Raw genomic sequence first — 54775 nt, 5'->3', positions numbered from 1 at the left:
GCGACCCCGCCGTCCTCGTCATCGGCGACCTGACCCGCAGGGCGCAGTCCGCCGAATCGGCGGCGAAGAAGATCGAGTTCCTGGAGTCGAACCCGGTCACGAAGAACATGACCGCCGTCCGCCACAAGCGGTACGTCCTGCTCAGCGGGCAGGCCATGAACCCGACCATCCGCACCGTCGAGGGCGTGGAGAAGGTCGCGGCGGCGCTGCGCGAGTCCAGGCGCACCAAGTGACCCTCCGCGGGCTCCTCCTGGGCACGGCGGGCACCGTCCTGCTGTGCTGCTCGCTCGCCGTGGCCATCACCATCGGCCCGGCCGACATCCGGGTCACCGACGTGTGGTCCGTCGTCGCCTCCCATCTGGGCCTCGGCACCTCGGAGTTGACGCCGATCCGGGACGGCATCGTGTGGCAGCTGCGGCTGCCGCGCACGCTGCTCGCGGCCGTGTGCGGGGCCGGACTCGCCGTGTGCGGCGCGGTGATGCAGTCGCTGCTGCGCAACCCGCTCGCCGACCCCTTCGTCCTCGGCGTGTCCTCGGGCGCGTCGACCGGAGCCGTGGCGGTGGTCGTCCTGGGCGTCGGCGGCGGCGTGGTGTCCGTGTCCGCGGGGGCCTTCGTAGGCGCGCTGGTGTCGTTCGCGCTGGTGCTGTACCTCAGCCACACCCTCGGCGGCAGCACCGACCGGGTCGTCCTCGCGGGCGTCGCCGCCATGCAGCTCTTCTCCGCCCTCACCTCCTTCGTGGTGATGACCGCGGCCGACGCCGAGACCACCCGCGGCGTGCTCTTCTGGCTCCTCGGCTCGCTCGGCGGCGTCGGCTGGACCGACGTGTGGATGTGCCTGTCGGTGCTGGTCGTGTCGCTTGCGGTGTGCCTGTCCTACGCCCGTGTCCTGGACGCCTTCGCCTTCGGGGAGGACGCGGCGGCCTCCCTCGGGGTGTCCGTCGCCCGTACCCGGCTGGTGCTGCTGTGCGTCACGGCCCTGCTCACGGCCGCGCTGGTGAGCTCGGCCGGGGCCATCGGCTTCGTCGGCCTGGTCCTGCCGCACGCCGCCCGCGCCCTGACCGGACCGGGTCACGCCCGGCTGCTGCCGGTCACCGCGCTGGCCGGAGCGGTGTTCCTGGTGTGGGTCGACACGCTGGCCCGTACCGTCCTCGACCCCCAGGAGGTGCCGGTGGGCGTGGCGACCTCACTGATCGGCGTGCCGGCCTTCGTGGCCGTGCTGTACCGGACCAGGAGGGTGCGATGACCCTGCGCGCAGAGAAGGTGGCCCGCCGGGCCGACGGCCGGCTGATCCTGGACGGTGTCACCCTCGCCCCCGAACCCGGTTCCACCGTGGGCCTCCTGGGACCCAACGGCTCCGGCAAGTCCACGCTGCTGCGACTGCTCGCCGGACTGCTCGCGCCGACCGCCGGAGTCGTCACGCTCGACGGCGACCCCCTCTCCGGTCGGCCCCGCCGCGAGATCGCCCGCCGCCTCGCCGTGGTCGAGCAACAGGCCGACACCCTGGTGGAGTTGACCGTCCTGGACGTCGTACGGCTGGGGCGCGTGCCGCACCGCCGCGCCTGGACGCCCGCCTCCGCGCACGACGAACGGGCCGTGCGCGCCGCCCTGGAACGCACCGGCCTCACCGACCGCGCCGAGCAGCCCTGGCACACCCTGTCCGGCGGCGAGCGCCAGCGCGTGCAGATCGCCCGCGCACTCGCCCAGGAGCCGCGCGAACTCCTCCTCGACGAGCCCACCAACCACCTCGACATCCACCACCAGCTCGACCTGCTCGCGCTGGTCGCCGACCTCCCCGTCACCACCGTCGTCGCCCTGCACGACCTCAACCTCGCCGCCATGTACTGCGACCGCGTCGTGGTGCTCCACACCGGCCGGGTCGTGGCGTCCGGCACCCCCGCCGACGTACTGACCGAGCGCCTCGTCGCCGACGTGTACGGAGTCCGGGCCACCATCACCCACGACGACGACGGCGACCGGCCGCACGTCCGGTTCCTGGGGACGCTGGCCTGAAAGCGCCCCTGGCCTGGGGCGCAGTCTGCGCGGCATCCGCACGGCAGGGGGTCGCGGACGCCCGGACGCGACGCGCACGCCGCACGCACGCCCGTCCGCCTCGGCGTTCCGGGGCTGCCGTCCGGCCCACGCACGCCGGACTGTCTGCTTCAGCGTTCTGGGGCTGCCGCTCCGCCCACGTAGTACGTCAGACCGTCCGCCTCGACGCTCCCGGGCTGCCGCTCCGCCCACGCCGCACACGCGCCCCGGCGTTCCGGGGCTGCCGCTCCGCCCACGCCGAATCCGTGCACCGCGCGCGGGGCGGGTGCGGGCACAGCTCCGGTCGGCCCTCTTTACGGCTCTTTACGGAATCAGCCGCGCGACGTCCGCGCGCGGTGGAATTCCGCCACGGCGTCCGCAAACCGTGCCGGATGCCTGCGCCGGAGCGCGCGCCCGCCTACGCTCGGGCCGTGCTGCGCATCATCGACGCCCGAACGGGCGAGCCTGTCGACGCCGCCCCTGCCCGGCGCGGTCTGACCCGCGTCGAGGCCCATGCGCCCGGCTTCGACACCGGCGCCCTGCGGGTGCTGCTGGTCGCCGATCTCCTCGTGCGCGCCCTGGAGCTGGGCGGCACTCCCGTCTGGGCGGTCCTGCGCGGCGAACGGCAGCGGGCCGAACTGCGGGCCGGGGCCGCCGCCCTGGGCGTACGGCCCTTCGAGGACGCCGCGGACGTCGGCACCGGCCTGGGCGAGAAACAGGTCATCCACGTGGTGCCGGAGGGCGGTGCCGGACCCGAGGGCGTCCGCGTCGCCGTCGCGCCCGTCCACGCCGAGGCACCCGATCCCACGCAGGGCGTCGACCCCGCCGCCCTGCGCCTGGCCCTGCTCGCCCGGCGCAGGGGCGTGCCGGTCCGGCTCGACCCGGCCGCCCTGAACGAGGCCCACGACACCCTCGTACGCTGGCGGCGGGCGATCGCGGGATGGGCGCACCGGCCCTCGCGGCCGGTCTCCGACGAGGTGCGCGCACAACTGCGTACCGCCTGGGAGGACGACCTGGACGTGCCCGGGGTGCTGCGGGTGCTGGCCTGGGTGGAGAGCGAACCGGACTTTCCCGACGGCGCCCGTTTCGAGACGTTCGCCTACGCCGACCGGCTGCTCGGCCTGGACCTCGCCCGCGACCTGGGATCCCCGGCGTGATCGCGCGCGCGGGAACGGGACCGTTGCGCCGGCTTGTCGTGCTGCGGCACGCGAAGTCGGCCTGGCCCGAGGGGGTCGCCGACCACCGGCGCCCGCTCGCCCCGCGCGGCCGCCGGGACGCACCGGCCGCGGGCCGCGCGCTGGCCGAGGCGGACCTGCTCCCCGGCCTCGCCCTGTGCTCCACCGCGGTGCGGGCCCGCCAGACCTGGGAACTGGCCTCCGCCGAATGGGGCACCCCGCCGCCGGTCCGCTTCGAGCCGCGGCTGTACGGGGCCGACGTCCCCGAGCTGCTGGCCGTCGTGCACGAGACCGCGGCGCAGGTCGAGACCCTGCTGCTGATCGGCCACAACCCCGGTCTGGAGGAGCTGGTGGTGGAGCTGGCCGGGGACGGCATGGAGGACACCCTGGACCGCCTGCGCGTGAAGTTCCCCACCTCGGCCGTCGCCGTACTGGCCTGGCGCGGCCCCACCTGGAACACCCTGGCCCCCGGCGCCGCCTTGCTGACGTCGTTCACCGTGCCCCGGGGCAGGAAGCGTTAGGGCAGCGCCCCAGCCGGGGCGCGCGGCTGTGTCGATATGCGGCTCCGCCGCGATGGGGGAACGACCAGCCACGACGGCGCCGCAGCAAAGAGACGGCCCGGCGTGGCCCGACCGGCGGAGCGCATAGGCTGGCCCGATGCAGGACGAGTACCGCACAGTGGCCCACGCGGGTGTGCACGAGACCGAGGTCAACCGCTCGCGCTTCCTGTGCGCCCTCGCCCCGGCGGCCACCGAACAGGAGGCCCAGGACTTCATCGCGGGCATCCGCAAGGAGCACGCCGACGCCACGCACAACTGCTACGCCTACGTCGTCGGCGCCGACGCCGCGATCCAGAAGGCGAGCGACGACGGCGAACCGGGCGGCACGGCCGGCGTCCCCATGCTCCAGATGCTGCTGCGCCGCGAGATGCGCTACGTCGTCGCCGTCGTCACCCGCTACTACGGCGGCGTCAAGCTCGGCGCGGGCGGCCTCATCAGGGCCTACGGCGGCGCGGTCGGCGAGGCCCTGGACACCCTCGGCACGATCACCCGGCGCCGCTTCCGGCTCGCCACGGTCACCGTCGACCACCAGCGGGCCGGCAAGGTCCAGAACGACCTGCGCGCCACCGGACGCGAGGTACGGAACGTGACCTACGCCGAGTCCGTCACCATCGAGATCGGCCTGCCCGACGCCGACGTGGACGCCTTCCGCGCCTGGCTCGCCGACGCGACCGCCGGGGCGGCCGGGTTCGAACTGGGCGGAGAGGCGTACGGCGACGCATGACGAGTCGGGTGAAGCGCCTATAGCGCACATAACGGACGGTCTCCGGTGCGGCCATGACGGCCGATACGGGAGTAACCGCCCGTGATGTCAGACCCGGCCGTTAGTCTTCGGGGATCATGAGGCTGCTGCACACTTCCGACTGGCATCTGGGCCGGGCGTTCCATCGCGTGAACATGCTCGGGGCCCAGGCCGAGTTCATCGGCCACCTCGTCACGACCGTGCGTGAGCGCGAGGTGGACGCGGTGGTCGTGTCGGGGGACGTGTACGACCGGGCGGTGCCGCCGCTCGCCGCGGTCGAGCTGTTCGACGACGCCCTGCACCGGCTCGCCGACCTGGGCGTGCCCACGGTGATGATCTCCGGGAACCACGACTCCGCCCGCCGCCTCGGCGTCGGTGCCGGGCTCATCGACCGCGCGGGCATCCATCTGCGGACCGAGCCGTCGGGCTGCGGCACGCCGGTGGTGCTGCGGGACGACCACGGCGACGTGGTCTTCTACGGGCTGCCGTATCTCGAACCCGCCCTGGTGAAGGACGAGTTCGGGGTGGAGAAGGCGGGGCACGAGAGCGTGCTCGCCGCCGCCATGGACCGTGTCCGCGCCGACTTGGCCGCACGCGCGCGTGGCACGCGTTCCGTCGTCCTGGCGCACGCCTTCGTCACCGGCGGCGAGGCCAGCGACAGCGAGCGGGACATCACCGTCGGCGGGGTGGCCGCCGTGCCCGCCGGGGTCTTCGACGGCGTCGACTACGCGGCCCTCGGGCATCTGCACGGCTGCCAGACCATCACCGAGCGCGTGCGCTACTCCGGGTCGCCGCTCGCGTACTCCTTCTCCGAGGCCGACCACCGCAAGAGCATGTGGCTGGTCGACCTGGACGCCGCCGGTGCCGTCACCGCGGAGCGGATCGACTGCCCCGTCCCGCGCGCGCTCGCGCGGATCCGGGGCCCCCTGGAGGAGCTGCTCGCCGATCCCGGGCTCGCCCGGCACGAGGACGCCTGGGTCGAGGCGACCCTGACCGACCCGGTCCGCCCGGCCGACCCGATGGCCCGGCTCACCGAGCGCTTCCCGCACACCCTGAGCCTGGCCTTCGACCCCGAGCGGGCCCCGGACGACCCGGACGTGTCGTACGCCAGGCGGCTGGCGGGGCGTAGCGACCAGCAGATCGCCGAGGACTTCGTCGCCCATGTGCGCGGCGCGGGACCGGACGAGGACGAGCAGGGCGTACTGCGCGACGCCTTCGACGCGGTCCGCGCGGACGCTGCCGTGAAGGAAGTGGCCCGGTGAAGCCGCCCCGCTGCGGTGCTCCGACGGGGCTGGGCCGAAGCGGCTGTCCGGCGGAGGCGGGCCGCAATGGCTTTCCGGCGGGGCCGGGCCGCAACGGTCGTCTGGCGGGGCCGGGCGGCAATGGCTTTCTGGCGGGGCCGAGCCGAAGCGGCCGTCCGACGGAGCCCCGTCGTCCCGGCGGCGCCGCTCCCGGTGCCCTCGTACCGGAGGTCGCCCCGTGAGACTGCACCGCCTGGACATCACGGCCTTCGGCCCCTTCGGGGGCTCCCAGAGTGTCGACTTCGACGACCTCTCGGCGGCCGGGCTCTTCCTGCTGCATGGTCCCACCGGCGCCGGAAAGACCTCCGTGCTGGACGCCGTCTGCTACGCGCTGTACGGCTCGGTGCCCGGCGCCCGGCAGAGCGGCCAGGGGCTGTCCCTGCGCAGCGACCACGCGGCGGCGACGACGCGCACGTCCGTCACGCTCGAACTGACCGTCGCGGGGCGCCGGTTGGAGATCACCCGGCAGCCGCCCTGGGAGCGCCCCAAGAAGCGCGGCTCGGGCACCACGGTGGACAAGGCCCAGAGCTGGCTGCGCGAGCACGACGCGGTCACCGGCGTCTGGAAGGACCTGAGCCGGTCGCACCAGGAGATCGGCGAGGAGATCACCCAGCTGCTCGGCATGAGCCGCGAGCAGTTCTGCCAGGTCGTGCTGCTGCCCCAGGGCGACTTCGCGCGCTTCCTGCGCGCCGACGCCGAGGCCCGGGGCCGGCTGCTCGGCCGCCTCTTCGACACCCACCGCTTCGCCGAGGTGGAGAAGCGCCTGGCCGAACGCCGGCGCGCCGCCGAGGCACAGGTCCGTGAGGGCGATGCCGCGCTGCTGGCCGACGCCCACCGCATGCAGCAGGCGGCGGGCGACGCCATGGAGCTGCCCGAGCTGACCCCGGGCGAACCGGGGCTCGCCGAGGCCGTCCTGACCGCCGCCGCCGTCGCCCGCAGCACCGCCCGCGAACAACTCGACGTCGCCGGCTGCCGGCTCGCCGCGGCCGAGTCCGCGCAGGCCGCCGCCGACCGCGCGCTGGCCGACGTACGCGAGACCGCCCGGCTGCAGCGCAGGTTCGCCGAGGCGCGGGAGCGGGCGCGGCTGCTCCAGGAGCGGGCCGACGGCCACCGCGAGGCGCAGGCGCGCATGGAGCGGGCCCGCAAGGCGGAGGCGGTGGCGCCCGCCCTGGAACTGCGGGAGGCGGCCGACGCCGAGCACCGGAGGGCGGCCGCCGCGCAGGCACGCGCGCGTGCCCTGCTGCCGGACGCCTTCGCCGACGCCGGTGCGGCCGGGCTCGCCGCCGCCGCACGCCGGGCCGCCGAGGAGCTGGGCGGCCTGGAGTCGGCCCGGCGTGCCGAGCAGCGGCTGACCGAACTCGTCCAGGAGCGTGCCGACCTGGACCGTCAGGAGCGCGCCGACGAGGACGTCCTGGCGGAGGCGGAGGCCTGGCTCGCCGGATGGGAGGCCACCCGCGCCGGCCTGCAGGACCGGATCGACTCCGCCCAGGAGGCCGCGACCCGCGCCGAGCAGCTCGCCGTACAGCGGGAGCCCGCGCGGCAGCGGCTGGCGGCGGCCCGGACGCGCGACCGGCTCGCCGGTGACACGGACGGCGCCGCCGAGCGGGCCCGCCGCGCGCAGGAGGAGACGCTGACGGCGAAGGCGCACTGGCTGGAGGTGAAGGAGCAGCGACTGAACGGCATCGCCGCCGAACTCGCCGCACAGCTGGCCGACGGCGAACCCTGTGCCGTCTGCGGCGCCACCGAGCATCCCGCGCCCGCCCGCAAGGACGCCGGACACGTCGACCGCGAGGCCGAGGAACAGGCCCTCGCCGCCTACCAGGAGGCCGAAGCACGCCAGGCCGACCAGGAACGGCGGCTCGGCGTCGCCCGCGAGGCGCTGGCCGCCGCCACCGCCGAGGCGGGCGACTCCCCGACCGGGCAACTGGCCGAGGCCGTCGAGGAGTTGGAGCGGCTCTACGCCGAGGCCCGCCGGGACGCCTCCGCACTGCATTCCGCGCACGAGGAGCTGCGCCGCGCCGAGCAGGAGCACGAACGGCGCGTTGCCGCGCGGCAGCAGGCGGAGATCAGAGCCGCGGCCCGCGTCGGCCACCGCGACCGGCTGGACCGTGAACGAGCCGCCCTGGAAGAGGAGTTGACGCAGGCCCGCGGCACGCTGGACAGCGTGGCCGCACGCGCCGCCCAGTTGGAGCGGCAGGTCGCCCTCCTCACCGACGCGGCCGACGCCGCCCGCGCGGCCGAGGACAGCGCCGAGCGGCTCAAGGACGCCGACGCACGGCTCGCCGACGCCGCGTTCCGCGCGGGCTTCGACACCCCGCAGGCCGCGGCCGCCGCCCTGCTCGACGACGCGGCCCACCGCGATCTCCAACGGCGCCTGGACGCCTGGCAGTCCGAGGAGGCCGCCGTACGCGCGGTCCTCGCCGAGGCCGACACCGCGGCCGCCGCCCGGCGGCCGGACGCCGACCCGGCCGCCGCGGAGGAGGCTGCCGCGGCCGCCGGGCGCCGACTGCGCGAGGCGGCCTCCGCGCGCGACGCCGCCGCCCGCCGCTGCGCCGAACTCGACCGGCTCTCCGCCCGCTCGGCCGCGGGCCTGACCCGGCTGGCCCCGCTGCGCGCCGAGTACGACCGCGTGGCCCGCATCGCCGCCCTCGCCGCGGGCACCTCGGCTGACAACGAACGCAAGATGCGCCTGGAGGCCTACGTCCTCGCCGCCCGCCTGGAACAGGTCGCCGCCGCCGCGACCGTACGGCTGCAGCGCATGTCCTCCGGCCGTTACACGCTCGTCCACTCCGACGACCGTTCCGGACGCGGGCGCAGCGGCCTCGGGCTGCACGTCGTCGACGCCTGGACCGGACGCGAGCGCGACACCGCCACGCTCTCGGGCGGCGAGACCTTCTTCGCCTCCCTGGCCCTGGCCCTCGGCCTCGCCGACGTCGTCACGGACGAGGCGGGCGGGGTCCGGCTCGACACGCTCTTCATCGACGAGGGCTTCGGCAGCCTCGACGACCAGACCCTCGACGAGGTCCTCGACGTGCTCGACTCCCTGCGCGAACGCGACCGCAGCGTCGGCATCGTCAGCCACGTCGCGGATCTACGGCGGCGGATCCACGCCCAACTGGAGGTCGTGAAGGGGAGATCGGGGTCGACGCTGCGACAGCGGGGTCACTGACCGAGGGGGCGCCGGGGCAGCGGCGAGGAGTAGACGACGCTGGTGGTGACCGCGCCGAGGGAGCCGATCTTGCCGGACACCTCCTCCAGATGCCGCATCGAGCGCGCGGCGACCTTGATGACGAAGCAGTCGTCGCCCGTGACGTGGTGCGCCTCCAGGATCTCCGGCGTCACGGCGACCAGGTCGTGGAACGGCTTGTAGTTGCCGTTCGGATAGCGCAGCCGCACGAACGCCAGGATCGGCAGCCCCAGCCGCTCCGGGTCCACCACGGCGGCGTACCCCTGGATGACGCCCGCCTCCTCCAGCCGCCGCACCCGCTCGGTGACCGCGCTCGGGGACATGGAGACGGCACGTGCCAGGTCGGCGAAACTGGCCCGGCCCTCCCGCTGGAGGACCTCAAGAATGCGCCAGTCGGTGGCGTCCGGGGAAAACGTGGTCATGGAGGAGAGATAGCAGGGAAATCCCCGGCCGATCAAGAGCAGGGCCGGGGATTGCCCCTTCATGGGGATGATCTTCGCACCGTAGATTCTGGCCAGAAGGAGCCACCACAGAGAGGCCGGACCATGAGCAGCACAGCCACCACCGTCAACCCCGTCCTGCGCGTGGCCCCGGCGGACCCCGCCGCGGCCGCCGCCTACTTCCGCGCGAGCCTCGCCTTCCACGCCGACGTGTCCGACGTCGCCACCGCGCTCGCCGCCGACGGCGACCCCGGGTTCGTGGTCGTCGACTCCCGCTCCACCGCGTCCTGGGACCAGGGCCGCATCCCCGGCGCCGTCCACCTGCCCACCGCGCTCATCCCCGAGCAGGCCGAGCGGCTCCTCGACAAGTCCGTGCCCGTGGTGACGTACTGCTGGGGCCCCGGCTGCAACGGCGCCACCCGCGCGGCCCTCGCCCTCGCCGAACTGGGCTACCAGGTCAAGGAGATGCTCGGCGGCTTCGAGTACTGGGCGCGCGAGGGCTTCGAGTTCGAGACCTGGGAGGGGCCCGCGCGGCGCGCGGCGGACCCCCTGACGGCGCCGGTGGACGCGGAGGACTGCGGCTGCTGAGCCTATGGGGCGCGCACCACCGTCGGCACCGGGCGCAGGAACCCGCGCTCCGCGGCGGTGAACTCGGCCGCGGGACGCGCCGCGCGGAGGACCACGTCGAGCGCCGCGTCCGGGTCGCAGGCGTAATGCCCGCTTCCCCAGGCCGCGTTGGCCTCGATGACCGCCCAGCCCGAGTCGGCCCCGGCGAGCAGGCCGACGTCCACCACGACCGCGCTCGGCAGACCCGTGCCGGCCAGCCGGGCAGCGAAGTCCAGCACCTCGGCGCGGCGCGGGTCCTGCTCCAGCGGGGCCACGTCGAGGTCGCCGCCCGTGGCGTACCGGCTGCCGGTGCGGACCTCGCCGTCGAGGAGGAACAGCCGGAACTCCGCGGCGAACGCCACGATGTCGCTCACCAGGACGGCCGTGTCGTCGTCCACTGCGTCCGGACCGGGCAGCCGGCTGCCGTCCGGATACACGCGGGCCGGGAAGCTCTTGTCGTTCGGCGGTTTCACGAACGCCGGACGCCGCAGTTGCCGGGCCGCGGCCAGCGTGGTGAACTCCACCTCCCTGCCGGTGAGTTCACGCGGCAGCCGGGCCAGCCAGTCCTGGGGCGCCTCCAGCAGCCCGAGGCCCAGCTCCCCGGCGACGGCGTCCGCGAACAGCGGCCCCGCGTACAGCGAGGCGCCGGCGCGGCCGCGCCGGGAGTCGGGCACGCGCCAGTCGCGCAGTGTCTCGACGTGCAGGCTGCGTCGCCGCGCCGTGTCCGCCAGGGCGTGGCCGGTCGCCGTGACGCGCGGGGAGAGGAAGAGGGTCCGGTTGGTCATGAGAGCCGAGGGTGGCGCACGGGAAGGTGCCCGGTACAGCGAATTTGTCTGCCGCCGGTGCGTGTAGGTTCTGCGCCATGGTGCGATTCACGGGCGCGGCAGTGCGGTGGGTGGAGTCGGGCGGCGGGCCTCTCATAGCGGTGCCGGAGGCGGTGTTGCCGTTCTGGGCGGGCGCCGACGGCGACGAGACCGTCTCCGACTACGACCGGGCCTGCGAGGTCGACGCATCCGTGGGCCTGCTCCCCGTCGGGGACGCCACCGCCCTGGTCCTCGGCGACGAACCCGCCTCCACCGCCTATCTGCCCGAGCACGGCACCTTCGTGCGCTGGTGTGCCGCCGACTCCGAGGACGCGCTGCTGGCGAGCGTTCCGGCGGCGCTCGCCGCGGCGGACTGGGAGGACGAGGTCCACTGGAACGTACGCGGCCCCGTCCTGCTCTTCGACTCCGCCTGGCCGGGCCCCGCGTCGGAACGCACCGACCATCAGCGGGTGCCCCTGGAACCGGGCCGCTACGCGGTACGCGCGGCCCAGGCCCGGCCCGAGCCGGAGACCTGGCTGGGACTGGTCCAACTCCGGCGACTGGCCTCGTGACAGGGCGCTGACCGGCCCCCTGATACGGCGTCGATATTCGCGTGCGCCCCACGCGCACCCCGCCGAAAATGACCACTATGCCCCGACTCCCGCACCCCACCCCCGAAGAGCTGCGCCGCGACCCCCTGCCCCTGCGCGGCCGTACCGCCCTCGTCACCGGCGCCAGCAGACGCGGCGGCATCGGGCACGCGGTCGCCCGGCGGCTCGCCGCCTACGGGGCGAGCGTCTACCTGCACCACCACGTACCCCACGACGCCGCCATGCCCTGGGGCGCGGACCGGCCCGAGGACGTCGTCGCCTCCGTACGCGAGGCCCTCGCCGACCCCGATGCCCGAGTCGTCGCCGGACCCGGCGACCTCTCCGACCCGGTGGCGCCCGCCGAGCTGATCGCCGGGGCCGCGGAGGCACTCGGCGGACGGCTCGACATCCTGATCGCCAACCACGCCCTCAGCGGCTCCGACGGCACCCTCGACGAGATCGACGCCGCGATGCTCGACGCGCACTGGGCGGTCGACACCCGCTCGGTGCTGCTGCTGGTCCAGGCCTTCGCGAGGCTGCCGCACCGGCCCCGGGGCGGACGCGTCGTCATGATGACGTCCGGCCAGGACATCGCGGGCGGCATGCCCGGGGAGATCGCCTACGCCCTCCAGAAGGGCGCCCTCGCCTCGATCACCCGCTCCCTTGCGGCGGCGCTCGCCGAGCGGGCGATCACCGTGAACACCGTCAACCCCGGTCCTGTGGACACCGATTACCTGACCGGCGAGGCCTACGACGCCGTGGCCTCGATGTTCCCCGCCGGCCGGTGGGGCATGCCCGACGACCCGGCCCGCCTCGTCGCCTGGCTGGCGACGGACGAGGCGGGCTGGATCACCGGGGAGGTCATCAACTCCGAGGGCGGCTTCCGGCGTTGATCACAGGGCGGAGAGTTCGTCCACCAGGTCGTCCAGGCCCAGCGAGCCCTGGGAGAGGGCGGCCATGTGCCAGGCCTTGAGGTCGAAGGCGTCGCCGTGCCGCTCGCGGGCCTTCTCCCGGCCCAGCAGCCAGGCACGTTCGCCGAGCTTGTAGCCGATCGCCTGGCCCGGAATCGTCAGATAGCGGGTCAGCTCGCTCTCCACGAAGTCCGCCGGACGGCTGCTGTGCGCGCCGAAGAACTCCTCGGCCAGCTCAGGCGTCCAGCGCTCGCCCGGGTGGAACGGCGAGTCCGCCGGGATCTCCAGCTCCAGGTGCATGCCGATGTCGACGATGACCCGGGCGGCCCGCATCATCTGCGCGTCGAGGTAGCCGAGCCGCTCCTCCGCGTCGGTGAGAAAGCCGAGTTCGTCCATCAGCCGCTCCGCGTACAGCGCCCAGCCCTCGCAGTTGGCGCTGACGTGACCGACGGTGGCCTGGTAGCGGGAGAGGTTCTCCGCCACGTGCGCCCACTGCGCGAGCTGGAGGTGATGGCCCGGCACGCCCTCGTGGTACCAGGTGGAGACCAGGTCGTAGACCGGGAAGCGGGTCAGCCCCATCGTGGGCAGCCAGGTACGGCCGGGGCGGGAGAAGTCCTCGGTCGGGGCCGTGTAGTACGGGGCCGCGGCGCCGCCCGGCGGGGCGATGCACGACTCCACCTTCCTTACCCGCTGGGCGAGTTCGAAGTGCGTGCCGTCGAGCGCCTCGATCGCCCGGTCCATCACGCCCTGCAGCCACTCGCGGACCTCGTCGACGCCCTCGATGTGCCGGCCGTGCTCGTCGAGGTGCTTGAGCGCCACCCACGGCGTCTCGGCGCCGGGCAGGATCTTCTCCGCCTCCTGCTTCATCTCGCCGAGCAGGCGGTGGTACTCGGACCAGCCGTACGCGTAGGCCTCGTCCAGATCCAGGTCCGTACCGTTGAAGTAGCGCGACCAGCGGGCGTAGCGCTCCCGGCCGACCGTGTTCGGGGCGTCCTCGACGGCGGGCGCGTACACCTCGCGCATCCAGTCCCGCAGCTCGACCACGGCCGCGGTCGCCTCGCGGGCGGCCTTGTCCAGTTCCGTGCGCAGCGTCTCGGGCCCACCGGCCGCGAAGTCCTCGAACCAGCCCCGGCCCTCGCCGGTGTCGGCCCACTCGGTGAGCTGCTCCAGGAAGGTCGCCGTCGGGCGCGGGCCCGCGTACAGCTTGCGCTCCAGGCCGAGCGTGAGGCACTCGCGGTAGCCGCCGAGCGCGGCCGGCACCGCGCGCAGCCGCTCGGCGATCGCCGCCCAGTCCTCCTCGGTGTCGGCCGGGGTGATGGTGAAGACCTCACGCACCTGGTGGGGGACGGTGTGCAGGTTGCCGACCGAGCGCAGGGCCTCGTCGGCCTCGTGCACGGCGAGTTCGGCGGTGAGCCGCTCGCGCAGCAGCCGCGCGCACCGGCGCTCGATGTCACTGTCCGCACCCGGCCGGCGCTCGGCCTCGTCGAGCCGTGCCAGCGTCGTCCGGGCCAGTTCCGCGAGCGCCTCCTGGCCCGCGGGCGAGGTGTCGGGCAGCTTGCTCGAACTCTCCTTCACGCCGAGATACGTGCCGATGATCGGGTCGAGGGCGATGAGGTCGTCGACATAGGCGTCGGCGACCTGACGGGGCAGCGGGCTGTTGGTCTGCGACATGCGGACCATCCTGGTACGACGGGGCCGCGGCGTCACCCGGATTGAGCCGAGGGCGTACGAGGCAGCAGCGGTCCGCAGTCCCACTGCTGGAAGATCAGCCGCGTCTCGACGCGCGCCACTTCCCGGTGCGCGGTGAACTCGTCCAGCACCAGCCGCTGGAGATCGGCCATGTCCGCGACCGCGACATGCACCAGATAGTCGTCCGGGCCGGTGAGATGGAAGACGGTCCGCGACTCCGGCAGCGCCCGGATCCGCTCCACGAACGGCCCCACCAGCTCCCGCCGATGCGGCCTGACCTGCACGGACAGCAGCGCCTCAAGCCCACGCCCGAGCTTCGCCGGGTCCAGCCGCAGCTGATGGCCGAGAATCACCCCGGCCCGCCGCAACCGGGTCACCCGGTCCAGACAGGTCGACGGTGCCACCCCCACCTGCGCCGCCAGATCCCGGTACGTCGTCCGGGCGTCGTTCTGCAGCAGCCGCAACAGATGAAGATCCACCGGATCCAGTACGACAGATTCGGCCACTGGCCGAACGTAGCACGGTGTCCCCTTCCTGTGACCCGGTCGGCGTTCACTCTTCCGTCCATGGAGACCCCTGCGCGATTGAGAGCTCTGGCCACCGAGGCCGTGCACGCCGGCCGCGACGACCTCGCCGGTCAGGGACTGCACGCCCCGCCGATCGACCTGTCCACGACCTACCCCTCCTACGACAGCCGCGGCGAGGCCGCCCGTATCGACGCGTTCGCCACGACCGGGGCCGAGCCGGACGGGCCGCCCGTCTACGGGCGCCTGGGCAACCCGACCGTCGCCCGCTTCGAGACCGCCCTCGCCAGGCTGGAGGGCACCGAGTCCGCGGTGGCGTTCGCCAGCGGCATGGCCGCGCTCAGCGCCGTCCTGCTGGCCCGGGCCTCGGCGGGCCTGCGCCACGTCGTCGCCGTCCGCCCCCTGTACGGGTGCAGCGACCATCTCCTGACCGCCGGTCTGCTCGGCTCGGAGGTGACCTGGACCGACCCGGCCGGCATCGCCGACGCGCTGCGCGCCGACACCGGGCTCGTGATGGTCGAGTCGCCCGCCAACCCCACCCTCGCCGAGGTCGACCTGCGGGCGATCGCCCACGCCTGCGGCTCCGTGCCGCTGCTCGCGGACAACACCTTCGCCACCCCCGTCCTCCAGCGCCCGGCGGAACAGGGCGCGCGGCTGGTGCTGCACAGCGCCACCAAGTACCTCGGCGGTCACGGCGACGTGATGGCGGGCGTGGTGGCCTGCGACGAGGAGCTGGCCGGACAGCTGCGCCAGATCCGCTTCGCCACCGGCGGCGTCCTGCACCCGCTGGCCGGATACCTGCTGCTGCGCGGACTGTCCACGCTGCCGGTCCGGGTCCGCGCCGCCTCCGCGAACGCCGCCGAACTCGCCCGCCGCCTCGCCGCCGACCCGCGCGTGGCCCGCGTCCACTACCCGCGCATCGGCGGCGCCATGATCGCCTTCGAGGTCCACGGCGACCCGCACGAGGTGATCGCCGCCGTCCGACTGGTCACCCCGGCGGTCAGCCTCGGCAGCGTCGACACCCTCATCCAGCACCCGGCCTCCATCAGCCACCGCATCGTGGACGCGGAGGACCGCAAGGGGGCCGGGGTGAGCGACCGGCTGCTGCGGATGTCGGTGGGGCTGGAGGACGTGGAGGACCTGTGGGCGGATCTGGACCACGCGCTGGGCGGCCCCTCGGGCACGGGAGCGGCCGGCCGCATGGCATCCGCAGCGGCCGGCCGCCCCTAGCCTCTACTGCGCCTCGGCCGCCCGGCGTACGACCACCGCGTCCTCCTGCTCGACCGGCTCAGCGAGCCGCGCGGTGATGACGAGGGTTCCCTCCTCGATCTGATAGTCGAGGGGGAGCCCCAGGCCCCGCATCGCGGCGACCATCCCGGTGTTGGACGCCTGCGTCACGGCGTACACGCTCTCGCAGCCGGCCTCGGCGGCCATGGACACCAGCCGTCCCAGCAGCTCCGCGCCGATGCCGCGTCGCTGCCACGCGTCCTCGACGAGCAGCGCGACCTCCGTCTCGTCGCCGTCCCACAGCAGGTGGCCGAGGCCGACGATGCGCCCCGACGCCGTCTGCACGGCGAGGGTGCGGCCGTACCGCGGGCTGAGCAGGTGGGTCAGGTAGCGGTCCGCGTCACCCACCGGCCCGTGGTACCGCATGCCCAGCGTCCGCGCGGAGCACCGCTCGTGCATGGCCTTCGCGGCCTCGACATCTCCGGTGTCGGCGCGGCGCACGGTGATGTCGCTGCCCTCCGGCAGCGTGAGCACGTCGTGGCCGTGCGGCACGCGCGGGCCGAGCCGCGCGTCGAGCTCCACCAGGGCCCGCGCCCGGGCGAACTCGGTCGGCGTGAACGGAAGATACGGCCGCTCCACGGTGATCACTCCGCCTTCCGGCGCCCGCAACCGCAGCACGGTGTCCTCCAGCACCCCCTCCACCGGCACCGCGTCCGGCCCCCGGCCACCGCCGACGGGCGCCGCGGGGAGCTGCCGGATCGTGCACCGGCCCAGCAACTGGCGCAGCGCCAGCGGCAGTTCGGCCGCGTCCAGCGCGGTACGGGTGGCGAGGCCGAGCACCCGGGTCGGCGCGTCCACCAGATCGTGGGCGTCGGCGCGCTCGATCCACGTACCGGTGCCGCCGGCCGCGCGGACGGCCCGGGTGATCTCGGCCGCCGCGAGGTCGCCCGGAGCGCGCAGCAGGAACTCGTCCACCGTGCCCTCGGCCAACGGGTGCGTCTGCAGACTCAGGATGTCCACCCGCCGGTCCGCCAGCGCCGTGCACAGCGCGGCCAGCGAACCCGGTTCGTCCTTCACGGTCGTCCGCATCCGCCACAGCGCGCTCTCCGGGATTCCGGCTTCGGCGTCGGTTTCAGCAGGCTGCGGCTCAGGGTGTCCCGACGGCCCGGCCTGCCGCCCCGCCGCGGGCGACCGGGCACCGGTATCGTCCGTCGGCGGTGCGTGACCGTGGCGGCGTGCCCACCATGTGTGGAACGCCGCGGTGGCGACGAGGACGACCGCCGACACCAGCAGCAGCGCCGGTCCGTCGGGTCCGTGCCCGATCAGGTCGGCCACGGCGTCCGCCACCGCGACCGCGGTGAGGAGCGCCGCGAGCTGGACGACGTCCCGCCGCCAGTGGTGAACGGGACGGCCGTGCTTGGCGCGCGTCACATCAGACATGTCTCGACTCATGCAACCACTGTGAAGGAACGGTGTTGCGTGATCACGAACGCTTTGTGACCGGGCGGTAAAGAACGCTTCTGCGTGCTTTTACGGCCCTTTCGCCGGAATCGCGCCGACCGGTGAAACCGGGCCGTGCCAGGGCGAGTTGAGCGTGCCGCGCGCCGGGGGATGACGCCGGTGCGCGACACGCCACAAGGCTACGTGACCTACTGGCCGACCAGGCCCGGCTGCAGCACCTGCGTGAACAGCACGGTGCCGTCCTGCTCCCGCAGCCGTACCGTCAGCTCACCGCTGCCGCCGTCGATGTCCACCTCGCCGAAGAACTGGTAGCCCTCGGCGGGAGAGACGTTGGCGCGGGTCGGCGCCTTGAGGAACACCCGTTCCGGACCGAAGGTGTCGTCCAGCGTGTTGGCCGGGAAGGCACCGGCGTTCAGCGGACCCGAGACGAACTCCCAGAACGGCTCGAAGTCGGTGAACGCCGCCCGCGAGGGCTGGTAGTGCTGGGCCGAGGTGTAGTGCACGTCGGCGGTCAGCCACACCGTGCCGGTGATCCGCCGGTGCTTGATGTACCGCAGCAGTTCGGCGATCTGGAGCTCACGGCCGAGCGGGGCGCCCGGGTCGCCCTGCGCCACCGCCTCGATGTGCGGCTTGCCGTCCCCGGTGTCCGGCACGACGAGGCCGATCGGCATGTCGGAGGCGATCACCTTCCACACGGCACGGGAGCGGGACAGCTCACGCTTGAGCCACTCCAACTGCTCGCGGCCGAGGATGCCCTGCTCGTCGACGGTCTGGTTGCCCGGCGAGTTGGCGTTGCGGTAGGTGCGCATGTCCAGTACGAAGACGTCCAGCAGCGGGCCGTAGTGCTGGACGCGGTGCACCCGGCCGCCGGGGCGGCGCAGCGTCGAGATCGGGAAGTACTCCGAGAACGCCCGGCGGGCCCGGGCGGCGAGCACGTCGACGCGCTTCTCGGTGTACCGGGCGTCGTCGAGGATCTCGCCCGGGTACCAGTTGTTGGTGACCTCGTGGTCGTCCCACTGGATGATCGAGGGCACCCGGGCGTTGAAGGCGCGCAGGTTCTCGTCCAGCAGGTTGTAGCGGAAGTTGCCGCGGAACTCCGCCAGCGTCTCGGCGACCTTGGCCTTCTCCTCGGTGGTGACGTTCCGCCAGGTCCGGCCGTCGGGCAGGGGGACGGTCGAGGAGATCGGACCGTCGGCGTAGACGTTGTCGCCGCTGCAGAGGAAGAAGTCCGGGTCGAGACCGGCCATGGTGTCGTAGATCCGGTAGCCGCCGAGGTCGGGGTTGATGCCCCAGCCCTGGCCGGCGAGGTCGCCGGACCAGACGAAGCGGACGCCGTCGCGCCGCTTCACCGACGCCGTGCGGAAGGCGCCGGTGACCGGCTCGCCCGTACGGCGCGGGTCGTCGGGGTCGGCGAGCAGGACGCGGTAGTGGATCTGCCGGCCCGGTGGCAGACCGCGCAGCCGGGTGGTGCCGGTGAAGTCGGTGCCGGAGCCGAGGAGCGGCCCGTGCCATCTGCGCGGGTTGCGGAACGACTCGGTGGCGGACGTCTCGACGATCATCCGGGCCGGGCGGTCGGAGCGCACCCACACCAGACCGGAGTCGGTCGTCACGTCTCCCGTCTGCACGCCCCACTCCGCCCTGGGCCGTCCCGACCGGGCGAACGCGGGGGCCGCGCCGAGCGCGGGGGGCAGGGTCAGGGCCGCCGACGCGGCGAGCGAGCCGCGCAGAACGCTGCGGCGTCCGGGCAACGGACGGTGTGACATGGATGCGCCTCCAGGACGGGATCCGGCCAGTGCAGTGCCACAACTACTGGTGCGCCGCAGCGCACACGCAAACCACAAGTGAACAACTGACCGCCGGACCGAGGGGGCCCGGTTGCTTCCGTGGCGTGTCGCGGGAGGCGGGTGGGGTTGCGGTCGCTTCCCTGGTGTCGCGGTGGCGGGTTCTGGTCGTGGTTGCTCTGGGTGTGTGTCGCGGTGGCGGGTTCTGGCCGTGGTTGCTTCCGGCGTGTGTCGCCGTGGCTGGTTGTGGTCGCGGTTGCCCCTGCGGCGTGTCGCCGTGGCGGGTCCGGGCCGCGGCTGCCGCCGCCATGTCCGCCGTAGCCGGTCGGGCCACAGCCGCCGTAGCCCGTCAGGCGCCCGTGGCCACCCCGCCGTCTCCCCGCCTCGGCCCCGTCGTATCCCCCCGCGACGCCGCTGCCTCCCCGCCGCGACGCCGTCGTCTCCCCGCTGCGACGCCGCTGTCTCCCGCCGCACCCCCGCCGTGCCCCGCCTTGCCCCGTCAGACCGCAGCTGCCTCCGCCATGAGCCGTACGCCGTCCCGGATGCGGGCCGGGGACAGGTGCGCGTAGCCCAGCACCAGCCGTACGTCGTCGTGGGCGGTACGCGCGTGCGTGCAGTCGGCGAGTGGGCGTACCGCCACCCCGGCCGCGGCCACGCGCGCGAGGAAGCGCTCCTCGGGGCCGAAGGGTTCGGGCAGGACGGCGATGACATGGAGTCCGGCGGCGATGCCCGAGACCCGGGAGCCCGGGAAGTGCTCCTCCAGGGCGGCGACCAGGGTGTCCCGGCGCTCCCGGTAGGCGCGTTGGCAGCGGCGCAGCTGACGGTCGTAGTCGCCGCGTTCGACGAATCGGGCGAACAGGGCCTGGTCGAGTGTGGGGTGGCCGAGATCCATCGTCCGCTTGCGCTCGACGACGTCCTCGGCCAGCGACCGCGGGACGAGCAGCCAGCCCAGCCGCAGACCGGGGGCGAGCGACTTGCTGACCGATCCGGTGTAGGCGACCCGTTCCGGGTCGAGGCCCTGGAGGGCACCCACGGGAGCGCGGTCGTAGCGGAAGTCGCCGTCGTAGTCGTCCTCCAGGACGAAGCCGTCCACCGACCGGGCCCAGTCCAGCAGTTCGGCGCGGCGGGGTGCGGAGTAGGCGATGCCGCTCGGGTACTGGTGCGTGGGCGTGGCCACGACCGCCCGTACGCCCGAGTCCCGCAGCGGGCCTACGGCGAGACCCTCGTCGTCGAGGGGCACGGGCACGGTGGCGACGCCGGCGGCGGCGTACAGGGCGTCGTGCTGCGGGCTCCCCGGGTCCTCGACGCCGACGGCGCCGATCCCGCGCGCGTGCAGGACGAAACCGAGCAGTGTCGTCGCCTGGGCCACCCCGGAGACGATCACGAGGCGCTCGGGGTCGGCGACCACACCCCGGCGGCGGGCCAGGAGTTCGGCCAGGGCCGTGCGCAGGCGGGGCAGCCCGCGCGGATCGGGATACCCGAGGTCCTGGTGCGGCAGTTCCGCCAGGACCCCGCGCTGCGCGGCGGCCCAGGCGGCGCGTGGGAACAGCGAGAGGTCGGGGGTGCCGGGCACGAAGTCGGCGCGCGTCCCCGGGGAGCGAGGGGCCAGGTCACGCGCGCGCGTGCCGGACGCCCGCACGGCACCGCTCACCCAGGTGCCCGCGCCCCGCCCGCTGCGCAGATAGCCCTCCGCGGTGAGCTGCTCGTACGCCTCGGTGATCAGCCCGCGCGACACGCCCAGGTCGGCGGCGAGGTCCCGGCTGGACGGCAGCCGGGTGCCGGGGGCGAGCCGCCCCGCGCGCACCGCCTCGCGCAGCGCCGTCTGCAACGAGCGGCCACGCGTGCGTGCCGGTGCCGAGGCGGCCGGCAACAGCACCTCCCACGCGGGTGAACCCCTGCCCGGCCGTGAGTCCGCGTCCCGATTGGTCTCCGATGCCGTCATGGAAATGGACCTTAAACCGGACCGCCGCGCTTCCTAGCGTCGCTCCCATGAACGCCACCACCACGCGCGGAGCCCTGCTCGCCGCGCTCGCCTGTGTACTCGTCGGAGGATCCTTCACCGCCAACAGCGTCCTCGGCGAATATCCGTACGCGGGGGGCCAGTTCCTGCGCTACGGACTGGCCTGTCTGCTGCTCGTGCCGCTGGCCGGGCGGGGCGCGGCGGCCCGGCTGAAGGCGCTCACGGCCCGCCAGTGGCTCCGCCTCGCCCTGCTCGCCGCCGTCGGCATGGTCGGCTTCAACCTGGCCGTCCTCGCCGCGGAACGCACCGCGGAACCGGCCGTGCCCGGCGTCCTGGTGGGCTGCGCGCCCGTGGTCGTGGCCGTCGTCGTGCCGCTCCTGGAGGGCCGTCGGCCCCAACGGATCGTCCTGTACGGGGCGTTGCTGGTCGCCGTCGGCGCCCTCACGGTCCAGGGGTGGGGCCGTACGGACGCGGCGGGCATCGCGTTCTCGGTGTGCGCGCTGGCGGGCGAGGTCGGGTTCGCCGTCCTCGCCGTACCCGTGCTGCGGTCCCTGGGACCGCGTCTGCTGTCCGCCACGGTGTGCGGCATCGCCGCCGTGGAGTCCGCGGCGGCCGGACTGCTCGCGGACGGCGGCGGGTGGCTGCGGAGTCCGGACACCACGGAGACGGTCGCCCTGCTGTGGCAGGCCGTGATCGTCACCGTGATCGGCTTCGTGTGCTGGTACATGGGCATGCAGCGGATCGGCGCGGAGCGCGCCACGCTGTTCTCCGGCCTCATCCCGGTCGCCGCCGCCTGCACCGCGCCGCTCGTCGGAACGGGCTCCTACGGTGCCGCGCAGGCCGCGGGCAGCGCCCTGGTCGGCGCCGGAGTCGCCCTGGGATCGGGCGCGTTGAGCGTGGCGCGGCGCCGGTCAGCGGCTGCCGTCGAGGAGAACGCGCGCGACCAGCGCGGGGTCGTCGTTCATCGGGACGTGACCGCAGCCGGGCAGCCGCACCAGCCGCGCGCGGGGGATGATCTGCTTGGCGCGGACGCCTTGGCGGCGTACCAGCAGCCGGTCCTTGCTGCCCCAGGCGACGGTCACCGGAATCCCGGAGATGTCGTCGGCGAAGCGGACGGTGGTGCCGGCCCGGAGGGTCTCGGTGAAGCCGGTCGCGTTCGCCAGGGCGAGCGTCTCGGCGACCACGGCCTCGGGTGAACGCCGACCCGGCCGGGCGTAGATGGTGCTGGTCAGGGCCGTGCGCCCGGCCGCCGAGCGGGACAGCCGCTCGACCAGCGGCACCGGCATGCCCTGCGCGATCCGCCGCATCGCGAGCAGGACGCCGAAGGCGTAACGGCGTTCGGCCTGGCTCCAGAATCCGGCGGGGGACAGGGCCGTCACCGAGCGCACCAGGTTCTCGCGGGCCAGCTCCAGGGCGAGCAGTCCGCCCAGCGAGTTGCCGGCGACGTGCGGCCGGTCCAGGCCCAGCGCCTCGCACAGGGCACCGAGCGCGGTGGTCATCGTGGGCAGGTCGTGGGGGAGTCCGTCGGGCAGGGAGGGCGAGGCGCCGAAGCCGGGCAGGTCCACGGCGATCACGTCGCGTTCGGTGGCCAGGATGTCCACCACCGGGTCCCAGGCCTGCCGGTGGTGGCCTATGCCGTGCAGCAGGAGCAGGGGCTCGCCGACGCCCACGCGCGCGTAGGAGAGCGACACGGGCTGGGGGCCCTGGGCGGAAGGGACCTTGAAGGAGACGGTGTCGGACATGAGTGCTCCTCGTCTGGGCTCGTCGGCGGACGCCGTAGACAGCTTGTCAGCAATTGCTACTGGCGGGTAGACCTTTGGCCTGGACACACCTGGAGGCTTCGGCTGGGATGGGGTGGTGACCACCCACACCGTGACCGATGTCTTCGAAGAGCACCGGCCCGTCCTCCTGGGCGTCGCCTACCGCATGCTGGGGCGGGTGGCCGACGCGGAGGACGTGGTCCAGGATGCCTGGCTGCGCTGGACCGGCGCCGACCGCAGCGAGGTCCGGGAGCCGCGCGCCTATCTGGTGCGCATCACCACCCGGCTGGCCATCGACCGGCTGCGCCAGGTCAAGGCGCGCAACGAGGCGTACGTCGGCCCCTGGCTGCCCGAGCCGTACGCCACCGACTTCGGCGACACCGTCCCGGACACCGCCGAACAGGCGGTGCTCGCCGACTCCGTCTCCCTCGCCGTCCTCGTCGTACTCGAATCGCTGTCGCCGCTGGAGCGCGCGGTGTTCGTGCTCAGGGAGGCCTTCGGCTACCCCTACGCCGACATCGCCGCCATGCTCGACCGCGGTGAGGCGGCGGTCCGCCAACTGGCCGGACGTGCCCGCCGCCACGTCGACGAACGGCGGCCCCGCTACGACGTCGACCCCGTCGAGCGCCGTGATCTGACCGAGCGGTTCCTCGCCGCCGCCGCGGGGGGCGACCTCGAAGGGCTGATGGCGATGCTCGCCCCGGACGTGCGTCTCGTCGGCGACAGCGGCGGCAAGGCCAAGGCGCCCCTGCGGGTCGTGGAGACCGCCGACAAGGTGGGCCGCTTCCTCGTCGGAGTCGCGGCCAAGGGCGACGTGCCGGACGCCTCCTTCCGCTTCCTGGAGCTCAACGGCGGACCCGCGCTGCTGGTCATGGCCGGCGACCGGCCCGACAGCGTCTTCCAGTTGGAAGTCCTGGACGGGCTCGTCCAGTCCGTCTACGTCATCCGCAACCCCGACAAGCTGCGCTCCCTGGCCGCCTAGCGACGCTTGCCCCGACAAGCCCCCGTTCCGGAAATCGCGACGGGGGCTTTGCCGTGATGTCACGAAGGTCCCCCTGTACGAACGCCCCATGAACGCTTCGCGGCACAGCCCGCACGGGGCGCGCCGGGCTTCGAGGATTGGTCTTGACCAAGGGTGGGGGCCGTCCTATGGTCGCAGAGAAGTGCAACAACCTTTAATAAACAAGGGCGCTAAAACGCCGCCGGAACACGGCGATTGCGGAGGACAGGGTGGGGACCACGCAACTGGAATCGGTGCCGGAACCGAAGTACTGGCACCTCAAGACCGTGCTCAGCGAGGCGCTGGACTCCGAGTTCTCGGTGGGCGAGATCCTGCCCAACGAACGAGACCTGGCCGCCCGCTTCGGGGTGGCCCGCGCCACGCTCCGCCAGGCCCTGGAACAGCTCGAACTGGAAGGCCGTCTCCAGCGCCGCCGGGGCGTCGGTACGACGGTGGCGCCGCCGCGCGTGGGGGTCGCGGTCGGCGCCGAGCAGCACGTGTGGCCGGGTGCGGCCGGGGACACCTGGCAGCCCGCCGACAGCACGCTGGAGGTCCCGCCCGCGTCCGTCGCCGCCGCCCTGGAGACGGCGGCCGACGAGCCGGTGCACCTGGTCCGCCGCTCCCGCACGACACACGGTCAGCCCGTCGCCGCCGAACTGCTCTACGTCCCGTCCTCCTCGGTGCCCGACCTCTCCGCCATCGACGCGCCGTCCGGCACGGCACGCGCGCGTGCGGTGCTGCGCGAGCTGCACCGGCTCCGGCTGGAGAGCCAGGAGAGCGCCGTCGAACTCGGCTCGGCGCGCGCGGACGACGCCAAGCAACTGGACCGCCTTCCGGGCGCCCCGGTCCTCGTCGTCACCACACGCTTCTTCGCCGAGGGGCGCACCGCGGCCCTCTCCGTCGCCACCTACCGCGCCGACACCTGCCGACTCACCTTCGGCGACTCCGGCGGCGTGGAAATCCACGAGAACCCCGCCCGCCAGGCCTCCTGACCCCCACCCGCGCCCCGGAACTCCGCCGGGGCGCGCTACGGCCACTTCCCGCACCCGCCGCCGTGCCAGACGCCCCGCACCCGTACGGTCCCCCCGGGACCGCACCCGTACGGTCCCCGGGACCCGCCGCCGCAACCCGTCCCGGTCGTCCCGCGCGTGCACGCGCACTGCGGCCGGGGCCTGCCGGAGCGCGCGGTGGCGGGTGTCCCGCGTACCTGCGCGTGTCCCGGGTTCCTATGGCGGCGCGGCGCGTCCCGGGGCGGCTGTCCTGCATGCGCATCGCAACTGCGTTCCGCGGGGTGCCCGTGTCCGTCCTGTTGGCGGGTGTCCCGGGCTCCTGCGGCGGCGCGTCCCGGGGCGGGTGTCCTGCATGCGCATCGCAACTGCGTTCCGCGGGGTGCCCGTGTCCGTCCTGTTGGCGGGTGTCCCGGGCTCCTGCGGCGGCGCGTCCCGTGGCTGCTGTCCTGCACGCGCATCCGCAACTGCGTCCCGCGGGGGTGCCTGCGCCCGTCCCGTTCCTGCGGCGACGCGTGCGTACCGGGCGTCCCGTGCCTGCGCGCCTGCCGCGCGTCCCGGGGCCCGGCCGGGGGCGCGAGTGGTGCGAGGTGTCCCGCACCCGCCGTCGCCCGCACGGCCCCGCCAGGGCCCATCCGGTTCAGCGGCGCGCTGTCACCGTGCCCTCCACCGCGAACAACTGCTCCTCCACATGGTCCAGCGCCAGCCGCAGCGCCCCCGTGGCCACGGCCGCCTCGCCGAGCAGCGACAGCGTGACCCGGGGCGGCCGCAGGCAGTAGCGCGCCAACTCGAGCCGCAGCGGCTCCAGTACACCGTCCAGGCCCGCCGCCCAGCCGCCGATGACGACGAGTTCGGGGTCGAGGGCGAGGACCAGCGCCGCCACGTCGTGCACGAGCCGCTGGATGAACCGGTCGACGGCCGCGAGGGACTGCCGGTCGCCCTCGCGGGCCTTGGCGAACACCTTGGCGACCGCCTGCTCGTCGAGCGGGTGCAGCGGCTCGTCGGTGGTGGACAGCAAGGTCTCCGGGGTGACCTCGCGGCCCAGCAGATGCAGCGCGCCGATCTCCCCGGCCGCCCCGCCGTACCCCCGGTGCAGCCGCCCGCCGATCAGCGAACCGGCGCCCGGGCTCAGCCCGGCCAGGACGAACACCATGTCGTCGGACTCGGTGGCGGCGCCCTTCCAGTGCTCGGCGACCGCGGCGGCGTTGGCGTCGTTCTCGACCAGCACCGGGCACTTGAAGGAACGGCTCAGCCGCTCGCCCAGCCTGAGCCCCGTCCACTCCGGCAGCGCCGTGCCCAGCCGCACGGTTCCGTCCGCCTCCACGATCCCGGGCGTGGCGGCGCCCACGGCCCGCAGCGAGCCGCGCGAGACGCCGGCCCGGCGCAGCAGCTCGGCGACCGCGGTGCGCAGCCGCTCCAGGCGCTCGTCGGCCGTGGCCGTCTCCTCGACGTCCTTGGCGATCGAGCCGAGCACCCGCCCGTCCAGGTCGGACAGCAGCGCGGCGACGCGGTGCGGCCCGATCTCCAGGCCCAGCAGATGCCCGGCCTCGGCCCGGAACCGGAACCGCCGCGCGGGCCGCCCCTGGCGCCGCACACCGCCCTCGTCGGCGGCCTGCTCGACGACGTACCCCGCCTCGATGAGCCCCTCGACGACGCCCTCGACGGTCGGCCGTGACAGTCCGGTCACCCGGGTGATCTCGGTGAGCGTCGCGCAGTCCGTGGCTCGCAGCGCGTGCAGCACCACAGCGGAGTTGATCCTTCGCAGCAGCGAGGGATCCCCGCCGGTCAGCCGACCCACCGTCCGTCCTCCCAGCTCGTGCGCGTGTTGGCCGGATCGTACTCGCCCCGGCGGACCCCTGCGAGCGCCGGGCCGTCCCGGAGCCACCGCCCGGTTCGGACGAGCCGTTCCCGCCGCCGCTCAGCCCGGCGCCACGAACCCCGACTCGTACGCCGCGATCACCGCCTGCGTCCGGTCCCGCGCCCCCAGCTTCGCCAGCACGGCGCTGACATGCGACTTCACCGTCTCCGTCCCGACGACCAGCCGCGCCGCGATCTCCGCGTTGGACAGCCCGCGCGCCATCAGGCGCAGCACCTCGCCCTCCCGTTCGGTCAACTGGGCCCGCTCCATCGCGGCACGGGCCGCACGGTTCCCGCCGCCGTCGCCGTACCGGTCGGCGAGCTGCCGCACCGAGGTCGGAAACAGCAGTGACTCGCCCTCGGCGACCAGCCGGACCGCGTGCACGATCTCGGCGGGCCGGGCCCGCTTGAGCAGAAACCCGTCCGCACCGGCGCGCAGCGCCTCGTACACGTACTCGTCGTTCTCGAACGTCGTCACCACGAGGATCTTCGGCGGCTCGGTCACCGTCCGCAGCACCGCGCGCGTGGCCTCGATCCCGTCCAGCAGCGGCATGCGGACGTCCATGGCGACCACGTCCGGCCGCAGTTGCCGCACCAGCGGGATCACCGCGGCCCCGTCGGCGGCCTCTCCGACGACCTCGATGTCGGGCTGGGCCTCCAGTACGGCCCGCAGCCCCGCGCGTACGAGGGGCTCGTCGTCGACGAGGAGGACGGTGACCGGCATCCGACCAGCGTAGATCAACTCAGCGGCAGCTCCACATGCACCTGCCAGTCGCCCTCGTCGGGGCCGGTCCGCGCCCGCCCGCCCAGCAGTGCCGCGCGCTCACGTATGCCGCGCAGGCCGCTGCCCGAGCCGGGCCCGGGTATCGCCCCCGTCATGGCGTTGCGGACCTCCAGCGCCAAGGCGCCCTCCGTGACGTCGATGCGCACCCGGACGGGCATGGCCCCGGCATGCCGCAGCACGTTCGTCAGCGACTCCTGGAGGATGCGGTAGCCCTCGCGGGAGACGGCCCCCGGCACGGTCTCCAGCGGGCCCGACACCTCCGAGTCGAGCTTCGCCCCGGAAGCACGGGCGGAGTCCAGCAGCCGGTCGGCGTCGACGAGCGTCGGTCTGCTGCTCACCGGCCGGTCGGACTCCCGCAGGATGCCGAGTACCCGCTCCAGGTCCTCCAGCGCCGCCCGGCCGGTGTCCTCGATGGCGGCCAGGGCCCGGTCCGTGAACGCCGGATCGCCCGCCGCCCGCGCGGCGCCCGCCTGCACCACGGCGACGGTCAGCGCATGGCCGATCGAGTCGTGCAGCTCGCGGGCGATGCGGGTGCGCTCCAGCAACTGCTCGGTGCGCTCCTCCAGAGCGGCGAGGCGCTCGGCGGGGGAGGGGCCGAGCAGCCGCAGCGCGAGGGCGGTGACAAGACGGCCCGCGGCCACCACGGTCACCGCCGCGGCGGCCAGCGTAAGGGGAGCGAACAGAGCGTGCCACCACTGGCGGCCGTCGAGGGGAACCAGACCCGCCCCGGCCTCGCGCCCGAACGCCGCCGACGCCAGATCCACCGTGGCGAGCAGCAGTTGGACAGTGAGCACCGAGGCCGCACAGCCGAGCAGCAGCCGCGCCTCCAGCCACACCACGACCCGCCCCCGGTCGCCCCAGGACGCGGACGGCGCGACGACGACACCGGCGCTCTCGCTGTCGTGCCGGTGCCCGGTCAGCAGCAGCCTGGCCTGCAGTCCCTCCACGGTGCGCATCGCGGGCACGAGGCCGACGGGAGCGAGCACCGCGGCCGCCACCGCCCAGGTCCACCACGCCTCCTCGATGAACAGCCACATGGACGGCCACACGACGGCGATGAACAGATGCAGCAGTCGTGTGTACGTCACCGCCCGGCCGAACGGGCGCAGCAAGCGGACCATTCCGCCATCCTGGCAGCCGCCACTGACAGCGGACCTCCCCCGCGCGGGGGAGACGATCTCCACCGGCGGGGGAGGCCCCGCCCCGCGGCCGGGCGCCACGCTACTGTCATGACCAGCATCAACGTCCAGGACCTCACCAAGGAGTACGGCACCCGCCGGGCCGTGGACCACCTCACCTTCCAGGTCGAGCCCGGCCGCGTCACGGGCTTCCTCGGCCCCAACGGCGCCGGGAAGTCGACCACCATGCGGCTCGTGCTCGGCCTCGACCGGCCCACCTCCGGAACCGCCACGATCGGCGGCCACGCCTACGCGACGCTCCCCGAACCCCTGCGCCGGGTCGGCGCGTTGCTCGACCCCCAGGCCGCCCACGGCTCCCGCACCGGACGCGACCATCTGCGCGTCCTGGCCGCGAGCAACCGCATCCCGGCCCACCGCGTCGAGACGGTGCTGGAGGAGACGGGACTGGCGTCCGTGGGGCGCCGCCGGGTGAAGACGTACTCCCTGGGCATGCGCCAGCGCCTGGGCATCGCCGCCGCGCTCCTCGGCGACCCCGAGGTGGTCATCCTCGACGAGCCGTCCAACGGCCTCGACCCCGAAGGCATCATCTGGATCCGCCAGTTGCTGCGCCGGCTCGCGGGGGAGGGGCGCACGGTCCTCGTCTCCAGCCACCTGATGAACGAGACCGCCTCCTTCGCCGACCACCTGGTGGTCCTCGGCCGGGGACGCCTGCTGGCCGACACCCCGATGCGGGAGTTCATCCACGCGCGCGTACAGCCGCGCGTCCGGATCCGTACGACGGACGACTCCGCCCTCGTCGCGGCCCTCGCGCGGCACGGCCACGACGCCGTCCCGCACGAGGACGGGCACTGGACCGTGTGCCACGCGCACGTGCACGACATCGGCCGCCTCGCCGCGGAAGCGGGAGTGCCCCTCCTCGAACTCGCCGCCGAGGAGGCCACTTTGGAACAGGCCTACCTCGATCTGACGGCCGCCGAGACAGAGTTCGCCGCACAGCCCCAGGAGGCCTGACCATGACGTTCGTACCCGCGCTCCACGCGGAGTGGCTCAAGATCCGCACCCTCCGTTCGCTCCCGGGCGCCCTGCTCGCGCTGCTCGCCGCCTCCACCCTGTTCTCCGCGGTGGCCGGCGTCTCCGACACCTCCGACCCGGATTTCGACGCCCTGTTCACCGCCCTGTCCGGGGTCCTGCCGGGCCAGATCGCGGCCATCACCTTCGGAGCCATGGCCATGTCGGCGGAGTACCACGGGGGTGCGCTGCGGCTGTCGCTCGCCGCGGTCCCGAGACGCGGACCGTGGTTCGCGGCCAAGGCGACCGCGATTGCCGTACCGGCCCTCGTCGTGGGACTGGCGACCGGCCTCGCCGCCCTGGCCGCGGCGCGCGCGGGGCTCGGCGACGCGGCGAGCGGGCTCAGCGCGGGCGAGCAGACGCGCGGTGTCCTGGGCAGCGGGGTCTACCTCATGCTGATGGCCCTGTTCGCGGCGGGTCTGACCGCCCTGCTGCGCAGTGGCGTCGGCGCCCTGTCCGTCCTGATCCCGCTCGTCCTCGTGGTGTCGTTCGTGATCGGCGACGCGGCCGGAACCGTCGCCGACTTCCTGCCCGACAAGGCCGGACAGATCGTCCTGTACGAAACCTACGACGGCACCCTCGGGCCCTGGACCGGGCTCGCGGTGACGGCCCTGTGGGCCGCGGCCGCCCTCGCCGCCGGCGCGTGGAGCGTACGGCACCGGGACGCCTGAGCCCGCCGGCCGCCCGACGCCCGCCTGACGCTCCGCCAATTGTCAGTGGCGGCCGGTTTACTGGATCACATGGACATCGCGAGCGACCTGGCCCTGATCGACCGGCTGTGCGCACGGGACCACCCCTTGCAGCACGGCCGGACGGACGAGGACACGGGCGGAGGCCCCTACCACCAAGCCGTGTTAGGGCTGCGTCAATGGCCGAGTCCGGACGACTGCTATGCCTACGAGGCAGCCATCGCCGAGCGGTTGACCGCGCGGTGGGGAGAGCCGTCGCGGTGGGGCACCGTGACGCTCGTCGAGCGCAGCGCACGCGGTGAGCCGATACCCGAGCCCTGGGCCATGCTCAGCGCCCTGGCGACCGAACTGCTCACCTGGAAAGACCCCGACACCGGTCGCTGGGTCACCATGACGGTCCTCGACGGGGACACCGAGCCCTTGCCCCAGGTCTTCGCGGTCGTCACGACGACGGACCCGCCGTGAACCTACGCCTCCGCCGCCACCCGCAGCCGCCCGAACTCCTCCGCCATCGTCGCCGCCGTCCAGTGCGCGTTCAGGCCGCTCGGGTTCGGCAGGACCCACACGCGCGTGTCCCCGATCAGCCGCTCCTGCGGACCCACCTGGGCCTTCCGGTCGTCGAAGGCCACCCGGTACGCGGTCACCCCGACCACGGCCAGCCAGCGCGGCCGCAGCCGGGCCACCTTCGTGGCCAGCAGCCGCCCGCCCTCGCGGTACTCCTCGGCGCTCAGCTCGTCGGCCCGGGCGGTCGCCCGCGCCACGACGTTCGTGATGCCGAGCCCGTAGGACAGCAGCTCCTGCTGCTCCGACGGCTTCAGCAGGCGCGGTGTGAATCCGGAGAGGTGCAGCACCGGCCAGAAGCGGTTGCCCGGGCGGGCGAAGTGGTGGCCGGTGGCGGCGGTCATCAGACCGGGGTTGATGCCGCAGAACAGCACGCGGAGGCCGTCCGCGACCACGTCCGGTACCAGACGGTCGCGGGCGGCCTCCAACTCCTCGGGAGTGAAACGCGCCATGGGGTGCGGTGAGTCAGAGGATCGCCCCGGGCGTGTAGCCCGCGGCCGCCGGGTGCTGCTTGACGATCTCCTCGACGCGACCGACGACGGCGGCCACCTGGTCGGCGGCGGCGCCGGTGAAGGACAGCTTGTCGGCCATCAGCGCGTCCAGCTGGGTCCGGTCGAGCGGAATGCGCTCGTCGGCGGCCAGCTTGTCGAGCAGCTCGTTGCGCTCGGCACCCTGCTCGCGCATGGCGAGGGCGGAGGCGACGGCGTTCTCCTTGATCGCCTCGTGCGCGACCTCACGGCCCACGCCCGCGCGCACGGCGCCCATCAGCACCTTGGTGGTGGCGAGGAACGGCAGGTAGCGGTCCAGCTCCCGGGCGACGACCGCCGGGAAGGCACCGAACTCGTCGAGGACCGTCAGGAACGTCTCCAGCAGACCGTCCAGCGCGAAGAACGCGTCCGGCAGCGCGACCCGGCGCACCACCGAGCAGGACACGTCGCCCTCGTTCCACTGGTCGCCCGCCAGCTCGCCGGTCATCGACGCGTAGCCGCGCAGGATGACCATCAGGCCGTTGACGCGCTCGCAGGAGCGGGTGTTCATCTTGTGCGGCATCGCGGAGGAGCCGACCTGGCCCGGCTTGAAGCCCTCGGTCACCAGCTCGTGCCCGGCCATCAGCCGGATCGTCTTCGCCAGCGAGGACGGAGCCGCCGCCAGCTGCACCAGCGCGGTGACCACCTCGTAGTCCAGGGAGCGCGGGTAGACCTGGCCGACCGAGGTGAAGGCCTTCGAGAAGCCGAGGTGCGCCGCGATCCGGTGCTCCAGGTCCGCCAGCTTCGAGGCGTCCCCGCCCAGCAGGTCCAGCATGTCCTGCGCGGTGCCGACCGGGCCCTTGATGCCGCGCAGCGGGTAGCGGCCGAGCAGCTCCTCGACCCGGCCGTACGCCACCAGCAGCTCGTCGGTCGCGGTCGCGAAGCGCTTGCCCAGGGTGGTGGCCTGCGCGGCCACGTTGTGGGAGCGGCCGGCCATGACCAGCTCGCCGTACTCACCGGCCAGCTTGCCCAGCCGCGCCAGCACGGCCACCGTACGGTCGCGCATCAGCTCCAGGGAGAGCCGGATCTGGAGCTGCTCGACGTTCTCGGTCAGGTCACGGGAGGTCATGCCCTTGTGCACGTGCTCGTGCCCGGCGAGGTCGTTGAACTCCTCGATCCGCGCCTTCACGTCGTGCCGCGTGACCTTCTCGCGCTCGGCGATGGAGACCAGGTCGACGGTGTCGAGGACACGCTCGTAGTCGGCGAGCGCCTCGTCCGGCACCTCGATCCCGAGGTCCTTCTGGGCCCGCAGCACGGCGAGCCAGAGCTGACGCTCCAGCTTCACCTTCTGCTCGGGCGACCAGAGCGTGGCGAGCTCGGTGGAGGCGTAGCGTCCGGCGAGGACGTTCGGGATGCGGGGCTTGGCGGGCGCTGAAGTCACGTGTCCAGATTCTACTGGCGGTTTGTGCAGGCCAGTGCCATGGGTGTGTTCGGCGGAACCTACGAGACGCAGGTCACGGGGGCTCGTACGGAGGCCGCCGGCCCTACGGGGCGCAGGTCACTGGGGCTCGTACGGCAGGAGGTCCGGCCGCTTCGCCGGGAGGCCGTCGCCCGAGGAGCGGCCGGTCAGGCGGCGGCCGATCCAGGGCAGCAGGTGCTGCCGGGCGAACCGGGCGTCCGCGACCCGCCGCGCGACCCAGCCCGGCGGCGGGGAGGCCGGCAGCGGTGTGCGCCACTCGGGGTCCTCGGGCTCGTAGCCGAGGGTCTGCCACACCGCCTCGGCGACCCGGCGGTGGCCCTCGGGGGTCAGGTGCAGCCGGTCGACGTCCCACATGCGCGGGTCGGCGAGCGAGGGGGCGCCGTACAGGTCGACGACCAGCGCGCCGTGCCGCGCGGCCAGCTCGTCGACGCAGGCGAACAGTTCCTCCATGCGCGGCCGGAACCGCTCCAGCACGGGGCCCTGGCGGCCGGGGCTGCGCATCAGCACGAGCTGCTTGCACGCGGGGGCCAGCCGTTCCACGGCCTCCTCCAGCAGCCGGCGCACCCGGCCCATGTCGCACTTGGGCCGCAGGGTGTCGTTGAGACCGCCGACGAGGGTGACCACGTCGGCCTGCATGGCCGCCGCCACCTCGATCTGCTCCTCGACGATCTGGCCGATCAGCTTCCCGCGCACCGCGAGGTTGGCGTACCGGAAACCGGGCGTACGGGCGGCCATCCGCCCGGCGAGAACATCGGCCCAGCCCCGGTAGGAACCGTCCGGGAGCAGGTCCGACATGCCTTCGGTGAAGGAGTCGCCGACGGCGACCAGGCTGGTGTGTGAGGGGTTCGTGTGCATGGCGGAGCACATGGTATCCCGAGGCGCATACCCGCCGGTCGGTCGCCTCGGGAGCCAGCCCGCGCCACCGGCGCCGACCGGTTGCCCAGCCGCCGGCCTGCGTCCCACGCGCCGGCCGGTCACCCGGGAACGGCCTCGCGCACCCCGCCGGCCGGTTACCCAGGCGCGAACCTGTGGCCCACGCGCCGGCCGGTCACCCGGGAACCACCCCACGCCGTCCCGCCGGCCGGTCTCCAGGGAACCACCCCGCCCCGTCCCGCCGACCCGTCGCCCCGAGGACCAGCTCCCGTCAAACCCGTCGCCCGAACAGCTCCCGCAGCACGTCCTCCATCGTCACCAGCCCGGACAGCCGCCCGTCGCCCCCGAGCACGGCCGCCAGGTGCGTGCGGCTGCCGCGCATGGCGGTGAGTACGTCGTCCAGCGGCGTGCTCTCCCGCACGCGTGCGATGGGCCGCATGTCCGGCACCCGGAACGGCAGGTCCTTCGGGGAGGCGTCCAGGGCGTCCTTCACATGGAGGTAGCCGACGATGCGGCGCCCCTCGTCCACCACCGGGAAGCGGGAGAACCCGGACTCGGCCGCCAGGCCCTCCAACTGCTCCGGAGTGACGCCCACGCGCGCGTAGACGACGCGTTCCAGCGGGAGCACCACGTCGCGCACGGGCCTGCGTCCCAGCTCCAGCGCGTCGTGCAGCCGCTCGCGGGCCCGCTCGTCGATCAGGCCCGCCTCCCCGGAGTCCCGTACGAGCCGTGCCAGCTCGGCGTCCGAGAAGGTGGCGGTGACCTCGTCCTTGGTCTCCACGCGCATCAGCTTCAGCAGCGTGTTCGCGAACGCGTTGATGGTGAAGATCACCGGGCGCAGGCCCCGGGAGAGCGCGACCAGCGGCGGGCCGAGCAGCAGCGCGCTGCGCACCGGCTCGGCGAGCGCGATGTTCTTGGGCACCATCTCGCCGAGGAGCATGTGCAGATACGTGGCCAGGGTCAGCGCGATCACGAAGGACACCGCGTGCCCCGCGCCCGACGGCACGCCGACGGCGTGGAACACCGGTTCCAGCAGATGCGCGATCGCCGGTTCGGCGACGATGCCCAGGATCAGCGTGCACAGGGTGATGCCGAGCTGGGCCGCGGCCATCAGCGCGGACACGTGCTGCAGGCCCCACAGCACGCTCTTGGCGCGCCGGTCGCCCTGCTCGGCGTACGGCTCGATCTGGCTGCGGCGCACCGAGATAAGCGCGAACTCGGCGCCCACGAAGAAGGCGTTGACGACGAGGGTCGCCAGACCGATCAGCAATTGGATCGCGGTCACAGCTTCTCCTCCTTGTCGTCGGCGGCCTCGGACACGAGGGCCGGGGGCTCGTGCATCAGCACGCGCGCGGCCCGGCGGCCCGAGGCGTCCGTGACGTCCAGCTGCCACCCGGCGACCCGGACGGTGTCGCCCACCTCGGGTATGCGGCCGAGCTCGGTGGCCACCAGACCGGCCAGCGTCTCGTACGGCCCCTCCGGCGCCCGGAGCCCCACGCGCGCGAGCTGGTCGATACGGGCGGAGCCGTCGGCCGAGTACAGGGTCCGGCCGGTGTCGTCGCGGCCGGCGGGGGCCAGGTCGGGCGTCTCGTGCGGATCGTGCTCGTCCCGCACCTCGCCGACGACCTCCTCGACGATGTCCTCCAGCGTGGCCACGCCCGCCGTGCCGCCGTACTCGTCGATCACGACGGCCATCGTGCGCTTTCCGGAGAGCCGGTCCAGCAGCCGGTCGACGGTGAGGGTCTCCGGGACGAGCAGCGGCTCGCGCATCATCTCGGAGACGGAGACCCGCGACCGGCGCTCGGCGGGGACGGCCAGGACGTCCTTGATGTGGGCGGTGCCCACCACCTCGTCGAGGGTGCCGCGGTAGACCGGGAACCGGGACAGCCCGGTCGCGCGCGTCACGTTCGCCACGTCCTCGCAGGTCGCCTGCGCGTCCAGGGCGATGACCTGCACGCGCGGCGTCATCACGTTCTCCGCCGTCAGGTCCGCGAGGTTCAGGGTCCGTACGAACAGTTCGGCGGTGTCCGCCTCCAGCGCGCCCTCCCTGGCGGAGTGCCGGGCGAGGGCCGCCAGTTCCTGCGGCCCTCGCGCGGAGGCCAGCTCCTCGGCGGGTTCCAGGCCGAAGCGGCGCACGATGTGGTTGGCCGTGTTGTTCAGATGCGTGATGAAGGGGCGGAAGGCGGCGCTGAACCACCGCTGTGCGTTGCCCACCCGCTTGGCCACGGCCAGCGGCGAGGAGATCGCCCAGTTCTTCGGCACCAGCTCGCCGACGACCATCAGGACCACCGTGGACAGGGCGGTGCCGATCACCAGGGCGACCGAGCTCGCCGTGGTCCTGGAGGCGCCGAGGGACTCCAGCGGGCCCGCGAGCAGCCGCGCGACGGACGGTTCGGCGAGCATGCCGACCACCAGGTTGGTGACCGTGATGCCGAGCTGCGCGCCGGAAAGCTGGAACGTCAGATTCCGTACGGCCTTCAGGGCGCCGGAGGCCCCCCGCTCGCCGCGCTCCACGGCCTGTTCGAGCTCGCCGCGCTCGACCGTGGTCAGCGAGAACTCGGCGGCGACGAAGGCGCCACAGGCCAGGGAGAGCAGAATCGCCACCAGCAGCAGGAGCACTTCGGTCATCGGGTCACCTCCGTCCCATGGTCGGACAGGGTGGCAAGGAACGCGCGATGTCGCGTACTGGGAGGCTCGCCCATGGGCGGACGCTCACACACCTTTCATCGAGGGACCCGAACGATCCCCCAATGGTAAAGGAAGAGCAAAGGGGATCACTCGGTGAGGGGCTTCACCCAGCGCCGCCAGCGCTCCTCGGGCGCGTAGCCCGCCGCGCGCCATGCGTGGTGCGCGCGCTCGTTGCTCTGGAGCACCATCGCGTCCCCGCGCCGCCCGCCGAGCCGTACGAAGCGCTCCTCGGCCGCGGCGAGCAGGGCCGAGCCGATGCCCTGGCGGCGATGGTCGGGGTGGACCGCTAGCCGGTAGAGGTGGCAGCGCCAGCCGTCGAAGCCCGCGATCACCGTGCCGACCAGCTCTCCGTCGCTGCCCCGCTCCCGGCCGCGCTCGACCGGGGGGACCCCGGTGGCCAGGATCAGCGCCTCCGGGTCGCGGGCGACCAGCCGCTCCACGCCGGCCCGGTCGTCGCTGATGCTCGTCCCCTCGGCGGCCGTCTTCCAGAAGGCCAGTACGGCGTCGAGGTCCTCGGGGCCGGCGGCCCGTATGCGCAGATCGATCATGGGGTGATCCCATCACGCGCCCTGCGTACGGCAACCGGAATTCCGATATGTGGACACCGCTCCCTCACTCGTGCGCGATGGCCGCCAGCACGTTCATCCGGGAGGCGCGCAGCGCGGGCAGCAGGGCCGCCACGATGCCCACCACCGCCGAGCCGACCACCACCGCGACGATGGTGCCCCACGGGATCGCCAGCTCCGTCATGCCCTGCAGTGCCAGGACCCGCTGGATGCACACGCCCCACACGAGGCCGAGACCGAGCCCCAGTACGGCACCGAACACCGCGATCACCACCGACTCCAGCCGGATCATCCGGCGCAGCTGGACCCGGGAGAGGCCGATGGCCCGCAGCAGCCCGATCTCCCGGGTCCGCTCCACCACCGACAGGGCGAGCGTGTTGACCACGCCCAGCACCGCGATGATGATCGCGAGGCCGAGGAGCGCGTACACCAGGTACAGCAGCACGGCGATCTGGTTGCGCACCAGCTCCTTGTAGTCGGCCAGGTCCCGGACCTGGACCTGGGGGTACGGGTCCAGGGTCCGCTCCAGGCTCGCGCGCAGCTCGTCGGCGCCGGTGCCCGAGGCCGCGTTGACGTACAGCGCGGACTCCTGGCCGCCCGGCGCGTACTGCTCCAGCGTGACCATGCCGAAGTACATGCCGCCCTGGGTGCCGAAGCCGTCGGCCCCCTCCTGGTCGGTCAGTGCGCCGACGGTGAGTTCGGTCTTGCGCCCGCCCTGGAACTCGACCGGGATCGTGCTGCCCACCCGGACCCCGTGGTCCTCGGCGAACTCCCGGTCCATCGCCATCTGCCCCTCGGCCAGGGCGTCGGCCGAGCCGCCTTGCGCGTACGTGATGTTGGCGACGTCGTCGAGCTGGGGGTCGTAGGCCGCGGCGGTCGTCTCGACGCGGTCGCCGTCCGGGAGGGTCGCCGCGATCGGCGTGAACCGCGAGCGCACGACCAGCCCCACGCCCTCGGTGTCGCGCACCCGCTCGGTGACCTCCTCGGGGAAGGCCAGGAAGTTGGTGTTCTGCACGACGAAGTCGGCGCCGAGGGTGTCGTCGATCTGCTTGTCGAAGGACTCCGTCATCGAGGCGCTCGCCACCGACATCCCGCCGACCAGCGCCAGCCCGACCATCAGGGCGGCCGCGGTGGCCCCGGTCCGCCGGGGGTTGCGCAGCGCGTTGCGCTGGCTCATCCGGCCGACCGAGCCGAACAGCGCCGGGAAGGCCGCACCCAGGACCCGGATCACGGGACGCACCAGCAGCGGGCCCGCGATCACGGTCGCGATGAGCGTCAGGACCACGCCGAGTCCCAGCAGGGAGGCGGACGTCGCCGTGTCGTCCGAGACGGCGCAGCCCACCAGGGCCGCCGCGCCCGCAGCGCCGACGACCGAGCCCGCCACCGCGCGGGTGCGCAGCGGCCGGCCGATTCCGGCGATCTCGGCGTCCGCGAGCGCCGCCATCGGCGAGACACCGGCCGCGCGCCGGGCGGGCAGATACGCGGCCACGAAGGTGACGCCGACGCCGACGACGTAGGCCGAGACGGGGGTGGCCCAGCCGATCACCATGTCGGCGGACCTGATGTTCATGCCGAGCAGGCCCATCAGCTTGATGAGCCCGACGGCGAGCCCGACGCCCGTGGCCAGGCCCAGCGTGGAGCCGACCAGGCCGAGCAGCAGCGCCTCGGTGAGGACCGAGCGGCGGACCTGCCTGCGGTCGGCGCCGAGGGCGCGCAGCAGGCCCAGCTCCCGGGTGCGCTGGGCGATCAGCATCGAGAACGTGTTGACGATCAGGAACACGCCGACGAGCGTGGCGATGCCCGCGAAGCCGAGCATGACGTACTTGATGACGTCGAGGAATCCGCCCAGCTCGTCGAGGTCCGACTCGGCCTGCTCGTCAGCGGTCCGGAGCTCGTAGGTGTCCGAGCCCAGCGCCGCGGTCACGCGCCGCTTGAGCTCCGCGTCGCTGACGCCCTCGGCCGCGTCGACGGAGATGCTGGTCGCGCCGTCGGGGTCGCCCAGCAGCCGGGACTGCGCGGTCGGGGTGTCGAAGAAGACCAGCGCGGCGCCGGGGTTGGTGGTCTTGAACGTGACGATGCCGACGACCTCGACCTTGAACGAGCCGGGCCCGGCGATGACGTTGAGCGTGTCCCCGATGGCCACGTCCCTGCGGTCGGCCGTCTCGGAGTCGATCAGGACCTGCCCCGCACCCTCCGGAGCGTGCCCGGAGGTCAGCTCGACGGAGGAGCGCTCGGTCGGGTTCCAGTTCACGCCGACCGTGGGGGCGCCGGTCGTCGGGCCCACGGGCTCGTTGTCCTCGTCGGCGACGGTGAGGGTCTCCACGTCGACCTCGGCGCGGGCGGCCGCGACCCCGTCCACCCGGGCCACCCGCTCCGCGAGCGAGGCCGGCAGGGTGGCGGTGTACCCGCTGGGCACGGCCTCGTCCAGATCCTCCCGGGGGCTGATTGTGACATCGGCGGCCGTCGAGGCGAACAGTCGGTCGAAGGTGCGGCTGACGGTGTCCGAGAAGATCAGGCTGCCCGCGACGAACGCCACGGACAGGATCACGGCGAGAGCGGAGAGCAGCAGCCGTCCCTTGTGAGCCAGGAAGCTGCGCAGGGTCGCCTTGAGCACCGGGTCAGTCCTCCTTGGCGGTGTCGACGGCGCCGTCCGCCTGGCCGCGGATCGTGTCGAACCGTTTCATTCGCTCCAGTACCGCCTCCGCCGTCGGCTCCTCCATGGTGTCGACGATCCTTCCGTCACCGAGGAAGAGCACCAGGTCGGAATGGGCGGCGGCGCCGGGGTCGTGGGTGACCATGACGACGGTCTGCCCCAGGTCGTCCACCGCGTCGCGCAGGAAGCCGAGCACCTCCAGACCGGCCCGCGAGTCCAGGTTTCCGGTCGGCTCGTCCGCGAAGATCAGCTCGGGGCGGGAGGCGAGGGCGCGGGCGCAGGCCACGCGCTGCTGCTGTCCGCCGGAGAGCTGCGCGGGCCGGTGCTTGAGCCGGTCGCGCAGCCCCAGCGCGTCGATGACCTGGTCCAGCCACTTCTCGTCGGGCTTCTTGCCCGCGATGTCCATGGGCAGAGTGATGTTCTCGGCAGCGTTCAGCGTCGGGATCAGGTTGAACGACTGGAACATGAACCCGATCCGGTCCCGGCGCAGGCGGGTCAGCTCGCGCTCCTTGAGCCCGGTGATCTCGGTGTCGCCGAGCCACACCTGACCGGCCGAGACGTTGTCGAGCCCCGCCAGGCAGTGCATCAGCGTGGACTTGCCCGAACCCGAGGGGCCCATGACCGCGGTGAAGCGCCCGCGCGCGATGTCGACGTCGACGGCGTCCAGGGCGAGGACCGTCGTCTCGCCGGACCCGTACGCCTTGGTCACACCGCGGGCGCGGGCCGCGATCCCGTCGGCCGAGGCGTGCTCCGCAGCAGGAGTGGACAAGGCTGCCTCCTCGCTCATGGACATCGCAGCGTCGTTGTCGGGGCCGAGCCTAGTGTGATCCGCCGCACACCCGGAATCCCCCCTGCGACCGAGGCGACCTCCGCCCCAGGTCGGGCCCCTGATACCGGTGTAAGGGGCACGTTCTCCGGACGGAAAGACCCCTTGCCCCTGCTAGCGTTCCGGCGCTAGCTTCGAAGCATGGCGAAGACTCAGCTGAACGTACGCGTGGACGAGGGAACCGCCCGCGCGGCCCGTGAACGCGCCCTGGCCCGCGGCATGAGCGTCAACCGCTACATCGAGGAACTGGTCAGACAGGACACCGGCGAGGTCGGCCACACCTTCGTGGAGGCCGCCGCCGACTTCATGAAGCAGTACCAGGCCGTCTTCGCCGAGGAGTTCGGCGCGGACGGCACGTCGTCGGAGCGCGCGCACGAAGGTCGTCGTTGATCCGTTGAGCAATCTCAGGATCGACCTCGCCTGGCTGCTGATGCTCGCCGAACAGCACACCCCGGGCGACCCGCAGGTCACCGACTGGGGCGCCCTGATCGCCGCCGTCGCCCGCCACGAGGCCCAGATATTCGACGTACCCGTCTACGACAGCCCGCACGCCCGCGCCGCCGCGCTGCTGCAACTCCTCATCCACGTCCCCGCGCTGGAGCGCTCCAACGCCCTGTTCGCCTCCGCGGTCGCCTACGCCTACCTCGTCGCCAGCGGTCTGAAGGTCGTCACCTCGCCCGAGCAGGTCCGCGAACTGGCCCGGCTGGTCAAGGACGGAGAGGCCTCGGTGCAGGACATCGCGCGCGAACTGCGCCAGTGGAGCCTGTGATCACTCCTCCTCCGCCGGCCGCCACGCCGTGCCGAGCGCGCAGTAGGAGGTGGGCAGCCTCGGGCCGTTCTCCGGCATGAACACCCGCCGGTAGGGGCCGAGTTCGAACCCGGCCTCGCGCAGGGCGGCGACCGGCTCCCGGGCCGTGTGGCAGCCGCCGGACAGCAGCGGCCACACCGTGCGGTCCAGGGCCTGCTGGGTCAGCGTCATCGCACGCCCGCCACCCCGCCCGTGCTCGAAGAACCGCACCACCCCGCCGGGCCGCAGCACCCGCCGCACCTCCGACAGCGCCCGCGGCACGTCACGGACGCTGCACAGCACCAGGGAGAGCACCGCCGCGTCGAACGCCTCGCTCTTGACCGGCAGCGCCTCGGCCGCACCCGGCACGACGTCGACGGGCACCTCGGCGCGCAGTGCCGCGTCCACGGCCAACTGCCTCAGCAGGCGCTCCGGTTCGATCGCCACGACCTCCGAGACGGCGCCCGGGTAGTGCGCGAAGTTCAGGCCGTTGCCCGCGCCGATCTCGATCACCCGCCCCGACAGACCGGCGAGCAGCCGGTCCCGTACGGAGCCCATGCCCATCCGGGACTCGGCGTTCACGCTGACCCGGGCGTAGAAGCGGGCGAACAGCGGGTGGTGCACGGCATCCCGCGGCACCGCGCGCGTACCGGCGGACCGAAGCGGCATGGGGACCTCCCGGGGCAGGACGGGCGTACCCCGATTCTCCCCCGAATGCGCCCCACGCACCCCCTGCCGACCGCCCCGGATCAGACGACGGAGTCCCGCCCCTGTCGGCGCATGCCGTAGTCGTTGTTCATGCCGGTGTGCGAGACGCAGCCGACCTCGACGTTCGTCGCGCCGCTCGGGATCGCGGTGGTGTCCGAGGCCGGACAGGAGTGGGGCCGGCCACCGGGTGCACGACCGGGTCGACCTCCGAGACAGCGCGTGCTCCACGAGGACCTCGCCGCGTACGACCACCTGGACGAGGGGCCCTTCACCGGCCGGCAGCCGGGCTGCTACGGCCTCGGCCGCCGTGCAGGAACGCACGGCCACCGACCCGTCCCAGGTCTTCGTCGGCGCCCGGGTCGCCGACCGCGCGGCGGAGCAGCCCGTCAGGCCCCCTCCCGGCCCCGGAACTCCTCGGCGTCCCACGTCCCGCCCAGCCGCGGCGCCAGCCAACTCGGCGCCGCCGCCCGGAAGTCGACCGGAGCGAGCGACCCCGCCCCGGCCGGCAGCGCGCCCAGGAGCGGCGCGCCCGCGACCTGCGGCAGGTCCGCCAGATTGCAACGTGCGGCCAGATCGGGGGAGTCGGGCCAACTGCCGATCACAACGCCAGCCAGGGACAGGCCCCGGGACCGGAGTTCACGTGCCGTCAGCTCCGTGGAGTTCAGCGTGCCCAGCCCCGCCGGGGCCACCACCACGACCGGCGCCCCGAGCAGTTCGGCCGCGTCCGCGAGCGTGCCGCCCTCCGCGTCGAAGCGGACGAGCAGCCCGCCCGCCCCCTCCACCAGCACCAGGTCGTGCTCGGTGGCGAGCTTGGCGGCGGCCTCGGCGATCCCGTGCGGCCGCACCGGCGGACGGCCCGCCCGGCGAGCCGCCGTGGCGGGCGCCAACGGGTCCGGATAGCGGGCGAGTTCGGCGGTGGTCACGGCACCCGCGAGCCGTGCGCATTCGTCGGCGTCCCCGCGCTCGTCCGGCCGCAGCCCCGTCTGCGCGGCCTTGAGCACGGCCACCGTGCGGCTGGAGGCGAGGGCCACGGCGGCCACGGCGGCCGTCGTGACCGTCTTGCCGATCTCCGTGCCGGTGCCCGTGATCACCAGAACCGTCATCTCAACCCTCCCGCGCCGCCGCGCACACCGCGCGCGCGATCCGCGCCACGTCCTCGTCGCCCGTGACGTACGGCGGCATCGTGTACACCAGATCCCGGAACGGCCGCAGCCACACGCCCTCCCGCACGGCCGCGGCCGTGGCCGCCGCCATGTCGACCGGGTGGTCCAGCTGGACGACCCCGATGGCGCCCAGCACGCGCACGTCCCGCACGCCCGGCAGCGCGCGCGCCGGTGCCAGTCCCTCGCGCAGCCCCGTCTCGATCCGCTTGATCTGCGCGAGCCAGTCCTGTCCCAGGAGCAGTTCGATCGAGGCGCAGGCCACGGAGGCGGCCAGCGGATTGCCCATGAACGTCGGCCCGTGCGCGAGCACCGGCACCTCGCCGCGCGAGATCCCCTCGGCCACCCGTGACGTGCACAGGGTGGCGGCCATCGTCAGATAGCCGCCGGTCAGGGCCTTGCCCACACACATGACGTCCGGCGTCACCGCCGCGTGGTCCGCCGCGAACAGCGCACCCGTCCGGCCGAACCCGGTCGCGATCTCGTCGAACACCAGCAGCACGCCGTGCGCGTCGCAGGCCTCGCGCAGCACCCGCAGATACGCGGGGGAGTGGAAGCGCATCCCGCCCGCGCCCTGCACCACCGGCTCGACGATCACCGCCGCCAGTTCGTCCGCGTGCCGCGCGATCATCGTCCGCAGGTGATCGGCGTACGCCTCCTCGTACTCCGCGGGCGGCGGATCGGCGAACACCTGGCGCTGGAGCACCCCGGCCCACAGCTCGTGCATCCCACCCTCGGGGTCGCACACCGACATCGGCTGCCAGGTGTCGCCGTGGTAGCCGCCGCGCCAGGTCAGCAGTCGCTGCTTGCCGGGGCGGCCCAGCGAGCGCCAGTACTGCAGGCACATCTTGACGGCGACCTCGACCGACACCGACCCCGAGTCGGCCAGGAAGACATGCTCCAGACCATCTGGCGACATGTCGACAAGGAGCTTCGCCAGGCGTACGGCGGGCTCGTGCGTGAGCCCGCCGAACATCACATGGCTCATCCGGCCGAGCTGCTCGCGCGCCGCCTCGTTCAGCTCCGGGTGGTTGTAGCCGTGGATCGCCGACCACCAGGAGGACATCCCGTCGACGAGTTCGCCCGAGCCGTCCGCGAGCCGCAGCCGCACCCCGCTCGCCGACTCCACGACCAGCGGCTCCTGCCGCCCCGGCATGGGCCCGTAGGGATGCCACACATGCCTGCGGTCCAGCTCCAGCAGCTCGGGCACGCCCAGGTCAGGCATTGGGCGCGAGGTCCGTTCCGGCACCGCGTCGGCGTACGGCGACGAGGTCGCTGCGGACCTCACCGGGCTCGGTCTGCGCGACCGGCGCGGAACCGCAGACTCCGCCGCCCTCGCCCGAGCCGCAGGCACTCTCCTGGGAACCGCAGCCCCCGCCCGCCGCCCGGTGCTCCGGCAGCGTCACCTGGTCGGCGCCCTCCACCTCGAAGCCGGCGTCCGCGATCATCTCCAGGTCGGCCTTGCCGGCCTGGCCCTCGCTGGTGAGGTAGTCGCCGAGGAAGATCGAGTTGGCCAGGTGCAGGGCGAGCGGCTGCATCGTGCGCAGATGGACCTCGCGTCCGCCGGCGATGCGCACCTCGACGTCGGGGCAGACGAACCGCACCATCGCCAGGATGCGCAGGCAGCGCTGCGGGGTGAGGTTCCACTCCTTGGCCAGCGGGGTGCCCTCGAACGGGATCAGGAAGTTGACCGGCACCGAGTCCGGGTCCAGCTCGCGCAGCGAGAAGACGACGTCGACCAGGTCCTCGTCACTCTCGCCCATGCCCGCGATCAGACCGGAGCAGGCGGACAGACCGGCGGCGTGCGCCTTCCGCACCGTGTCCACCCGGTCGGCGTAGGTGTGGGTGGTGGTGATCTCGCCGTAGGTGGACTCGGAGGTGTTGAGGTTGTGGTTGTAGGCGTCGGCGCCCGCCTCGCGCAGCCGCTCGGCCTGGCCGTCGGAGAGCAGCCCGAGACAGGCGCAGACCTCGACCTCCTCGTTCTGCTCCTTGATCGCCTTGATGGTGTCCGACACCCGGTCCACGTCCCGGTCGGTCGGGCCGCGCCCGCTCGCCACCAGGCAGACCCGCTTGGCGCCGCCCGCGAGCCCGGCCGCTGCGGCCTGGGAGGCCTCGTCCGGCTTGAGCCAGGTGTACTTCAGGATCCCGGCCGTCGAGCCGAGCCGCTGCGAGCAGTAGGAACAGTCCTCCGGGCACAAGCCGGACTTGAGGTTGACGAGGTAGTTCAGTTTCACCCGGCGGCCGAACCACTGCCGGCGCACCCGGCCGGCCGCGGCCACCACATCGAGCAGGTCGTCGTCGGACGTGGCGAGGACGGCCAGGGCTTCCTCGCGGGTCGGCAGCTCGCGCCGCAGCCCCTTGTCCACCAGCGTGTTCAGCAGATCCATGAGAGCTGATCCTGTCCTACGGAGTGGTCCCTGGCCAAGGAGAGTTCGCACAACAGCGGCGCTTCGAGGTGTGGGTATTGCCACACCGTGGGTGCCGGGTCGTCCCGCTAGTGTCTGTCCACTGCCTACAAAATCCCCGGAGGACCCATGGCGTTCGGCTGGATCGACGAGCAGGCCGAGCTGCGCCGCAGCGCCGGACTCGTACGGACCCTGCGCCCCCGCCCCGCCGACTCGCCGCTGCTGGACCTCGCGAGCAACGACTACCTGGGTCTGGCCCACCACCCGGAGGTCACCGAGGCGGCGGCCCGGGCCGCGCGGACCTGGGGCGGCGGCGCGACCGGCTCCCGGCTGGTCACCGGCACGACCGAGCTGCACACCGAGCTGGAACGCGAGCTGGCGGACTTCTGCGGCTTCGAGGCGGCCCTGGTCTTCTCCTCCGGTTACGCGGCCAACCTCGCCGCGGTCACCGCCCTCGGGCCGCACGGCTCACTGATCGTCTCCGACGCGGGCAACCACGCCTCGCTGATCGACGGCTGCCGGCTGGCCCGGGGCGCCACGCAGGTGGTGGCGCACGCCGAACCGGACGCCGTGCGCAAGGCCCTCAGTACGCACGACGGACCGGCGATCGCGGTCTCCGACACGGTCTTCTCGGTGGACGGCGACGCCGCCCCGCTGGCCGCGCTCGCCGCGGTGTGCCGGGAGCACGGCGCGGGACTGGTCGTCGACGACGCGCACGGCCTGGGCGTGCTCGGCGACGGCGGCCGCGGCGCTCCGCACACGGCGGGTCTGGCGGGCGCCGAGGACGTGGTCGTCACGGTCACCCTGTCCAAGTCGCTGGGCAGCCAGGGCGGAGCGGTCCTCGGTCCGGCCCGGGTGATCGAACACCTGGTCAACGCGGCCCGGACGTTCATCTTCGACACCGGACTCGCCCCCGCGGCAGCGGGGGCGGCCCTGGCGGCACTGAGGTTGCTGCGCCGCGAGCCGGAGCGGGCGGCGCGGGCGCGCGCGGTGGCGGGCGAACTGCACGCCCGCCTGACGGCCGCGGGCCATCGGGCGGTGCGTCCGGACGCCGCGGTGGTCTCGGTGCGCGCGCCGTCCCCGGAGAGTGCCGTGCGGTGGGCGGCCGACTGCCGGGCCGCGGGCCTCGCCGTGGGCTGCTTCCGTCCTCCTTCCGTTCCCGACGGCATTTCCCGGCTGAGGCTGACCGCCCGCGCGGACCTCTCCGAGGGGCAGATCGAACGCGCTGTACGGGTCGTCGGCGACACACGACCATGAGTCGGCGTGACACGGCCGTGGCTCGCGCGGGGACGGGGGACTGATCAGATCCGGCGGGCCGCGGCCGTGAACTCCGCCCAGCTTTCGGGGGAGAAGAGCAGCGCGGGTCCGGCCGGGTCCTTGGAGTCGCGTACGGCGAGCAGTCCGGCGCACGGGCCGGTCAGGGGCCGAGCCGTCTCGACGCAGTTGTTCGCTCCCGTGCTGTAGCTGCTGCGCAGCCACCGCACGCCGTGCAGATCGATACTGGAAGGTACGTTCCGAGGCAGTGCAGACATGGTGCCTCCTTACGCGCCGTCAGCTATCCCGGCGATGTAATCCAACGAGTCCTCGGGCGAAAGGGCGTGGATCCGGAGGGTGTTGAAAGCCTCCGTATAGGCCCGGAGGTCTTCTTTCCGTTCGAGGTAGAGGCTACTCGTCAAATGGTCGAGAACAACCACATCCAGATCAGAAGTGCGCGAAAATGAGAAGATAACGAAAGGTCCGGTGATGCCGACATGCGCCCCGGCCGCAAACGGCAGCACCTGGAGCCGCACTTGCGGCAACCGCCCCGCCTCCACCAGCCGCCACAACTGCCGCACCATCACATCCGGTCCGCCGATCTCCCGGTGCAGCACCGCCTCGTCCAGCACCGCGCTCAGCTCCAGCGGCGGCTCGCCCCGCAGCACCGTCTGCCGGGCCAGACGCACCTCGACCAGGGCGTCCAGACGCTCGTCCGCCTCCTCCAGACCGCCCACCGCGGCCCTGGTCACGGCACGCGCGTACTCGGGCGTCTGCAGCAGGCCCGGCACCACCGAGGTCTCCAGCGTGCGCATCGCACTCGCCTGGGACTCCAGACTGATGAAATCCCGGTACGTCGGCGGCAGCACCCCGCGATACGCATGCCACCAGTGGTGCCGGCCGGCGCCCGCGTCGTCGCCCGCCAACATCAGCAGGAGCTCGCGCAGTTGGGTGTCGCGCACGCCGTAGGCATCCAGCAGTAACCGCACATCGGCCGATTTCACGCCGCTGGCCCCGGTCTCGATCCGGCTCACCTTCGACTGGTGCCAGCCCACCAGCCGCGCCGCCTCGCCGCTGGTGAGCCCCGCACCGGTGCGCAACGCGCGCAGTTCTGCGCCCAACTTGCGGCGGCGCACCGCGGGACCGTGCTGCATGCGCTCCTCCTTACTCCAACCGGGCCGCCCAAATACGGTCTCGCGTAGCAGAGTTCACCGCTTCGAGCGACAGATATATGCATATCTTGGTGGATCGCCACCGTGACCGGCGCGGTAGTGGCAGTCTGGCGACGAAGCACCAGTCCGGGACCGTACTCGAACCATCCGCTCCGTGTCGGACTCCGGTCCCGTGGGAAAGGGACGACGTCGCCATGGCAGACCATCTGGAAGCATCCGTCACTCTGCCGAGCGATCCCGCCTCGGTCTCCGCGGCCCGCGGCTATGTCGTCGGCACCCTCGCGGAGTGGGGCCTGGCAAAGGACGCGGAGGTCGTCGAGACCATCCGGCTCATCGTCTCCGAACTCGCCACCAACGCCGTACAGCACACCTTCGGGCAGTCACCCACCTTCACGGTGGACATCGAGCTGCACCGTGACGAACAACTGCGCATCGGGGTCACCGACAGCCACCCCCGCTTCCCCAAGCGACTGCCCGCGGCCGTCCAGCAGGACAACGGTCGCGGGCTGGTCATCATCCGCTGGCTGACCGCCGAATGCGGCGGCAGACTCAGAGTCCGCCCCACCCGCGAGGGCGGCAAGACCGTCTCCATCGAACTGCCGTGGACCGTACCGGCACAGCCGGTCACGGCGGCGGGGCAGCAGGAGCCGTAGGCTCCGCCGGTCGTGCCGCGTGATGCCGTCGAGCGGGTGCGGCGTTGTCGTGGCTGGTCGCGCAGTTCCCCGCGCCCCTCTCGGGGCGCCATGGCGCCCGGCCGTAGGCTCCGCCAGGCCGTGCCGCGTCCGTCATGCCGTCGAGCGGGTGCGGCGTTGTCGTGGCCGTTCGCGCCCCGCGGTAGAGCTGCGTACAGGCCCGCGCCCCTCTCGGGGCGCTATTGCGCCCGGCCGAACGCTCCCCGCAGCAGCGCCCGAAAGACGTCCACGGTCGGTGACGTCGTGTCGGTCCGGCGGGCGACCGAGATCGTACGACGCAACTCGCCCCCTTCCAGCGCCCGCACCCCCACCGGAGTCACCGCGGTCCGCGCCACCATCTCCGGCACCACCCCGACCCCGAGCCCGGCACTGACCAGCGCGCACACCAGCGCGTACACGGGCGTCGCGACGAGCACCGACGGCGTCGCCCCGGCCCGGGCCAGCACCGCCTCCACCCCCTGCCGGGCCGGATGATCCGGCGCCATGCTGATCAGGGGCTGCCCGGCGAGCTCGGCCAACGGCAGCCGTGCGCCGCCCGAGGCGAGGGCGTGGCCGGGGGCGGTCACCAGGACCAGCTCCTCCACCAGTAGCGGCTCCAGCGCGACGGAGGCCGGCAGCGGCACCGGCTCGGCCGGCTCGTAGGTGTGGGTCAGCGCCAGATCGACCTCACCGGCGGCCACCGCGGCGACCCCGGCCGGCGGTTCATGGCTGGCGACCGTCAGCTCCACGTCCGGATGGGCCCGGCGGAACGCGCTCAGCACCGGCGGCAGCAGATGGACGCCCGCCGTCTGGAACGTGCCGAGCCGGAGCGTGCCGCCGGACAGCCCGGTCAGTCGGGCCAGTTCGTGCCGCGCCTGCTGCAGCTCGTCCAGCACCCGGCGGGCCCGAGCCACCAGCAGCTCGCCCGCCCCCGTCAGCCGCGTCCCGCGATGGTGGCGGACCAGCAGGGTCGTGCCCGCCTCCCGTTCCAGCTTGGCGAGCTGCTGGGAGAGCGCGGGCGGGGTGTAGCCCAGGCGCTCCGCGGCCCGGGTGATCGACCCGGCCTCCGCGACGGCGACCAGGGCGGCGAGCCGAGTGGGGTCGTACATGGATCCTGCCTAAAGCATCGCTTAAGGGCAGCCCAGGATACTCGTAATACCTGCTGAAGGCTGCGGAGCGGCAGGCTGGCCGCATGGACGGACAGCTTCTCGCCTTCACCGGGGTCGCGGCCGGCATGGTCGCCATGCCCGGCGCCGACTTCACCGTCGTCGTACGCAACGCCCTCGTCTCGCGCCGGGCCGGCCTCGCCTGCGCGCTGGGCATCGCGGGCGGCCTGCTGCTGCACACGGCGCTGGCGGTCGCCGGGGTCGCCGCGGTCCTGGCCGCCCTGCCCGCCCTGTTCCGTACGCTCCAATTGCTGGGCGGAGCCTACGTGCTGTACCTGGGCGCGCGGACCCTGCTGGAGCTGCGCGGGCCGCGGGCCACCGCGTCCGGCGAGGACCCCCCGGCCACGCGTCCGCTGCGGCAGGGGTTCGTCACCAACGCCCTGAACCCCAAGGCGCCCATCACCTTCCTGAGCCTGCTGCCGCAGTTCGTGCCCGCGGGCGCCCCCGCGCTGCCCCGGACGCTGCTGCTGGCCCTGATCGTGGTCGTGCTGGCGCTGCTGTGGTTCCCGGCCGTGGCGCTGCTCGTGGACCGGCTGGGCCGCCGGCTGCGTGCGCCGCGCGCCGCCCGCGCCGTCGGGGGCGTCACCGGCGCCGCGCTGACGGCTCTGGGCGCGGGGCTGCTGCTGGAGGCGGCGATGCAGGCCGGCTGACGGCCCGTCGCACGAGCCGGGGGAGCAGCCCCCACAGGCCGAGACAGGCCACCAGGGTCGCCGCTCCCGCGGCGATGCCGCCGACCCGGCCGGCCGTCACGTCCACCACGAGCGTGACGGACCCGGTGAAGGCCAGCACCAGCACCGCCATGCCGGCCGAGGCCAGCCGCGAGGACACCTGCACGATGAGCGGCTTGGCGCCCTGCTGGAAGAGCGAGCGGTGCAGGGCGGCGGGTGCGGTGAAGAGCACGGCCGCGAGGACCGAGAGCAGCAAGGTGGAGGCGTAGGTGGCGCGCTGGACCTGGTCGAGGGACGAGAAGCGCGACGTGAAGGCCAGGCTCAGCAGGAAGGCGAAGAGGATCTGCACACCGGTCTGGGTGACGCGCAGTTCCTGGAGCAGTTCGACGAAGTTGCGGTCGGCGCGTTCCAGCGGGGTCTCGTTACGTGCGGTGCAGGGGCGGTGGGCGGACATGGAGAGACGGGTGACCGGCTGAGCCCGGGTCATGCCCGGTGGGACGGCGGCAGGTCAGGGCGCCGCCGTCCCCCGGGCACCGGTCAGCTCACCCGGCCGTACCAGACCTTGCTGGTCCAGATCTTCTGCAGGCGCACCACGTCCCCGGTCTTGGGGGAGTGCCAGATCTTCCCCTTACCGGCGTAGATACCGACGTGGTACACGTTCGATCCCGAGTGGAAGAACACCAGGTCACCCGCCTTGCGGTTCTTGGCGGCGATGTGGCGCGTCTTGTTGTACTGCTGGGCCGCCGTACGGGGCAGGCTCTTGCCCGCCTTCTTGTACGAGTACAGCGTGAGCCCGGAGCAGTCGAAGCGGTGCGGGCCGGTGGCACCGTACTTGTAGGGGGAGCCCTTCTTGGACGCCGCGACCTGGAGTGCCTTCGTCGCCGGTGTGGCCGCCTCCGCTTCGGCGGCGAAGCCGGGGGCCACGATCGAGCCGCCCACGGCGGCGATCGTCATGGCCGAGGCCGTACCGGCCCGGACCATCAGCGACGGGACACGATTGAGCGCAGTCATGCGCAACCCTTCGTCAGCCGCCTGTGAAGGATGACCTGTCGGATTCGGGCTGGCGAAGTAGCCCGGCCGCGTTGCCGCGGCTTCACCCCAAGGGCTGCTCGGCCCGGACACCAGTCCGTGCCGGCGACCCGTCTTGCTTGGGTCCTCCACTCCTGCCGATCCACTCCTGTCGACTCGGTCATCCGGGCGGCGGCAGGACTCGGCGTCCGCCCGGACCGCCCCGCCGCTGCGGCGGGGGCTTGTCGTCAGACAGGGATCTTGACTCACGGATGTCCGAAAAACCCAATGGAACCGGGGATTTGTGGTGTTACTCACCACTCACCCGTTCGGGTGGACACTGGGCTGTTCGAATGACTGTCGAGGGTGCGAGGGATGCCCGGACCAGCAGCGGAACGTTCAATTCCGCCATCGGGCTACGCGCGTTGCGCAAGTGTGGCGGGCCCGCAAAAGGACGGGCGACTACGCCAAAAGGGGGTACCCCGTCTGGTCCGTTTCGACTCCGGTCCGGACGTCACGGCGAGGCGCCGGACGCCCGGACCGCAGTCGCGTGCGTCAACTGTCCGAGCGCGGGGGCACGGTGACGCGTGCGGTGCGGCGCTCCCCGTCCAGCACCCGCAGCGCACGCGCCAGCGTGGGGGCGTGCAGCTCGGTCTCGCCGCGCTGGTGCATCAGCGTCAGCGCGTCCCGCAGCTCGGCCGCCCTGCTCACCAGGGCCTGGGCCGCGCGCAGTCCGCGGTAGGTGTCGCCGTGGTGCGCGGGGTTGATCCTGCCGAGCAGGTCCACCACATCGAGGTAGCGGTCGATCAACTCGCCCTCCGCGCGCGTCAGCGCGGGCAGCGGCGGCAGCTCCGGTGGCAGCATCCGCGGCTCACCTCGCGCCGGGGGCGGGGCGGGAGGCCTTGCGGCTGGGGATGATCCCGTCCACGAGCCCGTACTCCAGCGCCCCCCGCGCGTCCAGGACCTTGTCCCGCTCGATGTCCGCGCTCACCTGCTCCGGGCTGCGCCCGGTGTGGCGTACGAGCAGCTCCTCCAGGCGGGCGCGGATGCGCGTGAGTTCGTCCGCCTGGATGGCCAGGTCGCTCGCCTGTCCCCGTACCGGTTCGGGCAGTGCGGGCTGGCTGATCACCGCACGCGCGTCCGGCAGCGCGAACCGCTTGCCCGGGGCGCCCGCGGCCAGCAGCACCGCGGCGGTGGGCCCGGCCTGCCCCAGCAGGACCGTCTCCACGTCGCACGTGACGTACTGCATCGTGTCGTAGATCGCCGACATGGCGCTGAACGAGCCGCCGGGCGAATTGACGTACAGGGAGATGTCCCGGTCCGGGTCCTTGTGCTCCAGATACATGAGCTGCGCCATCACGTCGTTGGACGCGGTGTCGTCGACCTGTGTCCCGAGGAAGACGATCCGCTCCTCCAGCAGCTTCGAGTACGGATCCATCGTCCGGGAACCGTGACTGGTGCGTTCGGTGAACTCGGGAAGGACGTAGCGGGCGGACGGTGCGGTCGGTCGGGTCATGGCGGATCCCCTCCTCGCGGCAGAGCTGTCTCTGTCTCCAGAGCTGTCTGTGTCTCCGTGGTCTCTGTAAGAAATGTACAGGATGTACAGGAGGGTATGATGGGCCTATGGCCTACGAGATTCCGGTGACGCAAGCCAGGGCTGAGCTCGCCGACCTGATCAACCGGGTGGTGTACGGCGGTGAGCGCGTCGTCGTGACGCGGCACGGCAAGCCCCTCGTCGCCCTTGTCTCCGCCGCGGACCTCGAGCGACTGGAGCAGCTCGCGGAGCCCGTGGACGAGCAGGTGATCAGCGCTGTGTCCACCGTCCGCGAAGTCGCCGCCGCGCCCCGCGAGCCGCAGCGCTTCGGGATCGCGGCGGAGCACCGGGGGCCGGGGGCCTCCTGATCGGGTCCGGTGAAGTCGGCTACGGTTCGGCAGCGCCCTGACGGGGCGCGGGGAACTGCGCGACCGGCCACGACGGCGCCGCGGGCGAACGGCACGCCGTCGCGGCACCTCCAGCGGAGCGCTTGGCTCCGGACTTCCAGCGGAGCGCTTGGCTCCGGGAGCACGACGAAGGACCGCGCGCCGCCGTCGGCGCACGGTCCTCCGGGTTGTGGTGCCGGTCAGCCGACCGGGGAGAGTTCCCTCGCGGGCGCCGGCCCGCTGCGTACGTGCTGCTGCTTCAGCCGTGCGCCCAGGGCTACGGCGCCCAGGCCGAGCGCCGCCCACCCGGCCAGCGTGAGGGCGGGGCCGGTCGCGGCGGCGCCGTCGAAGAAGGCCGTGGAGCGCAGCAGGCTCGCGCCCGCGCCCGGCGGCATCCACTGGCCGAGGGCACCCACCGGCTCGGGCAGCATCTCCGGCGCCGAGGACACGCCGGAGAACGGGTTGCCGAAGAGCATCACGACCGCCGCAGTGATGCCCACGCCGGCCGTTCCGACGAGAGCGGCCAGACCGGCGACGGCGGCGCCGACCGCGAGGGCCGCCAGGGCGAACACCCCGGCCTCCGCCCACCAGTTGCCCGTGACGACCCCCAGCCAGGAGTGCGCGACGGCGGTCGCGGCGAGGCCGACCAGCGCGGCGGAGCCGGTCAGTGCGGCCACCGCCCGGGTGCCGCGCAGCCCGAGCAGTGTCACCACCGCGCCGGCGGCGATACCGGCCAGGGCGAGCGGCAGCACGCTCGCGGTGAGGGCCGCACCGCGCGGGTCGTCGGCAGGGGCGGCCACGACGTCGACGGTCGTGACCGGGGTGCCGTCGGCCGCGGCCCGCTGGGTCACCTGCTGCTGGAGCAGTTGGGCGACGAGCGGGCTCGCGGCCGACGCGGTCAGCAGCCGGATGCCCTCGGGGGCGACGACCACCGCGCCGTATACGGTCCGGTCCTCGACGGCGGCACGGGCGGCGGCCTCGTCGGCGTAGCGGTGGATCTCGAACGCCCCCGCCTGCCGGTCCAGTTGCTCCTCCAGCCGGTCCGCGGCGGCGGCCGGACCGGCCACGCCGAGCGGCAGGTCGTGGGGTGCCGTGCGGGCGGCGGGCCAGGCGAAGGCCCACAGGGCGAGGGCGGCGAGGACCGGGACGACGACGAGGACCGCGATCAGGTGGCGCGGGGTGGCTGTCGGGCGGGCGGCCGGGCCTCGGGCGGTTGCTGCGGAGGCGGTGGACATGACGTTCCCCTTGCGTGGTTCATGGCCTCGGGCGCTGAGGCCGTTAAAGAGAAGGATCGTTCGTTTTTGTTGCGCCCTCACCGTCCTGCGGTCGGCGCCCCTTGTCAAGAAGGAACGTTCGTTTTACTTTGGGGGCATGGCCCGCGTATCCCAGGAACACCTCGACGCCCGCCGCCGGCAGATCCTCGACGGCGCCGCCCGCTGTTTCGCCCGCAACG

The 54775-nt window shown here is 73.4% G+C and carries 55 protein-coding genes, 2 pseudogenes and 1 riboswitch (2 of these 58 cut by a window edge); of the genes and pseudogenes, 25 read left to right on the top strand and 32 right to left on the bottom strand.

Annotated features, from left to right (window positions below):
• The 8 genes from ICC28_RS34050 to ICC28_RS34015 form a co-directional block, all read left to right on the top strand.
• A protein-coding gene (locus ICC28_RS34050; protein ID WP_188292667.1) for an ABC transporter substrate-binding protein crosses the window boundary here: on the top strand, nt 1–233 show its end. Its footprint begins 787 nt before the window's first position; only the last 233 of its 1020 coding nucleotides appear in the window; its start codon lies beyond the left edge, outside the window; its stop codon occupies nt 231–233.
• Nucleotides 230–1243, top strand: coding sequence for a FecCD family ABC transporter permease (locus ICC28_RS34045; protein WP_188292666.1), 1014 nt, complete (start codon nt 230–232; stop codon nt 1241–1243). The genes ICC28_RS34050 and ICC28_RS34045 overlap by 4 nt, the downstream gene beginning before the upstream one ends.
• Nucleotides 1240–2010, top strand: coding sequence for an ABC transporter ATP-binding protein (locus ICC28_RS34040; protein ID WP_188292665.1), 771 nt, complete (start codon nt 1240–1242; stop codon nt 2008–2010). Before ICC28_RS34045 ends, ICC28_RS34040 begins: the two co-directional genes overlap by 4 nt.
• 410 nt (nt 2011–2420) lie before the next feature.
• Nucleotides 2421–3185 carry a hypothetical protein gene (locus ICC28_RS34035; protein ID WP_188292664.1) on the top strand — a complete coding sequence of 255 codons (765 nt, stop codon included), beginning with the start codon at nt 2421–2423 and terminating at the stop codon, nt 3183–3185.
• Nucleotides 3182–3724 carry a SixA phosphatase family protein gene (locus tag ICC28_RS34030; protein ID WP_188292663.1) on the top strand — a complete coding sequence of 181 codons (543 nt, stop codon included), beginning with the start codon at nt 3182–3184 and terminating at the stop codon, nt 3722–3724. Before ICC28_RS34035 ends, ICC28_RS34030 begins: the two co-directional genes overlap by 4 nt.
• A gap of 136 nt (nt 3725–3860) precedes the next feature.
• On the top strand, nt 3861–4487 hold the full coding sequence (locus ICC28_RS34025) for a YigZ family protein (protein WP_188292662.1): 627 nt from the start codon (nt 3861–3863) through the stop codon (nt 4485–4487).
• A gap of 116 nt (nt 4488–4603) precedes the next feature.
• Nucleotides 4604–5767, top strand: coding sequence for an exonuclease SbcCD subunit D (locus ICC28_RS34020; protein ID WP_188292661.1), 1164 nt, complete (start codon nt 4604–4606; stop codon nt 5765–5767).
• 217 nt (nt 5768–5984) lie between these two features.
• Nucleotides 5985–8975 carry an AAA family ATPase gene (locus ICC28_RS34015; RefSeq protein ID WP_188292660.1) on the top strand — a complete coding sequence of 997 codons (2991 nt, stop codon included), beginning with the start codon at nt 5985–5987 and terminating at the stop codon, nt 8973–8975.
• Here ICC28_RS34015 and ICC28_RS34010 read toward each other — a convergent pair.
• Entirely contained in the window at nt 8969–9415 is a 447-nt protein-coding gene (locus ICC28_RS34010; protein WP_188292659.1) for an Lrp/AsnC family transcriptional regulator, read from the bottom strand. The two genes, ICC28_RS34015 and ICC28_RS34010, sit on opposite strands and share 7 nt — an antisense overlap.
• A gap of 123 nt (nt 9416–9538) precedes the next feature.
• Between ICC28_RS34010 and ICC28_RS34005 the strand changes: the two genes are divergently transcribed.
• Entirely contained in the window at nt 9539–10021 is a 483-nt protein-coding gene (locus tag ICC28_RS34005; protein ID WP_188292658.1) for a rhodanese-like domain-containing protein, read from the top strand.
• Nucleotides 10022–10023: 2 nt separating this feature from the next.
• Here ICC28_RS34005 and ICC28_RS34000 read toward each other — a convergent pair whose 3' ends face one another.
• Nucleotides 10024–10824 (bottom strand): ATP-grasp domain-containing protein, encoded by an 801-nt coding sequence (locus tag ICC28_RS34000; RefSeq protein WP_188292657.1) that lies wholly within the window; start codon nt 10822–10824, stop codon nt 10024–10026.
• A 77-nt stretch (nt 10825–10901) separates the two neighbouring features.
• Here ICC28_RS34000 and ICC28_RS33995 point away from each other — a divergent pair, with 77 nt between their 5' ends.
• Together ICC28_RS33995 and ICC28_RS33990 are read left to right on the top strand one after the other, a co-directional pair.
• Nucleotides 10902–11414: an immunity 21 family protein gene (locus ICC28_RS33995; RefSeq protein ID WP_188292656.1), complete on the top strand. Its 513-nt coding sequence runs from the start codon at nt 10902–10904 to the stop codon at nt 11412–11414.
• Nucleotides 11415–11491: 77 nt separating this feature from the next.
• Entirely contained in the window at nt 11492–12325 is an 834-nt protein-coding gene (locus ICC28_RS33990) for an SDR family oxidoreductase (protein ID WP_188292655.1), read from the top strand.
• On the opposite strand, the gene ICC28_RS33985 is transcribed toward ICC28_RS33990, so the two are convergent.
• Both ICC28_RS33985 and ICC28_RS33980 read right to left on the bottom strand, forming a co-directional pair.
• Nucleotides 12326–14014, bottom strand: coding sequence for a DUF885 domain-containing protein (locus ICC28_RS33985; RefSeq protein WP_188292654.1), 1689 nt, complete (start codon nt 14012–14014; stop codon nt 12326–12328).
• Between the two features lie 32 nt (nt 14015–14046).
• The gene (locus ICC28_RS33980; RefSeq protein ID WP_188292653.1) at nt 14047–14538 is read right to left on the bottom strand and encodes an Lrp/AsnC family transcriptional regulator; all 492 of its coding nucleotides are present in this window, start codon (nt 14536–14538) and stop codon (nt 14047–14049) included.
• A 60-nt stretch (nt 14539–14598) separates the two neighbouring features.
• On the opposite strand from ICC28_RS33980, the gene ICC28_RS33975 reads away from it, so the two are divergent.
• Nucleotides 14599–15786, top strand: coding sequence for a trans-sulfuration enzyme family protein (locus ICC28_RS33975; protein ID WP_188292652.1), 1188 nt, complete (start codon nt 14599–14601; stop codon nt 15784–15786).
• 3 nt (nt 15787–15789) lie between these two features.
• Here ICC28_RS33975 and ICC28_RS33970 read toward each other — a convergent pair whose 3' ends face one another.
• The 3 genes from ICC28_RS33970 to ICC28_RS33960 form a co-directional block, all read right to left on the bottom strand.
• Nucleotides 15790–17223 carry a GNAT family N-acetyltransferase gene (locus tag ICC28_RS33970; RefSeq protein ID WP_188292651.1) on the bottom strand — a complete coding sequence of 478 codons (1434 nt, stop codon included), beginning with the start codon at nt 17221–17223 and terminating at the stop codon, nt 15790–15792.
• A 209-nt stretch (nt 17224–17432) separates the two neighbouring features.
• Nucleotides 17433–19007, bottom strand: coding sequence for an alkaline phosphatase D family protein (locus ICC28_RS33965; protein ID WP_188292650.1), 1575 nt, complete (start codon nt 19005–19007; stop codon nt 17433–17435).
• A 517-nt stretch (nt 19008–19524) separates the two neighbouring features.
• The gene (locus ICC28_RS33960; protein ID WP_188292649.1) at nt 19525–20967 is read right to left on the bottom strand and encodes a PLP-dependent aminotransferase family protein; all 1443 of its coding nucleotides are present in this window, start codon (nt 20965–20967) and stop codon (nt 19525–19527) included.
• Between ICC28_RS33960 and ICC28_RS33955 the strand changes: the two are divergent.
• Nucleotides 20958–21803 (top strand): annotated as a pseudogene (locus tag ICC28_RS33955) (DMT family transporter); the annotation flags it as partial. The gene ICC28_RS33960 and the pseudogene ICC28_RS33955 overlap by 10 nt on opposite strands.
• Nucleotides 21804–21896: 93 nt before the next feature.
• Here the strand turns inward: ICC28_RS33955 and ICC28_RS33950 are convergent.
• A complete protein-coding gene (locus ICC28_RS33950) occupies nt 21897–22727 on the bottom strand; it encodes an alpha/beta fold hydrolase (protein WP_188292648.1) in 831 nt (276 codons plus the stop codon).
• A 115-nt stretch (nt 22728–22842) separates the two neighbouring features.
• On the opposite strand from ICC28_RS33950, the gene ICC28_RS33945 reads away from it, so the two are divergent.
• Together ICC28_RS33945 and ICC28_RS33940 are read left to right on the top strand one after the other, a co-directional pair.
• Nucleotides 22843–23727, top strand: a complete 885-nt coding sequence (locus ICC28_RS33945; protein WP_188292647.1) for an RNA polymerase sigma-70 factor — start codon at nt 22843–22845, stop codon at nt 23725–23727.
• 248 nt (nt 23728–23975) lie between these two features.
• The gene (locus ICC28_RS33940; RefSeq protein WP_188292646.1) at nt 23976–24737 is read left to right on the top strand and encodes a GntR family transcriptional regulator; all 762 of its coding nucleotides are present in this window, start codon (nt 23976–23978) and stop codon (nt 24735–24737) included.
• Between the two features lie 655 nt (nt 24738–25392).
• Here ICC28_RS33940 and ICC28_RS33935 read toward each other — a convergent pair.
• The 3 genes from ICC28_RS33935 to ICC28_RS33925 all read right to left on the bottom strand — a co-directional run bounded on the left by ICC28_RS33935 (nt 25393) and on the right by ICC28_RS33925 (nt 28514).
• The gene (locus ICC28_RS33935) at nt 25393–26550 is read right to left on the bottom strand and encodes an ROK family transcriptional regulator (RefSeq protein WP_188292645.1); all 1158 of its coding nucleotides are present in this window, start codon (nt 26548–26550) and stop codon (nt 25393–25395) included.
• Between the two features lie 120 nt (nt 26551–26670).
• Nucleotides 26671–27333, bottom strand: a complete 663-nt coding sequence (locus ICC28_RS33930; RefSeq protein ID WP_188292644.1) for a response regulator transcription factor — start codon at nt 27331–27333, stop codon at nt 26671–26673.
• Nucleotides 27334–27347: 14 nt separating this feature from the next.
• The gene (locus ICC28_RS33925; RefSeq protein ID WP_188292643.1) at nt 27348–28514 is read right to left on the bottom strand and encodes a sensor histidine kinase; all 1167 of its coding nucleotides are present in this window, start codon (nt 28512–28514) and stop codon (nt 27348–27350) included.
• Nucleotides 28515–28622: 108 nt separating this feature from the next.
• Between ICC28_RS33925 and ICC28_RS33920 the strand changes: the two genes are divergently transcribed.
• From ICC28_RS33920 to ICC28_RS33910, 3 genes are all read left to right on the top strand, one after another.
• A complete protein-coding gene (locus ICC28_RS33920; protein ID WP_188292642.1) occupies nt 28623–29543 on the top strand; it encodes an ABC transporter ATP-binding protein in 921 nt (306 codons plus the stop codon).
• Between the two features lie 2 nt (nt 29544–29545).
• Nucleotides 29546–30271: an ABC transporter permease gene (locus tag ICC28_RS33915; protein WP_188292641.1), complete on the top strand. Its 726-nt coding sequence runs from the start codon at nt 29546–29548 to the stop codon at nt 30269–30271.
• A 69-nt stretch (nt 30272–30340) separates the two neighbouring features.
• Entirely contained in the window at nt 30341–30754 is a 414-nt protein-coding gene (locus ICC28_RS33910; RefSeq protein WP_188292640.1) for a hypothetical protein, read from the top strand.
• Nucleotides 30755–30756: 2 nt separating this feature from the next.
• Here ICC28_RS33910 and mug read toward each other — a convergent pair whose 3' ends face one another.
• The 8 genes from mug to ICC28_RS33870 form a co-directional block, all read right to left on the bottom strand.
• Complete coding sequence (gene mug / locus ICC28_RS33905) at nt 30757–31302, bottom strand: G/U mismatch-specific DNA glycosylase (protein WP_188292639.1); 546 nt, start codon at nt 31300–31302, stop codon at nt 30757–30759.
• Between the two features lie 13 nt (nt 31303–31315).
• Complete coding sequence (purB, locus tag ICC28_RS33900) at nt 31316–32758, bottom strand: adenylosuccinate lyase (protein ID WP_188292638.1); 1443 nt, start codon at nt 32756–32758, stop codon at nt 31316–31318.
• Nucleotides 32759–32875: 117 nt separating this feature from the next.
• Nucleotides 32876–33652, bottom strand: a complete 777-nt coding sequence (locus ICC28_RS33895; RefSeq protein WP_188292637.1) for an SGNH/GDSL hydrolase family protein — start codon at nt 33650–33652, stop codon at nt 32876–32878.
• Between the two features lie 289 nt (nt 33653–33941).
• Nucleotides 33942–34955, bottom strand: a complete 1014-nt coding sequence (locus ICC28_RS33890; protein WP_188292636.1) for a hemolysin family protein — start codon at nt 34953–34955, stop codon at nt 33942–33944.
• Nucleotides 34952–36298: a hemolysin family protein gene (locus ICC28_RS33885; RefSeq protein WP_188292635.1), complete on the bottom strand. Its 1347-nt coding sequence runs from the start codon at nt 36296–36298 to the stop codon at nt 34952–34954. The genes ICC28_RS33890 and ICC28_RS33885 overlap by 4 nt, the downstream gene beginning before the upstream one ends.
• Nucleotides 36299–36444: 146 nt before the next feature.
• Nucleotides 36445–36906 carry a GNAT family N-acetyltransferase gene (locus tag ICC28_RS33880; RefSeq protein WP_188292634.1) on the bottom strand — a complete coding sequence of 154 codons (462 nt, stop codon included), beginning with the start codon at nt 36904–36906 and terminating at the stop codon, nt 36445–36447.
• 64 nt (nt 36907–36970) lie between these two features.
• Nucleotides 36971–39538 (bottom strand): ABC transporter permease, encoded by a 2568-nt coding sequence (locus tag ICC28_RS33875; protein ID WP_188292633.1) that lies wholly within the window; start codon nt 39536–39538, stop codon nt 36971–36973.
• A gap of 4 nt (nt 39539–39542) precedes the next feature.
• Nucleotides 39543–40370, bottom strand: coding sequence for an ABC transporter ATP-binding protein (locus ICC28_RS33870; protein WP_188292632.1), 828 nt, complete (start codon nt 40368–40370; stop codon nt 39543–39545).
• Between the two features lie 174 nt (nt 40371–40544).
• Here ICC28_RS33870 and ICC28_RS33865 point away from each other — a divergent pair, with 174 nt between their 5' ends.
• Both ICC28_RS33865 and ICC28_RS33860 read left to right on the top strand, forming a co-directional pair.
• On the top strand, nt 40545–40793 hold the full coding sequence (locus ICC28_RS33865; protein WP_188292631.1) for a toxin-antitoxin system HicB family antitoxin: 249 nt from the start codon (nt 40545–40547) through the stop codon (nt 40791–40793).
• A gap of 4 nt (nt 40794–40797) precedes the next feature.
• Nucleotides 40798–41172 (top strand): fic family toxin-antitoxin system, toxin component, encoded by a 375-nt coding sequence (locus ICC28_RS33860; protein ID WP_188292630.1) that lies wholly within the window; start codon nt 40798–40800, stop codon nt 41170–41172.
• Here the strand turns inward: ICC28_RS33860 and ICC28_RS33855 are convergent, their stop codons facing one another.
• The 5 genes and pseudogenes from ICC28_RS33855 to bioB form a co-directional block, all read right to left on the bottom strand.
• Nucleotides 41173–41859, bottom strand: a complete 687-nt coding sequence (locus ICC28_RS33855) for a class I SAM-dependent methyltransferase (RefSeq protein ID WP_188292629.1) — start codon at nt 41857–41859, stop codon at nt 41173–41175.
• An 80-nt stretch (nt 41860–41939) separates the two neighbouring features.
• Nucleotides 41940–42053 (bottom strand): annotated as a pseudogene (locus tag ICC28_RS40875) (lipase); the annotation flags it as partial.
• 231 nt (nt 42054–42284) lie between these two features.
• A complete protein-coding gene (gene bioD / locus ICC28_RS33850; RefSeq protein WP_188292628.1) occupies nt 42285–43001 on the bottom strand; it encodes a dethiobiotin synthase in 717 nt (238 codons plus the stop codon).
• Between the two features lies 1 nt (nt 43002).
• On the bottom strand, nt 43003–44283 hold the full coding sequence (locus tag ICC28_RS33845; RefSeq protein ID WP_188292627.1) for an adenosylmethionine--8-amino-7-oxononanoate transaminase: 1281 nt from the start codon (nt 44281–44283) through the stop codon (nt 43003–43005).
• On the bottom strand, nt 44276–45445 hold the full coding sequence (bioB, locus tag ICC28_RS33840) for a biotin synthase BioB (RefSeq protein WP_188292626.1): 1170 nt from the start codon (nt 45443–45445) through the stop codon (nt 44276–44278). Before bioB ends, ICC28_RS33845 begins: the two co-directional genes overlap by 8 nt.
• Nucleotides 45446–45592: 147 nt before the next feature.
• On the opposite strand from bioB, the gene ICC28_RS33835 reads away from it, so the two are divergent.
• Nucleotides 45593–46720, top strand: coding sequence for an 8-amino-7-oxononanoate synthase (locus ICC28_RS33835; RefSeq protein ID WP_188292625.1), 1128 nt, complete (start codon nt 45593–45595; stop codon nt 46718–46720).
• 44 nt (nt 46721–46764) lie between these two features.
• Here the strand turns inward: ICC28_RS33835 and ICC28_RS33830 are convergent, their stop codons facing one another.
• Both ICC28_RS33830 and ICC28_RS33825 read right to left on the bottom strand, forming a co-directional pair.
• A complete protein-coding gene (locus ICC28_RS33830; protein WP_188292624.1) occupies nt 46765–46995 on the bottom strand; it encodes a DUF397 domain-containing protein in 231 nt (76 codons plus the stop codon).
• Nucleotides 46996–47004: 9 nt separating this feature from the next.
• Nucleotides 47005–47871, bottom strand: coding sequence for a helix-turn-helix domain-containing protein (locus ICC28_RS33825; RefSeq protein WP_188292623.1), 867 nt, complete (start codon nt 47869–47871; stop codon nt 47005–47007).
• A 212-nt stretch (nt 47872–48083) separates the two neighbouring features.
• Between ICC28_RS33825 and ICC28_RS33820 the strand changes: the two genes are divergently transcribed.
• Entirely contained in the window at nt 48084–48542 is a 459-nt protein-coding gene (locus ICC28_RS33820) for an ATP-binding protein (protein WP_188292622.1), read from the top strand.
• Nucleotides 48543–48760: 218 nt separating this feature from the next.
• On the opposite strand, the gene ICC28_RS33815 is transcribed toward ICC28_RS33820, so the two are convergent.
• The gene (locus ICC28_RS33815) at nt 48761–49669 is read right to left on the bottom strand and encodes a LysR family transcriptional regulator (RefSeq protein WP_188292621.1); all 909 of its coding nucleotides are present in this window, start codon (nt 49667–49669) and stop codon (nt 48761–48763) included.
• Between the two features lie 83 nt (nt 49670–49752).
• On the opposite strand from ICC28_RS33815, the gene ICC28_RS33810 reads away from it, so the two are divergent.
• Nucleotides 49753–50376 carry a LysE family translocator gene (locus ICC28_RS33810; protein WP_188292620.1) on the top strand — a complete coding sequence of 208 codons (624 nt, stop codon included), beginning with the start codon at nt 49753–49755 and terminating at the stop codon, nt 50374–50376.
• Here the strand turns inward: ICC28_RS33810 and ICC28_RS33805 are convergent.
• The 4 genes from ICC28_RS33805 to ICC28_RS33790 all read right to left on the bottom strand — a co-directional run bounded on the left by ICC28_RS33805 (nt 50309) and on the right by ICC28_RS33790 (nt 52918).
• Entirely contained in the window at nt 50309–50881 is a 573-nt protein-coding gene (locus ICC28_RS33805; RefSeq protein ID WP_411158638.1) for a DUF6328 family protein, read from the bottom strand. The genes ICC28_RS33810 and ICC28_RS33805 overlap by 68 nt on opposite strands.
• Nucleotides 50882–50931: 50 nt before the next feature.
• Entirely contained in the window at nt 50932–51405 is a 474-nt protein-coding gene (locus tag ICC28_RS33800) for a C40 family peptidase (RefSeq protein ID WP_188292619.1), read from the bottom strand.
• A 3-nt stretch (nt 51406–51408) separates the two neighbouring features.
• Nucleotides 51409–51595: riboswitch (cyclic di-AMP (ydaO/yuaA leader) on the bottom strand.
• Between the two features lie 362 nt (nt 51596–51957).
• A complete protein-coding gene (locus ICC28_RS33795) occupies nt 51958–52266 on the bottom strand; it encodes a hypothetical protein (RefSeq protein ID WP_188292618.1) in 309 nt (102 codons plus the stop codon).
• A 7-nt stretch (nt 52267–52273) separates the two neighbouring features.
• Nucleotides 52274–52918 carry an ATP-dependent Clp protease proteolytic subunit gene (locus tag ICC28_RS33790; protein ID WP_188292617.1) on the bottom strand — a complete coding sequence of 215 codons (645 nt, stop codon included), beginning with the start codon at nt 52916–52918 and terminating at the stop codon, nt 52274–52276.
• A gap of 107 nt (nt 52919–53025) precedes the next feature.
• On the opposite strand from ICC28_RS33790, the gene ICC28_RS33785 reads away from it, so the two are divergent.
• Nucleotides 53026–53304 (top strand): type II toxin-antitoxin system Phd/YefM family antitoxin, encoded by a 279-nt coding sequence (locus tag ICC28_RS33785; protein WP_188292616.1) that lies wholly within the window; start codon nt 53026–53028, stop codon nt 53302–53304.
• Nucleotides 53305–53522: 218 nt separating this feature from the next.
• Here the strand turns inward: ICC28_RS33785 and ICC28_RS33780 are convergent, their stop codons facing one another.
• The gene (locus ICC28_RS33780; protein WP_188292615.1) at nt 53523–54557 is read right to left on the bottom strand and encodes an ABC transporter permease; all 1035 of its coding nucleotides are present in this window, start codon (nt 54555–54557) and stop codon (nt 53523–53525) included.
• Between the two features lie 136 nt (nt 54558–54693).
• Between ICC28_RS33780 and ICC28_RS33775 the strand changes: the two genes are divergently transcribed.
• A protein-coding gene (locus ICC28_RS33775; protein WP_188292614.1) for a TetR/AcrR family transcriptional regulator crosses the window boundary here: on the top strand, nt 54694–54775 show its 5' portion. Its footprint extends 593 nt past the window's final position; 82 of the gene's 675 nt are visible here — the first part of the coding sequence; its start codon is at nt 54694–54696; its stop codon lies off the right edge, out of view.

The sequence above is a fragment of the Streptomyces sp. TRM68416 genome, from assembly GCF_014596915.1.
Lineage (GTDB): Bacteria > Actinomycetota > Actinomycetes > Streptomycetales > Streptomycetaceae > Streptomyces.
The sequence above is the reverse complement of the archived record's forward strand: the minus strand, read 5'-3'. Positions and strand labels throughout refer to the sequence as shown.

What these genes read in the sequence shown, in the direction of transcription:
- ICC28_RS34040 (WP_188292665.1), top strand. Translation starts at nt 1,240, where the DNA reads ATGACCCTGCGCGCAGAGAAGGTGGCCCGCCGGGCCGACGGCCGGCTG.
- ICC28_RS34035 (WP_188292664.1), top strand. Translation starts at nt 2,421, where the DNA reads ATGCCTGCGCCGGAGCGCGCGCCCGCCTACGCTCGGGCCGTGCTGCGC.
- ICC28_RS34025 (WP_188292662.1), top strand. Translation starts at nt 3,861, where the DNA reads ATGCAGGACGAGTACCGCACAGTGGCCCACGCGGGTGTGCACGAGACC.
- ICC28_RS34020 (WP_188292661.1), top strand. Translation starts at nt 4,604, where the DNA reads ATGAGGCTGCTGCACACTTCCGACTGGCATCTGGGCCGGGCGTTCCAT.
- ICC28_RS34010 (WP_188292659.1), bottom strand. Translation starts at nt 9,415, where the DNA reads ATGACCACGTTTTCCCCGGACGCCACCGACTGGCGCATTCTTGAGGTC.
- ICC28_RS34005 (WP_188292658.1), top strand. Translation starts at nt 9,539, where the DNA reads ATGAGCAGCACAGCCACCACCGTCAACCCCGTCCTGCGCGTGGCCCCG.
- ICC28_RS34000 (WP_188292657.1), bottom strand. Translation starts at nt 10,824, where the DNA reads ATGACCAACCGGACCCTCTTCCTCTCCCCGCGCGTCACGGCGACCGGC.
- ICC28_RS33995 (WP_188292656.1), top strand. Translation starts at nt 10,902, where the DNA reads ATGGTGCGATTCACGGGCGCGGCAGTGCGGTGGGTGGAGTCGGGCGGC.
- ICC28_RS33990 (WP_188292655.1), top strand. Translation starts at nt 11,492, where the DNA reads ATGCCCCGACTCCCGCACCCCACCCCCGAAGAGCTGCGCCGCGACCCC.
- ICC28_RS33985 (WP_188292654.1), bottom strand. Translation starts at nt 14,014, where the DNA reads ATGTCGCAGACCAACAGCCCGCTGCCCCGTCAGGTCGCCGACGCCTAT.
- ICC28_RS33975 (WP_188292652.1), top strand. Translation starts at nt 14,599, where the DNA reads ATGGAGACCCCTGCGCGATTGAGAGCTCTGGCCACCGAGGCCGTGCAC.
- ICC28_RS33970 (WP_188292651.1), bottom strand. Translation starts at nt 17,223, where the DNA reads ATGTCTGATGTGACGCGCGCCAAGCACGGCCGTCCCGTTCACCACTGG.
- ICC28_RS33965 (WP_188292650.1), bottom strand. Translation starts at nt 19,007, where the DNA reads ATGTCACACCGTCCGTTGCCCGGACGCCGCAGCGTTCTGCGCGGCTCG.
- ICC28_RS33960 (WP_188292649.1), bottom strand. Translation starts at nt 20,967, where the DNA reads ATGACGGCATCGGAGACCAATCGGGACGCGGACTCACGGCCGGGCAGG.
- ICC28_RS33950 (WP_188292648.1), bottom strand. Translation starts at nt 22,727, where the DNA reads ATGTCCGACACCGTCTCCTTCAAGGTCCCTTCCGCCCAGGGCCCCCAG.
- ICC28_RS33930 (WP_188292644.1), bottom strand. Translation starts at nt 27,333, where the DNA reads ATGCCGGTCACCGTCCTCCTCGTCGACGACGAGCCCCTCGTACGCGCG.
- ICC28_RS33925 (WP_188292643.1), bottom strand. Translation starts at nt 28,514, where the DNA reads ATGGTCCGCTTGCTGCGCCCGTTCGGCCGGGCGGTGACGTACACACGA.
- ICC28_RS33920 (WP_188292642.1), top strand. Translation starts at nt 28,623, where the DNA reads ATGACCAGCATCAACGTCCAGGACCTCACCAAGGAGTACGGCACCCGC.
- ICC28_RS33915 (WP_188292641.1), top strand. Translation starts at nt 29,546, where the DNA reads ATGACGTTCGTACCCGCGCTCCACGCGGAGTGGCTCAAGATCCGCACC.
- ICC28_RS33910 (WP_188292640.1), top strand. Translation starts at nt 30,341, where the DNA reads ATGGACATCGCGAGCGACCTGGCCCTGATCGACCGGCTGTGCGCACGG.
- mug (WP_188292639.1), bottom strand. Translation starts at nt 31,302, where the DNA reads ATGGCGCGTTTCACTCCCGAGGAGTTGGAGGCCGCCCGCGACCGTCTG.
- ICC28_RS33895 (WP_188292637.1), bottom strand. Translation starts at nt 33,652, where the DNA reads ATGCACACGAACCCCTCACACACCAGCCTGGTCGCCGTCGGCGACTCC.
- ICC28_RS33885 (WP_188292635.1), bottom strand. Translation starts at nt 36,298, where the DNA reads ATGACCGAAGTGCTCCTGCTGCTGGTGGCGATTCTGCTCTCCCTGGCC.
- ICC28_RS33880 (WP_188292634.1), bottom strand. Translation starts at nt 36,906, where the DNA reads ATGATCGATCTGCGCATACGGGCCGCCGGCCCCGAGGACCTCGACGCC.
- ICC28_RS33870 (WP_188292632.1), bottom strand. Translation starts at nt 40,370, where the DNA reads ATGTCCATGAGCGAGGAGGCAGCCTTGTCCACTCCTGCTGCGGAGCAC.
- ICC28_RS33865 (WP_188292631.1), top strand. Translation starts at nt 40,545, where the DNA reads ATGGCGAAGACTCAGCTGAACGTACGCGTGGACGAGGGAACCGCCCGC.
- ICC28_RS33855 (WP_188292629.1), bottom strand. Translation starts at nt 41,859, where the DNA reads ATGCCGCTTCGGTCCGCCGGTACGCGCGCGGTGCCGCGGGATGCCGTG.
- bioD (WP_188292628.1), bottom strand. Translation starts at nt 43,001, where the DNA reads ATGACGGTTCTGGTGATCACGGGCACCGGCACGGAGATCGGCAAGACG.
- ICC28_RS33845 (WP_188292627.1), bottom strand. Translation starts at nt 44,283, where the DNA reads ATGCCTGACCTGGGCGTGCCCGAGCTGCTGGAGCTGGACCGCAGGCAT.
- bioB (WP_188292626.1), bottom strand. Translation starts at nt 45,445, where the DNA reads ATGGATCTGCTGAACACGCTGGTGGACAAGGGGCTGCGGCGCGAGCTG.
- ICC28_RS33835 (WP_188292625.1), top strand. Translation starts at nt 45,593, where the DNA reads ATGGCGTTCGGCTGGATCGACGAGCAGGCCGAGCTGCGCCGCAGCGCC.
- ICC28_RS33830 (WP_188292624.1), bottom strand. Translation starts at nt 46,995, where the DNA reads ATGTCTGCACTGCCTCGGAACGTACCTTCCAGTATCGATCTGCACGGC.
- ICC28_RS33825 (WP_188292623.1), bottom strand. Translation starts at nt 47,871, where the DNA reads ATGCAGCACGGTCCCGCGGTGCGCCGCCGCAAGTTGGGCGCAGAACTG.
- ICC28_RS33820 (WP_188292622.1), top strand. Translation starts at nt 48,084, where the DNA reads ATGGCAGACCATCTGGAAGCATCCGTCACTCTGCCGAGCGATCCCGCC.
- ICC28_RS33815 (WP_188292621.1), bottom strand. Translation starts at nt 49,669, where the DNA reads ATGTACGACCCCACTCGGCTCGCCGCCCTGGTCGCCGTCGCGGAGGCC.
- ICC28_RS33810 (WP_188292620.1), top strand. Translation starts at nt 49,753, where the DNA reads ATGGACGGACAGCTTCTCGCCTTCACCGGGGTCGCGGCCGGCATGGTC.
- ICC28_RS33805 (WP_411158638.1), bottom strand. Translation starts at nt 50,881, where the DNA reads ATGACCCGGGCTCAGCCGGTCACCCGTCTCTCCATGTCCGCCCACCGC.
- ICC28_RS33800 (WP_188292619.1), bottom strand. Translation starts at nt 51,405, where the DNA reads ATGACTGCGCTCAATCGTGTCCCGTCGCTGATGGTCCGGGCCGGTACG.
- ICC28_RS33795 (WP_188292618.1), bottom strand. Translation starts at nt 52,266, where the DNA reads ATGCTGCCACCGGAGCTGCCGCCGCTGCCCGCGCTGACGCGCGCGGAG.
- ICC28_RS33790 (WP_188292617.1), bottom strand. Translation starts at nt 52,918, where the DNA reads ATGACCCGACCGACCGCACCGTCCGCCCGCTACGTCCTTCCCGAGTTC.
- ICC28_RS33785 (WP_188292616.1), top strand. Translation starts at nt 53,026, where the DNA reads ATGGCCTACGAGATTCCGGTGACGCAAGCCAGGGCTGAGCTCGCCGAC.
- ICC28_RS33780 (WP_188292615.1), bottom strand. Translation starts at nt 54,557, where the DNA reads ATGTCCACCGCCTCCGCAGCAACCGCCCGAGGCCCGGCCGCCCGCCCG.